The 57,671-nt window shown below is 52.7% G+C and carries 46 protein-coding genes and 1 pseudogene (1 of these 47 running past the window's edge); 23 read left to right on the top strand and 24 right to left on the bottom strand.

Annotation, left to right across the window (positions count from 1 at the left end):
- Window positions 1-552, bottom strand: a pseudogene (locus tag DXU84_RS21065) (adhesin); the annotation flags it as partial.
- A 330-nt stretch (window positions 553-882) separates the two neighbouring features.
- Here DXU84_RS21065 and DXU84_RS21070 point away from each other — a divergent pair.
- Complete coding sequence (locus tag DXU84_RS21070) at window positions 883-1,209, top strand: hypothetical protein (RefSeq protein ID WP_013575301.1); 327 nt, start codon at window positions 883-885, stop codon at window positions 1,207-1,209.
- Window positions 1,210-1,310: 101 nt separating this feature from the next.
- Here the strand turns inward: DXU84_RS21070 and DXU84_RS21075 are convergent, their stop codons facing one another.
- The gene (locus DXU84_RS21075) at window positions 1,311-1,616 is read right to left on the bottom strand and encodes an EthD family reductase (protein WP_013575302.1); all 306 of its coding nucleotides are present in this window, start codon (window positions 1,614-1,616) and stop codon (window positions 1,311-1,313) included.
- Window positions 1,617-1,769: 153 nt separating this feature from the next.
- Here DXU84_RS21075 and DXU84_RS21080 point away from each other — a divergent pair, with 153 nt between their 5' ends.
- On the top strand, window positions 1,770-3,149 hold the full coding sequence (locus DXU84_RS21080) for a sodium:proton antiporter (RefSeq protein WP_013575303.1): 1,380 nt from the start codon (window positions 1,770-1,772) through the stop codon (window positions 3,147-3,149).
- Window positions 3,150-3,193: 44 nt separating this feature from the next.
- Here the strand turns inward: DXU84_RS21080 and znuB are convergent, their stop codons facing one another.
- Both znuB and znuC read right to left on the bottom strand, forming a co-directional pair.
- Window positions 3,194-3,979 (bottom strand): zinc ABC transporter permease subunit ZnuB, encoded by a 786-nt coding sequence (gene znuB / locus DXU84_RS21085; RefSeq protein ID WP_013575304.1) that lies wholly within the window; start codon window positions 3,977-3,979, stop codon window positions 3,194-3,196.
- Window positions 3,976-4,734, bottom strand: coding sequence for a zinc ABC transporter ATP-binding protein ZnuC (gene znuC, locus DXU84_RS21090; RefSeq protein WP_013575305.1), 759 nt, complete (start codon window positions 4,732-4,734; stop codon window positions 3,976-3,978). Before znuC ends, znuB begins: the two co-directional genes overlap by 4 nt.
- A gap of 95 nt (window positions 4,735-4,829) precedes the next feature.
- Between znuC and znuA the strand changes: the two genes are divergently transcribed.
- The 3 genes from znuA to lpxM all read left to right on the top strand — a co-directional run bounded on the left by znuA (window position 4,830) and on the right by lpxM (window position 8,203).
- Window positions 4,830-5,762 (top strand): zinc ABC transporter substrate-binding protein ZnuA, encoded by a 933-nt coding sequence (znuA, locus tag DXU84_RS21095; protein WP_015689879.1) that lies wholly within the window; start codon window positions 4,830-4,832, stop codon window positions 5,760-5,762.
- A gap of 20 nt (window positions 5,763-5,782) precedes the next feature.
- Entirely contained in the window at window positions 5,783-7,117 is a 1,335-nt protein-coding gene (mepM, locus tag DXU84_RS21100; RefSeq protein WP_013575307.1) for a murein DD-endopeptidase MepM, read from the top strand.
- Between the two features lie 105 nt (window positions 7,118-7,222).
- Window positions 7,223-8,203, top strand: a complete 981-nt coding sequence (gene lpxM, locus DXU84_RS21105; protein ID WP_013575308.1) for a lauroyl-Kdo(2)-lipid IV(A) myristoyltransferase — start codon at window positions 7,223-7,225, stop codon at window positions 8,201-8,203.
- A gap of 46 nt (window positions 8,204-8,249) precedes the next feature.
- Here the strand turns inward: lpxM and DXU84_RS21110 are convergent, their stop codons facing one another.
- From DXU84_RS21110 to DXU84_RS21135, 6 genes are all read right to left on the bottom strand, one after another.
- Window positions 8,250-9,470: an MFS transporter gene (locus DXU84_RS21110; RefSeq protein ID WP_013575309.1), complete on the bottom strand. Its 1,221-nt coding sequence runs from the start codon at window positions 9,468-9,470 to the stop codon at window positions 8,250-8,252.
- Window positions 9,471-9,568: 98 nt separating this feature from the next.
- Complete coding sequence (locus DXU84_RS21115; RefSeq protein ID WP_153376614.1) at window positions 9,569-11,953, bottom strand: GNAT family N-acetyltransferase; 2,385 nt, start codon at window positions 11,951-11,953, stop codon at window positions 9,569-9,571.
- A gap of 14 nt (window positions 11,954-11,967) precedes the next feature.
- Complete coding sequence (locus DXU84_RS21120; protein WP_153376615.1) at window positions 11,968-13,278, bottom strand: lysine N(6)-hydroxylase/L-ornithine N(5)-oxygenase family protein; 1,311 nt, start codon at window positions 13,276-13,278, stop codon at window positions 11,968-11,970.
- Between the two features lie 13 nt (window positions 13,279-13,291).
- The gene (locus DXU84_RS21125; protein WP_153376616.1) at window positions 13,292-14,860 is read right to left on the bottom strand and encodes an aspartate aminotransferase family protein; all 1,569 of its coding nucleotides are present in this window, start codon (window positions 14,858-14,860) and stop codon (window positions 13,292-13,294) included.
- Window positions 14,861-15,493: 633 nt separating this feature from the next.
- On the bottom strand, window positions 15,494-16,936 hold the full coding sequence (pyk, locus tag DXU84_RS21130) for a pyruvate kinase (protein WP_013575313.1): 1,443 nt from the start codon (window positions 16,934-16,936) through the stop codon (window positions 15,494-15,496).
- Between the two features lie 234 nt (window positions 16,937-17,170).
- The gene (locus tag DXU84_RS21135) at window positions 17,171-18,040 is read right to left on the bottom strand and encodes a MurR/RpiR family transcriptional regulator (RefSeq protein WP_013575314.1); all 870 of its coding nucleotides are present in this window, start codon (window positions 18,038-18,040) and stop codon (window positions 17,171-17,173) included.
- Between the two features lie 407 nt (window positions 18,041-18,447).
- Here DXU84_RS21135 and zwf point away from each other — a divergent pair, with 407 nt between their 5' ends.
- Together zwf and DXU84_RS21145 are read left to right on the top strand one after the other, a co-directional pair.
- Window positions 18,448-19,923, top strand: a complete 1,476-nt coding sequence (gene zwf, locus DXU84_RS21140) for a glucose-6-phosphate dehydrogenase (RefSeq protein WP_013575315.1) — start codon at window positions 18,448-18,450, stop codon at window positions 19,921-19,923.
- Window positions 19,924-20,188: 265 nt separating this feature from the next.
- Entirely contained in the window at window positions 20,189-20,830 is a 642-nt protein-coding gene (locus DXU84_RS21145; protein ID WP_013575316.1) for a bifunctional 4-hydroxy-2-oxoglutarate aldolase/2-dehydro-3-deoxy-phosphogluconate aldolase, read from the top strand.
- Window positions 20,831-20,895: 65 nt separating this feature from the next.
- On the opposite strand, the gene DXU84_RS21150 is transcribed toward DXU84_RS21145, so the two are convergent.
- Complete coding sequence (locus DXU84_RS21150) at window positions 20,896-21,240, bottom strand: RidA family protein (RefSeq protein ID WP_153376617.1); 345 nt, start codon at window positions 21,238-21,240, stop codon at window positions 20,896-20,898.
- Between the two features lie 142 nt (window positions 21,241-21,382).
- Here DXU84_RS21150 and DXU84_RS21155 point away from each other — a divergent pair, with 142 nt between their 5' ends.
- The 5 genes from DXU84_RS21155 to rnd all read left to right on the top strand — a co-directional run bounded on the left by DXU84_RS21155 (window position 21,383) and on the right by rnd (window position 28,056).
- A complete protein-coding gene (locus tag DXU84_RS21155) occupies window positions 21,383-23,296 on the top strand; it encodes an ATP-dependent DNA helicase (RefSeq protein WP_013575318.1) in 1,914 nt (637 codons plus the stop codon).
- A 129-nt stretch (window positions 23,297-23,425) separates the two neighbouring features.
- Window positions 23,426-24,127: a tRNA (adenosine(37)-N6)-threonylcarbamoyltransferase complex dimerization subunit type 1 TsaB gene (gene tsaB / locus DXU84_RS21160; RefSeq protein ID WP_015689882.1), complete on the top strand. Its 702-nt coding sequence runs from the start codon at window positions 23,426-23,428 to the stop codon at window positions 24,125-24,127.
- 62 nt (window positions 24,128-24,189) lie between these two features.
- Window positions 24,190-24,822 carry a Slp family lipoprotein gene (locus DXU84_RS21165; protein ID WP_015689883.1) on the top strand — a complete coding sequence of 211 codons (633 nt, stop codon included), beginning with the start codon at window positions 24,190-24,192 and terminating at the stop codon, window positions 24,820-24,822.
- 317 nt (window positions 24,823-25,139) lie between these two features.
- Window positions 25,140-26,837, top strand: coding sequence for a long-chain-fatty-acid--CoA ligase FadD (fadD, locus tag DXU84_RS21170; RefSeq protein ID WP_013575321.1), 1,698 nt, complete (start codon window positions 25,140-25,142; stop codon window positions 26,835-26,837).
- 97 nt (window positions 26,838-26,934) lie between these two features.
- On the top strand, window positions 26,935-28,056 hold the full coding sequence (gene rnd, locus DXU84_RS21175) for a ribonuclease D (protein WP_153376618.1): 1,122 nt from the start codon (window positions 26,935-26,937) through the stop codon (window positions 28,054-28,056).
- 347 nt (window positions 28,057-28,403) lie between these two features.
- On the opposite strand, the gene minE is transcribed toward rnd, so the two are convergent.
- From minE to minC, 3 genes are read right to left on the bottom strand one after another with little or no spacing between them, the layout of a single operon-like run.
- Window positions 28,404-28,673, bottom strand: coding sequence for a cell division topological specificity factor MinE (minE, locus tag DXU84_RS21180; RefSeq protein WP_013575323.1), 270 nt, complete (start codon window positions 28,671-28,673; stop codon window positions 28,404-28,406).
- Between the two features lie 3 nt (window positions 28,674-28,676).
- Complete coding sequence (gene minD / locus DXU84_RS21185) at window positions 28,677-29,489, bottom strand: septum site-determining protein MinD (protein WP_013575324.1); 813 nt, start codon at window positions 29,487-29,489, stop codon at window positions 28,677-28,679.
- A gap of 24 nt (window positions 29,490-29,513) precedes the next feature.
- Complete coding sequence (minC, locus tag DXU84_RS21190) at window positions 29,514-30,203, bottom strand: septum site-determining protein MinC (protein ID WP_013575325.1); 690 nt, start codon at window positions 30,201-30,203, stop codon at window positions 29,514-29,516.
- A 136-nt stretch (window positions 30,204-30,339) separates the two neighbouring features.
- Between minC and DXU84_RS21195 the strand changes: the two genes are divergently transcribed.
- The 4 genes from DXU84_RS21195 (at window position 30,340) to DXU84_RS21210 (ending at window position 33,150) form a co-directional block, all read left to right on the top strand.
- The gene (locus DXU84_RS21195) at window positions 30,340-30,612 is read left to right on the top strand and encodes a YcgL domain-containing protein (RefSeq protein ID WP_131638911.1); all 273 of its coding nucleotides are present in this window, start codon (window positions 30,340-30,342) and stop codon (window positions 30,610-30,612) included.
- 122 nt (window positions 30,613-30,734) lie between these two features.
- The gene (locus DXU84_RS21200; protein ID WP_153376619.1) at window positions 30,735-31,910 is read left to right on the top strand and encodes a lytic transglycosylase domain-containing protein; all 1,176 of its coding nucleotides are present in this window, start codon (window positions 30,735-30,737) and stop codon (window positions 31,908-31,910) included.
- A 26-nt stretch (window positions 31,911-31,936) separates the two neighbouring features.
- Window positions 31,937-32,593 (top strand): fumarylacetoacetate hydrolase family protein, encoded by a 657-nt coding sequence (locus DXU84_RS21205; RefSeq protein ID WP_013575328.1) that lies wholly within the window; start codon window positions 31,937-31,939, stop codon window positions 32,591-32,593.
- A 107-nt stretch (window positions 32,594-32,700) separates the two neighbouring features.
- Window positions 32,701-33,150 carry a YcgN family cysteine cluster protein gene (locus tag DXU84_RS21210; RefSeq protein WP_013575329.1) on the top strand — a complete coding sequence of 150 codons (450 nt, stop codon included), beginning with the start codon at window positions 32,701-32,703 and terminating at the stop codon, window positions 33,148-33,150.
- A 74-nt stretch (window positions 33,151-33,224) separates the two neighbouring features.
- Here DXU84_RS21210 and iraP read toward each other — a convergent pair whose 3' ends face one another.
- The 5 genes from iraP to nhaB all read right to left on the bottom strand — a co-directional run bounded on the left by iraP (window position 33,225) and on the right by nhaB (window position 37,579).
- Window positions 33,225-33,566, bottom strand: coding sequence for an anti-adapter protein IraP (iraP, locus tag DXU84_RS21215; protein ID WP_013575330.1), 342 nt, complete (start codon window positions 33,564-33,566; stop codon window positions 33,225-33,227).
- A gap of 114 nt (window positions 33,567-33,680) precedes the next feature.
- Complete coding sequence (locus DXU84_RS21220; protein ID WP_013575331.1) at window positions 33,681-34,790, bottom strand: AI-2E family transporter; 1,110 nt, start codon at window positions 34,788-34,790, stop codon at window positions 33,681-33,683.
- A gap of 236 nt (window positions 34,791-35,026) precedes the next feature.
- Window positions 35,027-35,224, bottom strand: a complete 198-nt coding sequence (locus tag DXU84_RS21225) for a hypothetical protein (protein ID WP_013575332.1) — start codon at window positions 35,222-35,224, stop codon at window positions 35,027-35,029.
- A gap of 65 nt (window positions 35,225-35,289) precedes the next feature.
- Window positions 35,290-35,820 (bottom strand): disulfide bond formation protein DsbB, encoded by a 531-nt coding sequence (gene dsbB / locus DXU84_RS21230; protein ID WP_153376620.1) that lies wholly within the window; start codon window positions 35,818-35,820, stop codon window positions 35,290-35,292.
- 181 nt (window positions 35,821-36,001) lie between these two features.
- Complete coding sequence (nhaB, locus tag DXU84_RS21235) at window positions 36,002-37,579, bottom strand: sodium/proton antiporter NhaB (RefSeq protein WP_013575334.1); 1,578 nt, start codon at window positions 37,577-37,579, stop codon at window positions 36,002-36,004.
- Between the two features lie 244 nt (window positions 37,580-37,823).
- Between nhaB and fadR the strand changes: the two genes are divergently transcribed.
- Window positions 37,824-38,546: a fatty acid metabolism transcriptional regulator FadR gene (gene fadR / locus DXU84_RS21240; RefSeq protein ID WP_013575335.1), complete on the top strand. Its 723-nt coding sequence runs from the start codon at window positions 37,824-37,826 to the stop codon at window positions 38,544-38,546.
- A 121-nt stretch (window positions 38,547-38,667) separates the two neighbouring features.
- On the opposite strand, the gene DXU84_RS21245 is transcribed toward fadR, so the two are convergent.
- Both DXU84_RS21245 and DXU84_RS21250 read right to left on the bottom strand, forming a co-directional pair.
- Window positions 38,668-40,203 carry a SpoVR family protein gene (locus DXU84_RS21245; RefSeq protein WP_013575336.1) on the bottom strand — a complete coding sequence of 512 codons (1,536 nt, stop codon included), beginning with the start codon at window positions 40,201-40,203 and terminating at the stop codon, window positions 38,668-38,670.
- 254 nt (window positions 40,204-40,457) lie between these two features.
- Complete coding sequence (locus DXU84_RS21250; protein ID WP_013575337.1) at window positions 40,458-41,288, bottom strand: alpha/beta fold hydrolase; 831 nt, start codon at window positions 41,286-41,288, stop codon at window positions 40,458-40,460.
- Window positions 41,289-41,528: 240 nt separating this feature from the next.
- Between DXU84_RS21250 and ydfZ the strand changes: the two genes are divergently transcribed.
- Window positions 41,529-41,747: a putative selenium delivery protein YdfZ gene (gene ydfZ / locus DXU84_RS21255; protein ID WP_013575338.1), complete on the top strand. Its 219-nt coding sequence runs from the start codon at window positions 41,529-41,531 to the stop codon at window positions 41,745-41,747.
- A 64-nt stretch (window positions 41,748-41,811) separates the two neighbouring features.
- On the opposite strand, the gene DXU84_RS21260 is transcribed toward ydfZ, so the two are convergent.
- The gene (locus DXU84_RS21260; RefSeq protein WP_126124847.1) at window positions 41,812-42,021 is read right to left on the bottom strand and encodes a hypothetical protein; all 210 of its coding nucleotides are present in this window, start codon (window positions 42,019-42,021) and stop codon (window positions 41,812-41,814) included.
- A gap of 206 nt (window positions 42,022-42,227) precedes the next feature.
- Between DXU84_RS21260 and DXU84_RS21265 the strand changes: the two genes are divergently transcribed.
- Together DXU84_RS21265 and dadX are read left to right on the top strand one after the other, a co-directional pair.
- Window positions 42,228-43,529 carry a D-amino acid dehydrogenase gene (locus tag DXU84_RS21265; protein WP_126124848.1) on the top strand — a complete coding sequence of 434 codons (1,302 nt, stop codon included), beginning with the start codon at window positions 42,228-42,230 and terminating at the stop codon, window positions 43,527-43,529.
- Between the two features lie 72 nt (window positions 43,530-43,601).
- Complete coding sequence (gene dadX / locus DXU84_RS21270) at window positions 43,602-44,675, top strand: catabolic alanine racemase DadX (protein ID WP_013575341.1); 1,074 nt, start codon at window positions 43,602-43,604, stop codon at window positions 44,673-44,675.
- Window positions 44,676-44,683: 8 nt separating this feature from the next.
- On the opposite strand, the gene DXU84_RS21275 is transcribed toward dadX, so the two are convergent.
- Together DXU84_RS21275 and nadE are read right to left on the bottom strand one after the other, a co-directional pair.
- Entirely contained in the window at window positions 44,684-45,880 is a 1,197-nt protein-coding gene (locus tag DXU84_RS21275; RefSeq protein WP_037034912.1) for a multidrug effflux MFS transporter, read from the bottom strand.
- Window positions 45,881-46,030: 150 nt separating this feature from the next.
- Window positions 46,031-46,861 (bottom strand): ammonia-dependent NAD(+) synthetase, encoded by an 831-nt coding sequence (gene nadE, locus DXU84_RS21280; RefSeq protein ID WP_153376621.1) that lies wholly within the window; start codon window positions 46,859-46,861, stop codon window positions 46,031-46,033.
- Between the two features lie 467 nt (window positions 46,862-47,328).
- Between nadE and DXU84_RS21285 the strand changes: the two genes are divergently transcribed.
- The 3 genes from DXU84_RS21285 to DXU84_RS21295 all read left to right on the top strand — a co-directional run.
- Complete coding sequence (locus DXU84_RS21285) at window positions 47,329-48,093, top strand: YdiY family protein (protein WP_013575345.1); 765 nt, start codon at window positions 47,329-47,331, stop codon at window positions 48,091-48,093.
- Between the two features lie 510 nt (window positions 48,094-48,603).
- Complete coding sequence (locus DXU84_RS21290; RefSeq protein WP_194286525.1) at window positions 48,604-50,226, top strand: ShlB/FhaC/HecB family hemolysin secretion/activation protein; 1,623 nt, start codon at window positions 48,604-48,606, stop codon at window positions 50,224-50,226.
- A 36-nt stretch (window positions 50,227-50,262) separates the two neighbouring features.
- Window positions 50,263-57,671, top strand: partial view of a hemagglutinin repeat-containing protein gene (locus DXU84_RS21295; RefSeq protein ID WP_153376623.1) — the 5' portion only. Its footprint extends 3,862 nt past the window's final position; the window shows 7,409 of its 11,271 coding nt (coding positions 1-7,409); it begins with the start codon at window positions 50,263-50,265; its stop codon lies off the right edge, out of view.

Here is a 57,671-nt window from a genome sequence, read left to right on the forward strand (position 1 = left end):
AGTGATCAGTACAGGATTCCCGGTAGGGTCATTTTTAGGCGGAGTGATCAGTACAGGATTCCCGGTAGGGTCATTTTTGACCGGAGTGATCAGCACAGGGTTCCCGGTAGGGTCATTTATAACAACGCCATCTTTAGCGGGTTCTGCGGGGGTTAAAGTAATTAACGGCACGGTTTCTGTTTTTATTGGCTCAGCCATCGAAATTTGGTCTACCGGAACTGTCGAGGTTCCGTTGTAGTAAGTATTGTTCAACAGGTAGTCGTGTACCTGCTGGAAACTGGTGGCGCTTTCAATTCCCTGTTTTATGTAATTTGGGTAACTCTGATGTGCGGAAAGATACTGATTAACTGCATCCGTTTCTTGCGATGTGAAGGCCGCACTGGCTGATTGTATGAAAGTTACAGAACTAACCATCAGTAACGACCCTGCAAGCATCCTGCAAAACGTAGCAGCAGAGACTCCAAATGGCTTCGTGAGGATCTTATTCTCGCGATTAACTTTGCGATTTGCAGCGGCGCTATGTTGAATTCGTTCTGAAACTTGTGCAGTCATTTGTTTTTTCCGATATTGAAATAAGTATCTGTTAGCGACAAATAAGAAGCATTATCAGAACGCTCTTTCCGTCTCTTTACGAAAATCATACATGCGGTGAATGTGACTTGCTTCACGCATTCAACGAACGTTTGACTTATGTCAAGAAACGTAAAGTTATAGCGCTACATGAATTTGTTTCACTTAGCTTGTTTGTTTGTAGCTAGCAGACACTAATTTTTGTGTCAGTGACACTGAAAACCAGTAATTTTCGTAGCGAATAGCGACGGGATGGAATCTCTATGAGATTCCTGTACAATGAGCAGGGTTATATAAATTGGAGATAAGTTTATGGCAGATAACGCAAATGAGTTCCTGGACTATGTCCGGAGGCTGGATATCGACCAGCCCGCGTTGTGTATCCTGTTGGGACTGCCTCGCAGCACGCTAAATAAGTGGATCAACGGCACTGTGACGCAGATCCCACAAGTGGCGGTAACGGCAATCAGAATGCTGTGGTTTATGCGTAAGAGTGATGAAGCACTGTTTGAAAAGTGGGCAATGGTGCAGGATTTTGGCGTCACCGCCGATTATGCGGTCAATGATAAGGCGCAGGAGTTTTTGCATACCATCAGGCGCGAGCCGAGTGCGCCAATCAAAAAGTTACTGATGAAATAATGGCGCTGGCAGGGTTTTATACAGCGTCCACACGACAATAAAAAAGGCGGCTAACCTGACGGGTTAATCGCCTTTTTTACCTTCAGGGCAGGGTGAATGGCTCAGACAACGACGTCGAAAATCATCTTCACGGGTTCGATATTGGTGAAGTTTGCCACGTCAGCGACAAAATCTGCCGCATTGTCTTTCATGCCTTTTTCAAAATCTTCCATTGAGTTGCAATAGATATGGCAGGCGGCGATGAATGGCGACTCAGCCGGAGCGCCCTCAGGCATTTTATCAATAGCGTAAGAATGGCAAAACTCGCCCATGCGGCGTTTGATCAGCGGTAAATGCACATCACGATAATAATCATGATCAAAGGTTCCGTTTTCGATATTTGGATACAGCACACTGTATTTAATCATTTTATGACTCGTCTTTTCCCGGATAAAAATCAATTTTAGCCTACCGGCTAAGAATACACCGCGCCATTTGTGCCTGATGTTATTTATCTGAAAAATCATTCATCTGCATACATGTACTATGCTTAATAGATTGATATTTAGTATGGGATAGACATGGGATTTTTAGGTTGGACAGCGGCGGTCGGAGGACTGCTATTGATTATGTCACTCGCATCGGGGTGGATTTCCCGCGGTCCGGTGACGACGTTTGGTTTATATCTGGCCGCAGGGATCGTCTGCGGTCCCTGGGTTTTGGATTTACTGCATATCGATCTGGTGGCGTATTCCACCCTCACCGCACATTTCACTGAAATCGCCATGGCGGCGTCATTATTTATTACCGGACTGAAACTCCGGTTGCCCTTTCGCGCACAAAGCTGGCGCGTCGGTGTGTTACTGGCTTTTCCTGCCATGTTACTGACCGTCCTGTGCGTCGCGGCTATTGCCCATTACATTACAGGTATTTCATGGCCACTGGCTCTTGCGTTGGGTGCCATCATTGCGCCGACGGATCCGGTGCTGGCCAGCATGATTGCAGTGAATGATGCCAATGATGATGACGGACTCAGGGTTGCACTTTCCAGCGAGGCGGGGATGAATGATGGTTCCGCGCTGCCCATCCTGATGCTGGCGCTGATGTTGTTTACCGCGCATGAAGGATTATCTTCACAAGAATTGTGGCACTGGGCATGGCGCGATGTGATCTGGGCATTGCTCGGCGGGCTGGCAATTGGCTTCGCGATGGGGAAACTGGTCGGGCTAAGTGCGACGCGTTTTCACAGCCGTCAGCGTACGGTCGCACCGAGTGATTTTCTGGCGTTGTCACTGATTGCGCTCAGTTACGCGGCCGCACAATCTCTTGATGCTTCCGGTTTCCTTGCAGCCTTTGCCGCCGGTGTCGGGTTGCGCAGCGCGGAAGTGCGCGTGGTCTCTTTGCATCCGCCGGAGGATCTGACGGACGGGTCGCGCCCGCCACCCGCTGAAGGCATGGTCAATCCACACCAGCGTCATTCGATGCAAGCTGAAATGCCGCGCAATTCGATCGGACTGATGGTGGGTGATGCACTGTCATTTGGCGATACCATTGAGCGGATTTTTGCCGCCGGGATTGTCATGGTGCTCGGGATAACGCTGGCGGAACACTGGGAGCCGATGGGGCTGTTGATCGCTGCGCTGCTGTTTATCGTCATCCGTCCTCTGGCTGTTTATATCACGACAATAGGCGTACACGTGCCCAAGGGCAGGCGGCTGATGATTGGCTGGTTTGGTATTCGCGGTATCGGCAGTATGAACTATATCGCTTACGCCTGGACGCACGGATTGCATGGCGCGGACGCCAACTATATGACCAACATCGCGTTCACGGTGATTGTCACCAGCGTGGTGATCCACGGCATAACCGTATCACCGGTGCTGCACTGGCGGCAGGCAAGGCAGGAAGCAGCGCAGGAAGAGCGGGAGGCACGGGAGAAAAGCCAGGAAGAAAAGGCATAAAAAACGGACGCTCAGGGCGTCCGTTTCTGTTTCTGGCGTTGCGGTCAGGCAATCTGTTTTTTACTGAGGCTGAGCATAAACAACACCGCAGCGCACAGCACGACAGAAGGGCCAGCAGGCGTATCATAGAATGCAGAGAACGTCAGGCCGCCGGTCACCGCAATGATGCCAACCGCTACCGCGACGCAGGCCATTTGCTCAGGCGTTTTAGCGAAGCGTCGCGCTGTCGCGGCGGGGATAATCAGCAACGAGGTGATGATCAGCGCGCCGACGAACTTCATCGCCAGACCGATCGTCAGCGCTGTTACCAGCATCAGGACGATACGTGTGCGTTGCAGTTTTACGCCATCAACATGAGCAAGTTCCGGGCTGATGGTCATGGAAAGCAATGCCCGCCATTGCCAGCACAGCACCGCAATCACCACCGTTACGCCAGCACCAATCATCCAGATGTCGCTGTAGGTCACTGACAGCAAATCACCAAACAAATACGCCATCAGATCCACACGTACGCCGGACATCAGGCTGACCACCACCAGACCGAGTGACAGGGCGCTGTGCGCCATAATTCCGAGCAGGGTATCGACGGCCAGATGCGGTTTCCGCTCGAGCACCACCAGTAACACGGCCAGCAATAACGTGACGGCGATAACGGTATAGAAAGGATTAACATTAAGCAGTAAGCCAAACGCTACGCCGAGCAGAGAGGCATGGGCCAGCGTATCGCCAAAATAGGACATGCGGCGCCAGACGACAAACGAGCCCAGCGGGCCAGCGGCAATCGCCAGCAATACACCCGCCAGCCAGCCGGGTAATAACAGCGCGATCATGCGTCACGACCTCCGGTGTTGCGCAAAATTATCTTTCCCTTTAAATCATGACGATGGTTGTGGTTGTGACGGTAAATCGCCAGTTGCTCGGCGCCACGGTTACCGAACATCGCAATAAATTCCGGATGCGTGGACACTACTTCCGGCGAGCCGGAACAGCAGATGTGCTGGTTCAGGCACAGCACTTCGTCCGTTTTCGCCATCACCAGATGCAAGTCATGCGACACCATCAGCACCGCGCACCCCAATTCGCAGCGCAGGCTGTCGATCAGGTTGTACAGCGCCAGTTGTCCGTTGACGTCAACACCTTGCGTCGGTTCATCGAGCACCAGTAACTGCGGGCTGTTCATTAACGCACGCGCCAGTAAAACACGCTGATTTTCGCCGCCGGAGAGTTTTTGCATCGGTTGATCCAGCAGGTGCGCAGCCTGTACGCGTTTGAGCGCGGGCAGAATATCGCTTTTCTTCACACCGGGTTTCAGTCGCATAAAGCGGCTGACGGTCAGCGGCATGGTGGGATCAAGATGAATTTTTTGCGGAACATAGCCGATACGTAAACCGGGTTCGCAAGTCATCGTGCCTTCTGTCGGCGCAATCAGGCCAAGCACAACGCGCACTAATGTGGATTTCCCTGCGCCATTCGGGCCGAGAAGGGTCAGAATTTTCCCCGGTTGCAGGCTTAGCGAGATGTTGGACAACACGCGTCGCGAACCGAAAGTCACTGAAATATTTTGGAGCGTAGCTAATGTGGGCATGTCATAGGGTCTTGCAGAACAAATCGGATGTTATAATATTGCGTTTCGCTAAAAATAACCAGTTTTCCCCCAACCTGAAGATGAGTTCACTCAGCATGATACAGAAAAAAAGCGTTAAACGGATGTTTCTGGCAGCCGCAATATTGAGTTCAGGCGCGGTTTTCAGCACGCAGGCCGTGGTTCTGGCTTCCGTACGCCCGCTGGGTTTTATCGCATCAGCCATTGCCGATGGTGTTATGCCGACGGAAGTGTTGCTGCCGGACGGCACATCTCCACATGATTTCGCCTTACGCCCTTCGGATATTGCACGCATGCGTAGCGCCGATCTGGTGGTGTGGGTGGGGCCGGAAATGGAAGCTTTCATGACCAAATCTGCGGCGCAGTTGTCGCCGAACCGTCAGGTGGCCATCGCGACGTTACCGGCAGTGAAACCGCTGCTGATTAAGGGCAGTGATGATGACGAACATGAGGCTGATCATGACCATGATCACGATGACGCTGATCATCATCATGGCGAATACAATATGCATGTCTGGCTGTCGCCGGAAATTGCCCGCGAGGCTGCTATTGTGATCCATAACAAGCTCGTAGCGCTGGTTCCGCAAAAAAAGCAACAATTAGATGCAAATTTATCTCATTTTGAAGACACCTTGACAAAAGCTGACAAAAACCTTGGTAGTATTCTGCAACCTGTTCAGGGTAAGGGATATTTTGTTTTTCACGATGCCTATGGCTACTTTGAAAAACACTTCGGCCTTTCGCCACTTGGTCACTTTACGATCAATCCCGAAATTCAACCCGGTGCACAGCGATTACATCTCATTCGAACACAGTTGGTTGAGCAAAAAGCGACCTGCGTTTTTGCTGAGCCACAATTCAGGCCGGCCGTCATAACGGCTGTTGCCCAGGGAACAAAAGTGCGTATGGGCACATTGGATCCTCTGGGGAGCAGCATTGCACTGGGTGCGGACAGCTATGTGAACTTTTTGTCACAGCTGACGAACCAGTACCTGAGCTGCCTGAAGTAAGCTAAAAGGACAGAATTTAAGTGCAGCTGATAGCCCGATCTATCGCTCTGGCGTATAGCAACCTTCCACGGCCCCATCGCATTATGCTGGGGTCTCTTACCGTCGTCACACTGGCTGTGGCCGTATGGAAACCGTTAGCTTACCACCCGGACAATGACCTTTCTGATACCCGACCGCTGGTTAAAAATATCACACTTGATAATCAGCAACTGCGTTCACTGCTTCCCGAAGCCAGCGAACCTATCGACCAGTCTCCCCCCGCTGATGATGACATTCCGCAAGATGATCTTGACGATAAAACTGTCAATGAAGCGGGCGTGCATGAGTATGTGGTTTCTACCGGCGATACCCTCAGCAGCATTCTGAATCAGTACGGCATTGATATGTCGGAAATTGCTGCGCTTTCTGACGCCAACCGTGATTTACGTAACCTGAAAATCGGCCAGCAGATTTCCTGGACACTTAACGATGCCGGGGATTTACAGCGTCTGACGTGGGAAAAATCACGTCGCGAAACCTATACCTTTGACCGTTCCGGCAATACCTTCAAATCGTCTCTGGAAACCCTGAAAGGGGAATGGAAAGACTCCGTATTGAAAGGGACGCTGAACGGCAGTTTTGTCACCAGTGCCAAAGCGGCAGGGCTGAGCAGCGCTGAAGTCAGTGCTGTCATTAAGGCGCTGCAATGGCAACTCGATTTCCGTAAATTGAAGAAAGGCGACGACTTTGCGGTACTGATGTCCAACGAGGTGCTGGACGGTAAGAACGAGCAAAGTGAATTGCAGGCAGTGCGTATGCGCACTGGCGGTAAAGACTACTACGCCGTGCGCGCCGAAGACGGTAAGTTCTATGACCGTACCGGCAGCGGGCTGGCGAAAGGTTTCCTGCGCTTCCCGACGGGCAAACAGTACCGCGTTTCGTCTAACTTCAATCCGCGTCGTCTGAACCCGGTGACCGGGCGTATTGCGCCGCACCGTGGCGTCGATTTCGCCGTTCCTGTCGGTACGCCTGTTCTGGCGGTGGGTGATGGCGAAGTGGTTGTTGCCAAGAACGGCGGCGCTGCGGGTAACTATGTGGCCATTCGTCATGGTCGTCAGTACATGACCCGTTATATGCATCTGCGTAAACTGTTGGTGAAACCCGGTCAGAAAGTGAAACGGGGGGATCGCATCGCGCTTTCCGGCAATACTGGTCGCTCAACCGGCCCGCATCTGCACTTTGAAATGTGGATTAACCAGCTGGCTGTGAATCCGCTGACGGCTAAACTGCCGCGCACCGAAGGGCTGACAGGTAAAGATCGCAGTACTTACCTGGCCACCGTTCGTCAGGTTGTTCCTCAACTGAAGCTGGACTGACCGTTCAGGATCCCCTTTTGCGCTTAATGTTGTGAGGCAGTGATTTATTGCAAAATAAATCACTGCACTTATCATTAAGGCAGAATTTGTCATAAGAGCCTGAGCATGCAGCCAGAAAAAGAAAAACGATCTACCGTAGAATTTATTCCGCAGTTTCAGAAAGCCTTCTATTTTCCGCGTTACTGGGGCGTCTGGCTGGGCGTCGGAGCGATGGCCGCAATGGCGTATCTGCCCGCAAAGGTTCGTGACCCTATATTAGGCAGTCTTGGCCGTCTGGCCGGAAAGTTTGCGAAAGGCGCACGTCGTCGTGCGCAAATTAATCTGCTGTACTGCCTGCCGGAAACCTCTGAAGCGGAGCGTGAACATATCATCGATGAAATGTTTGCCACCGCGCCACAATCCATGGTGATGATGGCTGAGCTGGCGATCCGTGACCCCAAAAAAGTCATGCAGCGCGTTCACTGGCACGGCAAGGAAATTGTCGATCAGATGCATGCCGAAGGTAAAAATGTGATTTTTCTGGTGCCACATGGATGGGCTGTGGATATTCCGGCGATGCTGATGGCCGCTGACGGACATCCGATGGCCGCCATGTTCCATAATCAGAAAAACCCGCTGACCGATTATCTGTGGAATACCGTTCGCCGTCGTTTTGGTGGCCGGATGCATGCGCGTAATGATGGCATCAAGCCGTTTATCAGTTCGGTGCGTCAGGGATACTGGGGCTACTATCTGCCGGATCAGGATCACGGTGCTGAGCACAGCGAGTTCGTCGATTTCTTCGCGACCTACAAGGCGACATTGCCTGCGGTAGGACGCCTGATGAAAGTGTGCCGTGCGTCGATCATACCGTTGTTTCCGGTGTATAACGGCCACGAACAACGTCTCGATATTTATGTGCGCCCGCCAATGGATGATCTGGCAACTGCCGATGATAACCGCATTGCGCGCCGGATGAATGAGGAAGTGGAAGTGCTGGTCGGGCCGAATCCGGAACAGTACACCTGGATCCTCAAGTTGCTTAAAACCCGCAAACCGGGTGAGCCTGAGCCCTATTCACGCAAAGAGCTTTATCCCAAAAAGTAACGGTAAAAAGATTTGAAAAAGCTGAGGCTCACACCTCAGCTTTTTTTTATGCTTTTTCAGGTATACGTTTGAGAAACACTGCAATCAGCAATGTGCCGGTGACACCGGAAATCATGCCTGCCAGCATAAAAATGCCGTTGCCCAGTGCGAAATACAACTGCTTTGCCACTTCTATACCCGCCGCAAAAACCACAATGGTGAGCAGCCCAAGTGCAGCGGCGACCGTGCCTTTACCGGTCGGGCTGGAAAACAGCGTCAGGCGGTAAAGCCCGGCATTTACCAGTCCCGAGCCCAGCGCATAGAGGCTCAGCCCGCCAATCATCCAGCCCCAGGCATGTACCATAAACAGCGCGGCATAAGCACTGACTGCCAGACCGAGAACTATCGGCGCGAGACCGAGCCAGACAGGCGTGCGGATATTCACTTTGCCACTGAGTTTGCTGAGCGTGATGTTACCGATAATCAATCCGGTAAATACCGGCACTTGCCACCATCCGTACTGTAGCGGCGTCATTCCGCCATCCTGAATCAGTAATACCGGCGACTGCGCCACCCACGCCAGCAACGGCAGGGTGATCAACCCGATAGACAGCGAACCGAGCACCACGCCTTTGTTGGTGAAGACTTCGCGGTAATCGGTCAGTAGCCTGCGCATTGAAAAACGCTCCCCGCGACCGCTGGCGGTTTCCGGCATACTGCGCCACAGACCCCAGAATGAGAATGCAGAGACCAGTGAGAACAACGCAAACATGGCTTTCCATGGTGCGTAATGAATAAACGCCGCGCCAGCCAGCGGCCCGAGCAGGGGAGCGATCAACGTGATGTTCGCCATCAGCGCCATCAGTTTAACGCTCATTGTTTCACTGAACGCTTCCTGAATGGCGGCATAACCTACCGCGCCGATAAAGCACAGGCTCATCCCCTGTAAAAAACGCATCAGAATGAACTGTTCAATGTTTCGGGTGAAAACCGTCAGCAGACAGGTGACGGTGAAAAAGGCCACGCCTGTCAGCAGCACCGGCCTGCGGCCAAGGCGGTCGGAAAGCGGCCCGAGCAACCATTGCAGCAAAATACCGCCGCACAAATAAGCGGTTAGCGAGGTTGAAACCCAGTCGGCACTTGCGCTGAAATCACTGATCACCTGCAGCATACCCGGCTGGATCATATCGTGGGCAATATAGGTGGCGAACTCGAATAGCACCAGTGACAGCGGGAACAGCCACTGGCGGAAATTCAGCCGCGAAGCGGGTTCGGAAACGGACGACATAACCTTAATTCTCCGGGTCTTAAAATCGAAAAAGCGCGGCCTGTGAAAGCCGCGCTACTATTCATGGCATTAAAGCTTCATCAGATTAAACCGGGTTTTCAGTAGCGGTTAGCATAGGCCGCAATCGGGTTTTCCAGCGTGCCGGCGAATTTCAGGTTCTGCGCCGGATCTGACAGGTTGATCATCTGCTGATTATTCGCCAGTTGCAGACGGTTCAGGCATGAGTGCGTAAACTCGGCGCCAAACATGTCATAACGGGCAAATTTCTCCGACAGTTCCGGATACTGAATCTGATAGTCGCGTACCACTTCGGCTACCACCTGCCAGAACTGCCCTGCAGGGTAATTGCCATGTTCTTCCAGAATACGGGCGATAAAGCGGAATACCCCGGCAAAGACGTCAGTGAAAATCGACAGGATTTTAAGATTTTCCGGTACGTCCACCGCCAGACGTTTGGCTTTTTCCGGCAGGCTGGCGTCGGGGTTCATCACCGCAATTTCCTCGGCGATATCCTTCATGAAAGCATTAACCGGAATATTGTTTTCGAACCGCAGGATCAGGTTTTCGCCATGCGGCATAAACACCAGGTCGTACTGATAAAAGCAGTGCAGCAGCGGGCTGAGATAGGCGTGCATGTAGCGTTTAAGCCAGTCCCCGGTGGCCAGACCGGATGATTTGATCATCTCGACAATCAGCGCATCGCCGTGTTTATCGGTGTGCAGCAGGGCGGCCATGGTCATCAGACGCTGATTTGGCTGCAACAAGGCGACCGGGTTTTCGCGCCACAACGCCGCAAACATTTTCTTGTACGCGCTGTCGCCTTTGATGGCTTGCTCGAAATAGTGATTGTGGTAACCGAGTGACGCCACTTCCTGCAAAATGCTGAAACCGGTGGATTGCAGATACGCATCGTTTTCGACCAGATCCGCCAGCCATTCATTAATGCCCGGAGTGGTCGCCATATAGTAAGGTGAAAGCCCGCGCATAAAGCCCATGTTCAGGATCGACAGCGCCGTTTTAACGTAACGTCCTTTCGGACGGCTGGCATTGTAGAAAGTGCGGATTGACTGTTGTGCCAGATAGTTATCATCACCTTCACCGAGATAAATCAGAAACTGACGGGCGATATCCGGTGCGAAGACGGTCAGTAATTTGTTCTGCCACTGCCACGGATGTACCGGCATGAAGTAGTAATTTTTCGGGTCGACACCTTTATCAACCAGCTTTTGCGTGAAAGCACAAATCTGCGCTTCACCCAGTTCTTCCGCGATCAGTTTTTCATACGGTAAACCTTCGACACTGGCGAAATGTGCTTTGTCATGATGAACCGCCACCCAGACCAGTTGCAGTGGATTGGCCGCTTCCGGCGCGTAACGGACATAATCACCGGCATCAAAACCGATACGGCCGTTGTTGGCGATAAAGCTCGGATGGCCTTCGGTCATGCTGGTTTCGACGGTCTGGAAATCGGCCTGCGACAGTTGTTTCGCTGTGGTGTGATTGTTTGCCAGTTTGTAGGCACTGCTGTAAAGCGTGCTGCTGATTTCTTCCAGATAGGTCGGCAGCATGGCCTGGGAAATACCAATTTGCTCGGCGAATTCAATGATAAATTTAACCGCGTCCAGCGGCTGCGGGATAAAATTATCCAGACGCTGAATGCTGTCGAGATCAATCATCCAGTCATTCAGAGGCAACTGGCGGGCACGGAAACGATATTCTATTTCCGAGGCCGGTACTGCCAGCTGATAGTCAGTCCAGGTGCCGGTCGTTTTCAACGCCTGCGGCGCGAGCAGACGTTCATGTGTCAGTTCCGCCAGGCATTTACGCAGCAGCAGGGCATTCGCTTTTGCCCAGAGTTCCGGTTGCAGGTGCTCACCGGTTTGCAGATTTGCAGGAGTCATGGTGTGTTTTTCCTTCTGGCTTGCCTGAAAAAAATCTTCACGCTGGCAAAATGCCAGCCATGCAGTTTTGTGTGTCAGTTGAATTTGTTTCTGATAGCGGAAACCGGCGCGCTTATTCAGCTTGTGAATCTTTTCGTTACGAACATCCGGCTCGACCACTACGCGGCGGACTTCCGGCTGGCTGAACAGGTATTCCATCACGGCCGAGAACACCTGCCAGCTGAAGCCTGACACCGGTTTTTCGGCCGGTGACAGCAGAATATGCATGCCCATATCGCCGGGCCGGACGTCGTAATGTTCATGCAACGGGTCATCCTGAACCGGATAGCATTCGATGAGAAATTGCGGCTGACCGTCTATTTCGCCCATCAACGCCGCCAGCGGTTTACCGTGAGTCAGGTTGCGATAGAAGCTGTCGACTTCTGCGAGGGTACTGTTCTGCATTCCCCAGAAATGTGCGTAGGGCTGCGTCATCCAGTCATGTAAAACGGCGGCATCTTTCTCCAGCGCCAGCGGGCGTAAAGACAGTTTTCCTGCGTCGCGCTGGCAGGAGAATACGGCGGTTGAAATGGCATCAGACATGGGTAAATTCTCCGTTAGTTTGCGCCAGGGATGCGGGACCCAAAGGTCTGGAAGGCGATGGATTTCTCCAGCGGATACACTTCAGTGCCGAGCATCTCGCGGATTATGGTGCTGTTGCGGTAGCACGCCATGCCCAGATCCGGAGTGACGAAGCCGTGCGTATGCAGCTCGGCGTTTTGTACGAAAATCTGGTTATGGGCGTCAATACTGTAATTGCGGTTAACGGCGTAACGACCCGCGTCATCCCACTGAATACGGTTGTAAATGCCTTCAACAAACTGCGGTGGCTGATAGCCGTAACCCGTTGCGAGGATCACGGATTCCGTGCGGTGTCGGTATTCCTGTTGTTGTTCGTGGTGGAGCAGGGTCATTTCCAGTTCGCCGCTGCGGCTGCGGGTCAGTGCTTTCAGTTCCGAATGTGTATACAAATCGACATTCAGCGGGCCGTCGAGACGTTTGACGTACATCAGATCATAAATGTCGTTGATCAGACTGATATTAATGCCCTTATACAGGCATTTTTGTTCACGATTGAGCTGATCGCGCTTGCTCATTGGCAGCGCGTGGAAATAATCGATGTATTCCGGTGAGGTCATTTCCAGCGTCAGTTTGCTGTATTCCAGCGGGTAGAAACGCGGGGCGCGGGTCACCCAGGTCAGGTGGTAATCGTGCTTATCGATATCAGAGAGCAGGTCATAGTAAATTTCTGCGGCACTCTGGCCGCTGCCGACCACGGTAATGGATTTCGAATTCTGTACCTGCTCTTTGTTCGGCAAATAGGCCGAAGAATGATGCACGTTCCTGCCGGCATCCCGCGCACAGGCGGGTATCCACGGCGACGGTCCTGTGCCGAGAACCAGCCTTTTGGTGCGGTAAATCTGCTTTTCGCCGCTTTTGGTTGAGCGCGTTTCAACCAGATAGCATTCCTGCACGGCATCCCAGGTGACCAGTTCCACGCGCGTGGAGAATTGCAGGCTGGTCAGTTGGCTGCATGCCCACTGGCAATACTGATTGAACTCTTTACGCATCATGAAGAAGTCTTCACGGATGTAGAACGAGTAAAGTTTCCCCTGTAATTTCAGGTAATTCAGGAAGCTGTAAGGGCTGGTCGGATCGGCGAGAGTCACCAGATCTGCCATGAACGGCGTCTGTAAATGCGCGCTTTCCAGCATCATACCGGTGTGCCAGTCGAAGCTGTCATTCTGGTCTAAAAACAGACCGTTCAGCTCTTTCACCGGTTCAGTCAGACAGGCCAGCCCGAGGTTAAACGGGCCGATGCCCACGGCGATGAAATCATACGTTTGGTCGTTTGAATGGATATTCATGGTGCGGCTCCTTTTACCGGTTTTTCGCGGCGCTCAGCGCGCTGGCAGTCAGTTCTTTGCCGTAATGCGTGATCAGGCAGAGCACATCGGCAACGTCTTCCCTGGTGGTGGTGGGGTTCAGTAAGGTGAATTTCAGATACTGACGCTGATGCACTTTGGTACCGGCGATAACGGCGCTGCCGTCGCGGAAAATGGCCTTGCGGATCCCGGCATTGATTTCGTCAATCTGTTCATGACTCATGGAGATACGCGGCACAAAACGGAATACCAGCGTGCTCAGTTCCGGTTTATGCAGCACTTCGATATTCGGATTTTGTTCCATCATCTGATGCGTTTCTGTTGCGCGTGCCAGCAGCACATCAAATGATTCCCCCAGTGCTTGTTGACCCATAATGCGCAACGTCAGCCACATTTTGAGGGCATCAAAACGTTTGGTGGTCTGGATACTTTTGTTCACCAGATTTGGCGTGCCTTCCAGTTTCGCACTCAGCGGATTCAGGTATTCAGCGTGGTGCGTGACGTGCTCCAGATGGCTGTGATCGTTAACCAGAAACGCGCTGCAGCTCACCGGCTGGAAGAAGGATTTGTGATAATCCACGGTAACGGAATCGGCCAGATGGATCCCTTCAATGCGCTGGCGATGCTGAGGTGAAACCAGCAAACCGCAGCCGTATGCGGCATCAGCATGCATCCAGATTTTTTCCTGGCGGCAGATTTCAGCGATCTCATTCAGCGGGTCAATGCTGCCAAAGTCAGTCGTACCGGCGGTTGCCACGACCGCAATTGGAATCAACCCTTCAGTGTGGCAGCGCTCAATTTCCTGACGGAGCGCAGCAATATCCATACGGAAAGCGCTGTCGCAGGCGACTGGCACCACGGCGTCATAACCCAGGCCGAGCAGGGCAGCGGATTTCTGAATACTGAAATGGCTGACCTGTGAACTGAAAATACGCCAGCGGTTGGCTTCCGGCGGCAGCCCCTGGTACTTGATGCTGTGTTGCGGGCGGGTGCGTTTGCAATGACTGTCTCGTGCCAGCAGCATTGCCATCAGATTAGACTGCGTACCGCCGCTGGTGAAAATACCATCTGACTGTGCGCCAAAACCGATCCGGGCGAGTGTCCAGTCAATAACTTTTTGCTCGATGAGTGTGCCGCCTGCGCTCTGATCCCAGGTATCCACAGAGGAGTTGATGGCGCTGATAAACAGTTCCGCCAGTTGGGAAGGTACTACGGTCGGACAGTTGAGATGCGCGAGGTATTTCGGATGGTGGAAATAGACCGCGTGCTGAAGATATAAATCATCCAGTTCTTCCAGCGCCAGCCGCGTTCCGTCTAAAGGTTTGGTCAGGTCAATATGGCGAAATTGCTCGGCTAATTCAGCCGGAGAAACGCCGGAAAAAGGTTTCTCAGTATGGTTAATATGGGATTTAATTAATTCGAGGCCTTGCTCAATCAGTGTCTGCCATTCAGAAGTGCTGTTCTGGTTAAAAATATAACCTTTATTTTTGCTTATATTCGCCTGAGTGATTGTCAGGTCTTGAGTGCCGGATTGCATTAATTCCCAGTTATTTATCTGGCTCATTCTGGATCCTTTTGGTTAGTCCTTTTCATCCTCAGCAGGCGTGGGGCGGCCACCCGGATAAAGTCAGGATTTAGCAGTGAACGTAAGCATCAGCAGGCAGGGCTGATGGCCATGCCTGTAAAGTGTATGGTTAAATATTTTATGTTATAAAAAATAAACAGTGATATGTCTTGTTTGAATTCCTTAGTGCGGACTTATACAAGGTTTTAACGATTGAGAATCATTATAAATGCAAATCATTATCATTCAATAACGACATTGAACATTTGCCCATAACAGAACTTTTTGATTGTTTAATGTGATGTATGTCACATAAATTTCTGAAGGATAAGTACGGAGTACACATTCCTATGAGATGAATCTGTATTTGTTATACGTTTGCTGACTTAAAAGAAGGGTTGTCTTGCGATAAAAAGTTATATTTAAGCGCAATGTTTGTAGGTGTAATGAATTTTCATCACGCAATGTTTTATGCAGGGAACCCGATTATTTCAAAAGAATGGCAAAATAATGATCAAATTAAGACTGTTGACTGACCAGCAGGAGGGAGTAATAGATTCAGGGGCAGGACGAAAATAAAAAAGGCCGATCACGATGATCGGCCATATGTTTATATCTTATTACATTTAACTATTATTCAACACGCAGTATACGGCTGGTATTGGTGGTACCGACGGTGCTCATGACATCACCCTGGGTGATGATCACCAGATCGCCTGACAAAAGGTAACCTTTATCACGCAGTAAGTTCACGGCATCCTGTGCGCCCGCTACGCCGTCATTTGCGCTGTCGAAGAAGACAGGGGTAACGCCGCGGTAAATCGCGGTCAGATTCAGTGTGTGTTCGTGGCGCGACATGGCAAAGATCGGCAGGCCGGAGCTGATACGTGACAACATCAGCGCGGTACGCCCGGACTCGGTCATGGAAATGATCGCCGTGACCCCTTTAAGGTGGTTTGCCGCGTACATGGCGGACATTGCAATGGCTTCTTCGATGTTATCGAATTCCACGTCCAGGCGGTGTTTGGAAACGTTAATGCTTGGGATTTTTTCTGCGCCCAGACATACGCGCGCCATGGCTGCCACAGTTTCAGCAGGATATTGACCGGCAGCCGTTTCCGCTGACAGCATGACCGCATCTGTGCCATCGAGCACGGCGTTCGCTACGTCCATCACTTCTGCACGGGTTGGCATCGGGTTAGTGATCATCGATTCCATCATCTGGGTCGCAGTGATCACCGCGCGGTTCAACTGACGTGCACGACGGATCAGTTTTTTCTGGATACCCACCAGCTCAGGGTCGCCGATTTCAACACCCAGGTCACCGCGGGCCACCATCACGACATCGGATGCCAGAATGATGTCATCCATTGCTTCATCTGACGCCACCGCTTCAGCGCGTTCGACTTTAGACACGATTTGCGCATTACAGCCTGCATCGCGTGCCAGACGGCGCGCGTAGTTAAGATCTTCGCCGGTGCGTGGGAATGAAACTGCCAGATAATCTACGTCCATTTTGGCCGCAGTAATAATGTCTGCTTTATCTTTCTCAGTCAGCGCTTCGGCAGAAAGACCTCCGCCCAGCTTATTGATGCCTTTATTGTTAGACAGCGGGCCGCCCACGGTCACTTCCGTGAACACTTTCATGCCCTGAACTTCGAGTACTTTTAGCTGCACACGGCCGTCATCAAGTAACAGAATATCACCCGGCACCACATCAGCTGGGAGACCTTTATAGTCGATGCCGACTTTTTCTTTATCGCCTTCACCCTTGCTCATGTTGGCATCGAGCAGGAATTTGTCACCGATATTGAGGAAAACTTTACCTTCTTTGAAGGTCGATACACGGATTTTCGGACCTTGCAGATCGCCAAGAATCGCGACGTGGCGGCCGAGACGCGCGGCTATTTCACGCACTTTGTTAGCGCGAAGAATGTGATCTTCAGCGGTTCCGTGGGAGAAATTCATACGCACAACGTTCGCACCAGCAGCAATGATCTTCTCAAGATTATTGTCGCGGTCAGTTGCAGGGCCGAGCGTGGTAACAATCTTCGTTCTTCTGAGCCTTCTGGACATGCCTAACTCCGTTAACTGATGAAACATGGTAATGCAAAAAAACAGCGAGCCCACATTGGGTTTAGGTGTAATTGTAATACAAAAGGGTTTCACCTGTGTGACCCGCTGACCTCATGTCTGACATTTACCCTGCGCACTTTGCGCGTAGATTTCCCGCCAGACTCCCTATTAAATCAATGATGATTTGTTCATATATTCTATGAATGATTTGATGTGCCGACTCGCATGACGAGCTTACTCCGGCAGGTTAGGGACAACCATTCCCTTATCAAAGCGCGATTCTTTCAACGCTTCTTTGACCCGCTTCAGGTTATCTCTGAATTTTGCACCACGACGCAGCGTAAACCCGGTAGCCAGCACATCAATCAACGTCAACTGAGCGATTCGAGAAACCATCGGCATATAAACGTCGGTATCTTCCGGAACATCCAGTAACAGAGCCAGCGTGGCCTCATGCGCCAGTGGCGTATTAAAGGACGTGATGGCAATGACCGTAGCGTCGTTTTCGCGGGCAAGTTGCGCCAGCTCGACCAGATTTTTGGTGCGGCCGGTGTGGGAAATCAACACCACCACATCGCCTTCGCTGGAATTCATGCAACTCATGCGCTGCATGACGATGTCATCGAAATACACCACGGGAATGTTAAAGCGGAAGAATTTGTTCATGGCATCATGCGCCACTGCGGCCGATGCGCCCAGCCCAAAGAAAGAAATCTTTTTCGCCTGGGTGAGTAAATCGACTGCGCGGTTGATGGCAGCGATATCGAGAGTATTTTTCACCTGATCGAGGCTGGCCATAGCGGATTCGAAAATTTTGCTGGTGTAAGCGCTGACGCTGTCGCTTTCATCCACGTTACGGTTCACATAAGGTGTGCCGTTTGCCAGACTTTGTGCCAGATGTAATTTAAAATCTGGAAACCCTTTTGTGTCGAGGCGACGGCAAAAACGGTTTACAGTAGGTTCACTGACGTCCGCCATGCGGGCGAGAGTGGCAATACTGGAGTGGATTGCAATGTGTGGGGATGCCAGGATCACTTCGGCGACTTTGCGTTCTGACTTGCTCAGAATGTCAAGGTGGGTCTGGATTTTTTCCAACGTATTCATAAGCATGACACTCATAGGTTTCAACGATTTCTTTGAAAAGAGGAAATCGTGTTGATTTGATGAAAATATACTACGCGCTTAATGCTGTTGGCAGCGTCAGTCAGGCGAAAAAACGCTTTTTTTGTCAGAGTTTGACCGGGATCTAACTTTCAGTATGGTAAATTCTGTTCAGTTTTGTCATAAAATTACAGAATGTTGTGGGTTTTACTATCCGCTGAGACATTTATGATAAAAACAAGCTTTTCCGCAGAGTTATCCCCCTGTCAGAACATGGTTTACGGCTCACGGGCAATCAGAGTACATTGTTGCTGAAATAAAATTACAATATGTACCCGAGATAATTCGAGTTGCGGCTCACGCACAGCAACCAGAAATATGTTAGGTATTCCTGCATTGAGGAGAAGAACATGGCGGTAACTCAGACAGCCCAGGCGTGTGATCTGGTAATTTTCGGTGCAAAGGGCGATCTTGCGCGCCGTAAGCTGTTGCCTTCCCTGTATCAGTTAGAGAAAGCGGGTCACATTCACCCGGACACCCGCATCATCGGTGTCGGACGTGCGGAATGGGACAAAGCGGCCTATACCGAAGTGGTCAAAGAAGCACTGACCACCTTCATGAAAGAAAAAATTGATCCGGAACTGTGGGATAAGCTCAGCGCCCGTCTTGATTTCTGTAACCTTGATGTCAACGATGTGAAGCATTTCAAAGTGCTGGGCAAAATGCTTGACCAGCAAAATCGCGCCACCATTAACTACTTTGCGATTGCGCCAGGCCACTTCGGTGCGATTTGCCGCGGTCTGGGCGAAGCAGGGCTGAACAAAGAACCTGCGCGCGTCGTGATGGAGAAACCACTGGGACACTCTCTGGAGTCTTCTCAGGTTATCAACGATCAAGTCGCGGAATACTTCGCTGAGTCCCAGGTTTACCGTATCGACCACTATCTGGGTAAAGAAACGGTACTGAATCTTCTGGCACTGCGTTTCGCTAACAATCTGTTTGCCAGCAACTGGGATAACCGCACCATTGATCATGTGCAGATCACGGTCGCTGAAGAAGTCGGTATCGAAGGCCGCTGGGGTTACTTTGATGACGCGGGTCAGATGCGCGACATGATCCAGAACCACTTGCTGCAAATTCTGACCATGATCGCCATGTCACCTCCGGCTGATCTGAGCACCGACCGTATCCGTGACGAAAAAGTGAAAGTGCTGCGCTCACTGCGTCGTATCGACCAGTCAAACGTGCGTGAAAACACCGTGCGCGGCCAGTACACAGCCGGCTTCGTGCAGGGCAAAAAAGTCCCTGGCTATCTGGAAGAAGAAGGTGCGAAAAAAACCAGCAGCACCGAAACTTTCGTGTCTATTCGTGTGGATATCGACAACTGGCAGTGGGCGGGCGTGCCATTCTACCTGCGCACCGGTAAGCGTCTGCCGAGCAAATGTTCTGAGGTCGTGGTGTATTTCAAAAACCCGGCGCTGAACCTGTTCCGTGATTCTTACCAGCAGTTGCCGCAGAACAAACTGACTATTCGTCTGCAACCGGACGAAGGTATCGAGATCGAAGTGCTGAACAAAGTGCCGGGTCTTGAGCACAAACACCGTCTGCAAACCACCAAGCTGGATCTGAGCTTTACTGAAACCTTCAATGAACAGCATATTGCCGATGCTTACGAGCGTCTGCTGCTGGAAACCATGCGTGGAATTCAGGCGCTGTTCGTCCGTCGTGACGAAGTGGAAGAAGCCTGGAAATGGGTCGACTCCATCATGAACGCATGGGCTGCGGAAAGCGAAGCACCAAAACCGTATCAGTCCGGGACATGGGGGCCGGTGGCTTCCGTGGCGATGATCACCCGCGACGGCCGTTCCTGGAACGAGTTCGAGTAACGAATAATTTATTGAGTCATTACTCCCCAAAATAATTGGAGTTGCAGCAAGGCGGCAAGTGTGTGAGTCCCGATGAGCTGACATGAGTCAGTGATTCGGGTGAACAAGCGCAGCCAACGCCGCTGCGGCTTCAAGTATGACGGGGAGAGTAGTATCGTCCAATCGGGTGTGGTCGGTTACTGGCAGGGTTTAAATTCTGCTGGTCCCTGTGGCAGGGGCGCGCCATCAATCACAACGGTGCCTGCGGGCATGAATGGAGAACAAGATGAAAAACTGGAAAACAAGCGCGGAACAAATTCTGACCTCAGGGCCGGTTGTTCCTGTGATTGTTATCAACAAACTGGAGCATGCGGTTCCGCTGGCTAAAGCGCTGGTTGCGGGTGGCGTCCGTGTGCTGGAAGTGACGTTGCGCACCCCATGCGCGATGGATGCGATCCGTGCCATTGCTCAAGAAGTGCCGGACGCTATCATTGGCGCAGGTACGGTACTCAATCCAGAGCAACTGGCTGAAGTGACCGAGGCGGGGGCCCAGTTTGCGATTAGCCCTGGCCTGACTGATGCTTTGCTGAAAGCAGCCAATGCCGGTTCTATTCCTTTAATCCCGGGGATTTGTACTGTATCCGAACTGATGATGGGTCTGGATGCTGGTCTGCGCGAATTTAAGTTCTTCCCGGCTGAGGCCAATGGCGGCGTGAAAGCGTTGCAGGCGATTGCCGGTCCGTTCCCGCAGGTGCGTTTCTGCCCGACTGGCGGGATTTCGCCGGCGAACTACCGTGATTACCTGGCGCTGAAAAGCGTGCTGTGTATCGGTGGTTCATGGCTGGTGCCAGCCGATGCGCTGGAAAGCGGTGATTACGCACGCATTACTGAGCTGGCGAAAGAAGCGGTCGCCGGTGCAAAGATCTAAAACAGCGACGTGCTGAAAATGAAAAACCTCCCGCGGGAGGTTTTTTTATGTCTGCTGATCAGTGCTTAGCGTGCGGCAATGATCTTGATTTCAATTTTATATTTCGGATTCATCAGGTTAGCCTGAACCGTGCAGCGTACCGGTGCATTGCCCGGTGATACCCAGGCATCCCAGGCTTCATTCATCGCCGGGAAATCTTCTTTATTGACCAGAAACAGTGTGGCATCGAGAATTTTGCTCTTATCCGAGCCCGCTTCCGTTAGCGCAGCATCGATAATGGCCAGCGTTTCTGCGGTCTGGTCTTTTGCACTCGCGTCCAGATTTTCCGGCACTGCCGTGTAATAAATGGTGTTGTTATGGATAACGATGTCGGACATCCGTGGCTCAGGTCGGATACGCTCGATGGTCATATTATGGCTCCAGTTAGTCACTTTTTTATGATGCCGCTAAGGGTATCACAAAGGATGAATACGTTGGATTGGCAGATGGCGGTGGTAGTCGGGGCGAGGGATTGGCATAATCACTGCTGATCCGTACAGGTAGAGAGACAGAGTGACAGACGATTTCGCAACAGACGGCGCACTGGCGCAGAAAATTGAAGGTTTTAAACCCCGTGAACCTCAGCGTCTGATGGCGCAGGCTGTCAGCAAAGCCATCAGCGGTAAGCAAGGGCTGGTGGTGGAAGCCGGTACTGGTACCGGTAAAACCTACGCTTATCTGGCACCGGCATTGCGCTCCGGCAAAAAAGTCATTATCTCCACCGGTTCGAAAAACTTACAGGATCAGCTTTATTCCCGCGATTTGCCCAAAGTCGCCAGGGCGCTGAATTTCAAGGGCCGTCTGGCGCTGCTGAAAGGGCGCTCAAACTATTTATGTCTGGAACGTCTGGAGCAGCAATCGCTCTCCGGCGGCGATCTTGCCAGCCAGGCGCTCAGCGAACTGGCGCATCTGCGTCACTGGTCGAGCAGCACGGAAGAGGGCGATATCAGCACCTGCACCGTGGTACCGGAAGACAGCTTTGTCTGGCCGCTGGTGACCAGTACCAACGACAACTGTCTGGGGAGTGACTGCCCGCTTTACAAAGAATGCTTCGTGGTAAAAGCCCGCCGTAAGGCGATGGACGCCGATGTGGTGGTGGTGAACCATCATCTGTTTATGGCGGACATGGTGGTGAAGGAGAGCGGCTTTGGTGAGCTGATCCCCGAAGCTGACGTGATGATTTTCGACGAAGCCCATCAGATCCCTGACATCGCCAGCCAGTATTTTGGCCAGCAGGTCACCAGCCGCCAGCTGCTTGATATGGCAAAAGACATTACTATTGCTTACCGCACGGAAGTCCGTGACTCTGTGCAGTTGCAGAAAAGCGCTGACCGGCTTAGCCAGAGCACGATGGATTTCCGTCTGGCGCTCGGCGAGCCCGGTTTTCGCGGCAATCTTCGCGATGTTCTCAGTCAACCCGCCATTCAGCGTGCCTTACTGTTGCTCGATGACGCGCTGGAACTTTGCTACGACGTGGTTAAATTGTCCCTCGGCCGTTCTGCGTTGCTGGATGCGGCTTTCGAGCGCGCCACGCTTTACCGCAACCGTCTCAAACGCCTGAAAGATGTGTCGATCCCCGGTTACAGTTACTGGTACGAATGTAATTCACGCCATTTCGTCCTGGCGCTGACTCCCTTGTCGGTGACCGACAAATTCAGCGAGATGATGAAAGAAAAACCGGGGGCGTGGATTTTCACCTCGGCAACGCTTTCGGTGAACGATCAGCTGCATCATTTTACTGAGCGTCTGGGGCTGGATGAGGCAGAAACGTTGCTGCTGCCGAGCCCGTTCGATTACGCCAAACAGGCGCTGTTGTGCGTTCCGCGCTTTCTGCCTGAATCAAATGTGCAGGGCAGTTCGAAACAGCTGGCGCGGATGTTGCGCCCGCTTATCGAAGCTAATAAAGGCCGCTGTTTTTTCCTGTGTACGTCTCACAAAATGATGCGTGAACTGGCGGAAGAATTCAGGGCCAGCCTGACGCTGCCGGTTTTGTTGCAGGGCGAAACCAGCAAGGGCCAGTTGCTGGCGCAGTTTGTCGAAGCCGGTAACGCATTACTGGTCGCCACCAGCAGTTTCTGGGAAGGGGTGGACGTGCGCGGTGACGCGCTGTCGTGCGTAATTATCGACAAACTGCCATTCACGTCGCCTGACGATCCATTGCTCAAAGCCCGTATTGAGGATTGCCGTCTGCGCGGCGGAGATCCGTTCAATGACGTACAATTACCGGATGCTGTCATTACGCTTAAACAGGGTGTCGGACGTTTGATCCGTGATACGGATGATCGCGGGGTGATGGTGATTTGCGATAACAGGCTGGTAATGCGTCCGTATGGTGAAGTTTTCCTCAACAGTTTGCCGCCGACACCGCGCACCCGTGATCTGGCACAAGCGATCCGCTTTTTACAGAACGCTGAAGAGCAGAATTAGCCCTTTGTTTATGCTAAGATGCCGCCCCGAAAAAGGTTCTTATACCCGTCATATTTCACGTTGCAGATGCGTTGACTGCGCGCGAGGTATTGAGGGTATAACTTATTAATTTCCCGCCTGAGGTTTGGCATGTCCACGCGAATTTTAGCAATTGATACGGCGACAGAAGCCTGTTCGGTTGCGCTTTACGATCAGGGCGAAACGCTCGCTCATTTTGAACTTTGCGCCCGCGAACATACGCAGCGCATTCTGCCACTGGTGCAGCAGATCCTCGCCGAAGCGGGGCTTTCCCTGAAACAACTCGACGCACTGGCCTTCGGCCGGGGACCGGGTAGTTTTACCGGTGTGCGCATCGGCATAGGTATCGCGCAAGGCTTATCGCTCGGCGCAGAACTGCCTTTGTTGCCCGTCTCCACCTTACTCACCATGGCGCAGGGTGCTTACCGCCAGACCGGCGCGGAACAGGTGCTGGCAGCCATTGATGCCCGCATGGGCGAAGTGTACTGGGGTGAATTTACCCGCAATACACAAGGTGTCTGGAGCGGTGAAAATACCGAGACGGTCATCAAACCTGAACAACTGCTGGCGCGTACCGTTGAGCGAAACGGGCGCTTTGCCACCGTGGGTACGGGCTGGGAAGCCTATCCGCATTTACTGGGTGAATCCCCGGCGGCGGATTTATTTGATGGAAAAATGTTACTGCCGCAGGCGGAAGATATGTTGCCGCTGGCGCTGCAGCTCTGGGAAAACGGTATTCGCGTTAATCCGGAAGATGCTGAACCGACTTACCTGCGTAATGAAGTTACGTGGAAAAAGCTGCCAGGCCGATAAGTCATGGCAACTTGTGCATCAAAAGACGGTCAAAATGAAGAGTTTGCACAGGAGTCATCGTAATGCGTAAGTGGTCTGTTGTTCAGCAGTTATCAGGTGTAACGGGTAAGAAAATGGTGCGGAGTGCTGTTGCACTCAGCGTGTTGGTATTATCAGGGTGTGTCACAGTGCCCGATGAAATTCGTGGGACCACGGCTACGCCGCAAATGAATTTACAGGCCGTGCAGGGCGCGCCGAATTTGTACGTCGGGCAGGAGTCGCGTTTTGGCGGCAAAGTGATTGCCGTAACCAACCTGCAAAACAAGACGCGTCTGGAAATCGCAACTGTTCCGCTGGATGAGGGCGCTCGCCCGATTTTAGGGGCAGCATCACGCGGACGCATCATGGCTTACATTAACGGTTTTGTGGATCCGGTGGATTACCGCAATCAGTTAGTGACCGTCGTCGGGCCAATTACCGGCGTGGAAAAGGGCACCATCGGCCAGACGTCTTATGATTTCGTTACCGTTAATGTCAACAGCTACAAACGCTGGCGGATACAGCAACAGGTCGTCATGCCTCCGCAACCTATCGGCCCATGGGGCTATGGTTTTGGCGGGCCGTATGATTCCTGGGGGCGGGGGTTTGGGCCCGGTTGGGGTCCCGGCTGGTATAATACAGCACCGGCCCGGGTCGAAAGCGTCGTCACCGAATAGACCGCCGCCGCCGCGTGGAGCTCCGCCTTCTCATGGCGCGCTTCCCCCGGCAACAGTAAAACCGGCAGCGACGCATTCTGTTCTGCCGCTGCCCGGGAAATGACCTGAAGAGAAGCGTTGTTAAGGCGGCTTAATTGCCGCCTTTTTATTTTCTGCCATGGACGGTTGACAAAGTAAGGGCACAGAAAAAGTGACCCGCCTCTCAACCTCGACATTGTTTGAAACGCAACTGGTAAGCTGAGTTAAAATATTGTTAAAGACGTGATAAAACTCGTCGAATAGAGACGGCAACAGAACATGATTTCAGGAGTGATACCTTGGAAAAGGTTTGGCTAAAACGATATCCGGCAGATGTTCCTGAGAACATCGACCCTGACCGCTACAGTTCGCTGGTCGAGATGTTTGAAAATGCTACGTTGCGTTACGCTGACAATGCGGCATTTATCAACATGGGCGAGGTGATGACTTACCGCAAGCTCGAAGAGCGCAGCCGTGCTTTCGCCGCCTATTTGCAAAATGAGCTTGGGCTCAGGAAGGGCGACCGCGTTGCCCTGATGATGCCGAATCTGCTGCAATACCCGATTGCCCTGTTTGGCGTATTGCGCGCCGGCATGGTGGTAGTCAACGTCAATCCTCTGTATACGCCGCGTGAACTCGAGCATCAGCTCAACGACAGCGGTGCCAGTGCCATTGTGATTGTTTCAAACTTTGCACATACCCTGGAAAAAGTGGTGTACAAAACCCAGGTTAAGCATGTGATCCTGACCCGAATGGGCGATCAGCTTTCTGCGGCGAAGGGGACGCTGGTTAACTTTGTGGTGAAATATATCAAACGGCTGGTGCCTAAATACCACTTGCCGAACGCGATTTCCTTCCGCACCGCCTTACAGCGCGGACGTCGTCTGCAATACATCAAGCCCGATATCATTAATAATGATCTGGCGTTCCTGCAATATACCGGCGGAACGACGGGCGTGGCGAAAGGGGCGATGCTGACCCACCGCAACATGCAGGCGAATCTCGAGCAGGCGAAAGCGGCCTACGCGCCGTTGTTACAGCCGGGACATGAGCTGGTGGTAACCGCACTTCCGCTGTATCACATTTTCGCACTGACGGTGAATTGCCTGCTGTTCCTTGAACTGGGCGGTAAAAGCCTGCTCATCACCAATCCGCGCGACGTGCCGGGGATGGTCAAAGAACTCGGGAAATATCCTTTCACGGCTATCAGCGGCGTGAATACATTGTTCAATGCGTTGCTCAATAATGAAGATTTCCGTGAGCTTGACTTCTCCTCGTTGCGTCTTTCTGTCGGCGGCGGAATGTCGGTGCAGAAATCAGTGGCAGAGAAGTGGGAAAAACTGACCGGTAAACATCTGCTGGAGGGTTACGGACTGACAGAATGTTCACCGCTGGTGGCGGGTAACCCGTATGATTTGAAACATTACAGTGGCAGTATCGGTCTGCCAGTGCCATCCACGGAAGTCCGTCTCGTGGATGATAACGGCCAGGATGTCGGGCCTGGCCAGCCTGGCGAGCTGTGGGTTAAAGGCCCGCAGGTTATGCTGGGTTACTGGCAACGGCCTTCCGCCACCGATGAGGTGCTAAAAGATGGCTGGTTATCGACGGGCGATATCGTTACAGTGGACGAGCAGGGCTTCTTACGGATTGTTGACCGTAAAAAAGACATGATTCTGGTTTCCGGTTTCAACGTTTACCCTAACGAAATTGAAGAGGTGGTTTCACAGCATGACAAGGTACTCGAAGTTGCCGCCATTGGCGTGCCGGATGAGTCGTCGGGTGAAATCGTCAAAATTTGCGTGGTGAAGAAAGACCCATCACTGACCAGCGAAGAGCTTCTCGCACATTGTCGTCGGTTATTAACCGGTTACAAAGTACCGAAGATTGTCGAGTTCCGCGACGAGTTGCCGAAGTCAAATGTCGGTAAAATTCTCAGAAGGGAACTTCGTGATGAGCAGCTGAAACCGAAAGCCACTCCGAAGCAGGATGCGGCATAGCGGATTGCCTGTTCAGTCAGAAAGAGTCAGATTCTTAACGCCGGCGATGTCCGGCGTTATCACGTTATAACGCAGTAATGATTAAGAGAATGATGTTTTGAATTATGAGTTGATCACCACCAATGACGCGCTGGAGCAAGTTTGTCTTCAGGCCAAAGCGCACAGTAAAATTGCGCTGGATACCGAATTTGTCCGTACCCGCACGTATTATCCGCAACTGGGGCTCATACAGTTATTCGATGGCGAAAGGCTGACGCTGATCGACCCATTGCCAATCACCGCCTGGCAACCCTTCATTGATTTGCTGGTTGATCCTGATGCCATCAAATTCCTGCATGCCGGCAGCGAAGATCTGGAAGTTTTCCTGAATGCCTTTGGGGTGATGCCTTCGCCGCTGATTGATACGCAGATCCTCGCTGCTTTCAGCGGACGCCCGTTGTCCTGTGGTTTTGCACGTCTGGTGGCTGAAACCACCGGCGTTGAGCTGGATAAAAGCGAATCGCGCACTGACTGGATAGCCCGTCCGCTGAGCGAAAAGCAATGCGTCTATGCTGCGGCTGACGTGTGGTATCTGCTGCCGCTGGCCGATCAACTGATGCGTGAAACACAAGACGCAGGGTGGATGGATGCCGCGCTGGATGAATGTCTTGCTCTGTGCCGCCGCCGTAAGGAAGTGCTGCAACCGGAACTGGCTTATCTGGAAATCAGTAACGCTTTTCAGTTGCGTCCACGCCAGTTGGGATGCCTGAAGTTGTTAGCCGCGTGGCGCCTGAACCAGGCCCGTCAGCGTGATCTGGCCGTTAATTTTGTAGTACGTGAGGAAAACCTCTGGCAGGTGGCGCGCTATCAGCCAACGTCGCTGGGCGAGCTGGAAGCGCTTGGTCTGAGTGGCCCGGAGATTCGCTATCACGGGCGTACGTTGCTGGCGCTGGTGGAGGAATCGAATGCACTGGATGAAGCTGAACTGCCCGCACCGATTTTGAACCTGATTGATCAGCCGGGTTACCGCAAAGTCTTTAAGGATATTAAGGCACTTATTCAGACTGTCAGTGAAGAGAGTAAACTGAGCGTTGAAATGCTGGCATCACGTCGCCAGATTAATCAGTTACTGACCCATCACTGGAAGTTAAAAGATAAAGAATCACAACCTGAATTAATCAGTGGCTGGCGCGGGAAGTTGTTAGCTGAAAGACTGAATGAAATTTTGAGCAATTATTGATTCCTTCTTTTAAGAAGGAAAGTGAATATGCGTTAAAAAGAGCGGGCAATTGTCCCGCTCTTTTTATTTTATATTTCCCGATAACGCTTAATCCTAAAATAGCGGCAATCAGGCCAGTCTGGGGATATTAAATTCCAGCTAAAATGAGAGAAGTCTTAATCAAGAATTATCAGGAATAAGCACAAACAGACGGAAAAAGAACCTGTTTAATGGGGTTATATACAGTGGTTATTTCGGGGCGGGAAGAGAATAGCGGAAGGGAACGAGATAAAAAGCAGTAGCCCCCTGAAAAAACAGGGGGCGCTATGCTGAAAAAAACACCTGCGAACAAAGCAAACAGACTGCTGTCATTTAGGCGTTTCTTCCGATTCTGGCAGGGTGACGTTAAGTTCCAGTACGGAAATATCGTCACCTTTTTGCTCGAACTGAACCTGCAACATTTCTGGGTCAATCTTAATGTACTTACAGATGACCGCCAGAATGTCACGTTTCAGTTCAGGCAGATAGGATGGTTCACTATCCCCTCGACGCCGTTCGGCTACGATGATCTGTAGCCGTTCCTTGGCTATATTGGCTGTCGATTTTTTGCGGGACAGAAAGAAATCTAACAATGCCATGGTTTATCCCCCAAAAAGGCGTTTCAGGAAACTCTTCTTCTCTTCCTCAATGAAACGGAATGCACGTTCTTCCCCAAGCAGACGGCTGACAGTATCGTCATACGCTTTCCCTGCATCGGATTCCTGATCCAGAATGACCGGCTCGCCCTGGTTGGACGCACGCAGTACAGACTGATCTTCCGGGATAACCCCGATCAGAGGAATACGCAGGATTTCCAGCACATCTTCCATGCTCAGCATGTCGCCACGGCTGACACGGCCCGGGTTGTAACGGGTAAGAAGCAGATGTTCTTTGATAGGCTCTAAGCCTTGTTCCGCACGGCGAGATTTTGAAGACAAAATGCCCAGGATGCGGTCGGAGTCACGAACGGAAGAGACTTCTGGGTTGGTGGTGATCACGGCTTCATCGGCGAAATACAACGCCATCAGTGCGCCGGTTTCGATGCCCGCAGGGGAATCGCACACCACGAAATCAAATTCCATTTCGGCTAAATCGTTCAGGATCTTCTCAACGCCTTCGCGGGTCAGTGCGTCTTTATCACGTGTTTGCGAAGCCGGAAGAATAAACAGGTTTTCGGTGCGTTTATCTTTGATAAGCGCCTGATTCAGCGTGGCATCACCCTGGATCACGTTAACGAAATCATAAACCACCCGGCGCTCACAGCCCATAATCAGGTCGAGATTACGCAGACCGATATCGAAATCGATAACTACAGTCTTTTTGCCTTTTTGAGCTAAACCGGTAGCAATGGCCGCGCTTGAAGTGGTCTTGCCAACGCCCCCTTTACCCGATGTAACAACTATGATGCGTGCCATGAATGGATTCCTTGTCAAAAGGGCTTAGTTTAAAGGTTGTATGGTTAACACATTATTTAACAGGCTGAGGCGCGCTGCCTGACCGAGATAATCGGCCGGGATTTGATCACTCAACCAGTATTGCCCTGCGATAGAGACTAGTTCAGCGCCTAACTGCGTGCAAAAAATCTGACAATTTGCATCGCCTGCGGCGCCAGCCAGCGCTCTGCCTCGCATCATGCCGTAGATGTGGATATTGCCATCGGCAATCAGTTCCGCACCTGCGCTGACACTGTTGGTCACGATGAGGTCGCTGTTACGGGCATAAATTTGTTGGCCGGATCTGACCGGAGTACTGACAATACGGGTTTTAGCCGGGGCATTGTCGGGCACGACAGGAACCGGTGGTTCTGCAGCGATACGCTGTGCGCGGCCTTCACTCAGCAGCGGTAAACCGGTGCGGGAAAGTGCGCGTTTTTGCGCCTCATCTTTGCAACCACTGATGCCAACAATGCGAAAGCCTGCAGAAGCGACAGCCTGTTGAATGTCTTTCCAGTTTGCTTCACCGGTCAGTGAGGCAACGTTGATAACAACAGGGGCATTTTTCAAAAAGGCTGGAGCTTGCTCCACTTTTTCCTGTAATGCCTGGTAAATAACCTCAGGTTGTGAACTATGTAAATGAACAACCGATAAGGTAAAACTACTGCCTTTTAGTTCTATTGGCGATTGTGACATCTATCCTGACTCAGTCTCAGCAACTCTAAATCCCCGGAATACCACTCGGGGGGCGATATTCCGATGTACGATAAGCATGTTATAGTTACAGTTATATCTAGGCAAGCCACCGTTTCAATAAAATAGAGTTAAAAAAATGCTTTGTGTGATCTATAGAAGTACTAAACGCGACCAGACTTATCTGTATGTCGAAAAAAAAGACGATTTTTCCCGTGTGCCTGAAGAATTACTCAAAGGTTTTGGCGTGCCTCAGTTCTCAATGATGCTAAACCTGGCAAACCGTGAAAAACTTGCCACAGCAGATATTGCTAAAGTGCGTCAGTCGCTGGAAGAGCAGGGTTATTATCTGCAGGTTCCACCGCCGGTAGAAAGTTTATTGAATATTCATCTGAACGACACCAGTAAATAACGCATTCCTGACATTTGTCTCGGCACTCCTCGAACTTTCAGACGGCATGACTTGCATTCATCTTGGTCGTGCTCAAAGCTTATAGCGATGAATCACTTGCAGAAGTCAAAAGGAAGAAATTGATGAAATTGTCGGCACTGGCCGTGTTAACACCGCTGATCATCCTCAGTGGTTGTGCAGCACAGAAAGCTACCTCAGGGCAACCCTCTACACCATCCACTGCGGCAACACAGCCTGCTGCTGCCGCACCGGCAGCGCCTTCTGGCAAAACGTCTCTGGCTGAACAGGGGCGGGACCCCGCGGAATTCCCGGCTTATGTCGAACAACTCAAAGCACAGGCGCTCTCGCAAGGGATCAGCCAGCAGACCATCGACAGCACCTTCGCCAACATTCATTTTGTTGACCGCGTGATCAATTCAGATCGCAATCAGCTCGAAAAGAAAATTACCCTCGACGATTATCTGACACGCGTTCTGCCTGAATGGAAGATTAAACAGGGGCAGGAACAGCTTCAGAGTAATTTGCCTGCGCTGACAAAAGCCAGCGAACGTTATGGGGTTCAGCCGCAGTACATTGTGGCGTTATGGGCGATGGAAAGCAGCTTCGGCAAAATTCAGGGTAAAGAGGATGTATTCTCTGCGCTGGCCACACTGGCCTTCGAAGGACGTCGTGAAGCCTTCTTCACCAAAGAATTTATGTCGGCGCTTAAAATTGTCGATTCCGGTAAAGCCACCAGCGACATGATGAAAGGTTCCTGGGCGGGTGCGATGGGGCAGTCGCAGTTTATGCCAAGTTCTTATCTGACTTACGGCGCTGACGGTAACGGCGACGGCAAGATAGACATCTGGGCAAACACCGATGATGTTTTTGCTTCCACGGCCAATTATTTGGCGAAAGAAGGCTGGAAAGGCGATCAGGGCTGGGGCCAGGAAGTGAAATTACCAGCTAACTTTGATGGCGCTCTGTCGGGGCTGAAAAATAACCAGATGCATCCGGCCAGCTACTGGCAGCAGCGCGGCGTGACGCAAGTTGACGGCAACCCGCTAATGTCGACAGCGACCCGTTCATGGATTATCACACCGGATGACACGCAGGGGCGCGCGTTCCTGGTTTACGATAACTTCCGTACGATCATGCACTGGAACCGTTCAACCTATTTCGCGCTGAGTATCGGCATGATGGCGGATGGTATTATGGGCTCGCAGTCACCGGTGGCTTCCGGCGATTTAGCACCGGCGACAACTCCGGCGCCTTCTGCACCGTTAGCGCCAGCACCGCATAATCCGTTCAGCGGCTGAAATTCCTAACTTCAAGGAGTAGCTGTATGTACCAACACAGAGACTGGCACGGCGCATTACTGGATTTTCCGGTCAACAAAGTCGTGTGTGTCGGCAGTAACTACGCCGATCATATTAAAGAGATGGGCGGGCAGAAAGCGGCGGAACCGGTGTTATTTATCAAGCCGGAAACCGCTTTGTGCGATTTCCGCCAACCCATCGTCATCCCGAAGGATCTCGGTGCGGTACATCATGAAGTCGAACTGGCGGTACTTATCGGCACACCACTGAAGCAGGCGACGGAAGATCGCGTCGCCAATGCTATCGCTGGTTACGGGCTGGCACTTGACCTGACGCTGCGGGATTTGCAGTCGACGTTCAAACAAGCCGGACAACCCTGGGAAAAAGCCAAAGGGTTTGACGGTTCCTGCCCGATGAGCGGATTTATTCCGGTAAGTGAATTTGGTGATGCACAACAGGCTGAACTGCGGTTAGAGATCAATGGAGAAGTGCGTCAGAGCGGGAATACCCGCGATATGCTGACGCCGCTTCTGCCGCTGATTGCCTATATGAGCCGCTTCTTCACGCTGCGCGCGGGCGATATCATTCTGACCGGTACACCACACGGCGTCGGCCCGCTAAAAGCGGGTGATGAAATTGTGGCTACACTTAATGGTAAACAGGTAAGTTCCCGCGTGATCTGACGGCGTTTTTCCTCTCCGCCGGAACCCATTTCCGGCGGCTTTACTTGCATCTGCAGGCTAAAGCGTCTATATAAGCACCCTCATTTTCTTTATACCGGATGCACATTATGACTGAACCCGCTTTTTGGCAGCACAAAACGCTGTCTGAAATGACCGACGAAGAATGGGAAGCATTGTGCGACGGCTGCGGACAATGCTGCCTGCATAAGCTGATCGACGAAGACACCGATGAAATCTATTTCACCAACGTCGCCTGTAACCAGCTCAACATCAAGTCTTGCCAGTGTCGTAACTATGAACGTCGTTTCACGCTGGAAGAAGATTGCATTAAACTGACCCGCGAAAACCTGACAACCTTCGACTGGCTGCCGCCAACCTGCGCTTATCGCCTGATCGGCGAAGGACGCCCGCTGCTTCCCTGGCATCCGCTGCTGAACAAAGCATCGAAATCGGCCATGCATACAGCGCAGATCTCCGTACGTTACATCGCCGTGCGCGAAGACGACGTTGAAGACTGGCAGGATCACATCCTGAATAAGCCAAGCTGGGCCAGATAACCGATTTTGCCCGCAATCAGAAAACAAAAAGCCCCGGCAATCATTGCCGGGGCTTTTTATTACGAATTTTTACACTAAATCTCAGAGTCGGGTCTGACACCGTTCATGGCGCTGAGTGCTTCGGCATCCAGTTCAGGATCTTCTTTATCAATCAGTCGGGTCAGTTCAATGAGTGCCTGGAATTGCTCGAACAAAATCTTAGCGTCTGATTTAAGCATCTCATCAGCAGAGTCCAGCACTGAGTTGATGGCTTTGTTCACGCTTTCGATAATTTCCTGGGGGCCGCCATTTTTGCCGACAGTTAAAAATATAGCACTCAGCAAAAGGGACTGAGCCTCAACCTGTGCGGTAAGTTGCTTGGAATCCGCTTCCATGTGGGAGATTTTTGCGACCATACTTAAGATGATATTTTTCATTCATTGCCCCTTCAGACAAAGAGTATCTATTGCTTCTTATTTCTACGCCAGGTTATGAAAACTTCATAATCATATTTGGTAAAACTCGGTGGATTGTCGCAGTTGCTGAGAGCCTCAGGCATCTGGATGGTTTTTCCCTTCTTCGATAAAGTCTTCATTAATCTCATCGGTATTGTTCTGATGATCCCGGCCGGAAAGAATGTTCCAGCAGGCGATGAATAACGCGGCAATCAGCGGGCCAATCACGAAGCCATTGATGCCATATACTTCCATACCGCCAAGTGTGGTGACCAGGATAAGATAATCCGGCATTTTGGTGTCTTTGCCGACCAGCAGCGGACGTAACACGTTATCCACGATGCCGATGACCACCACGAAGAAGGCCACAATAAAGATCCCCTGCCACAGCATCCCGGAGGCGAAGAAATAAATCGCCGCAGGCACCCAGATAATGGCTGAACCCACTGCCGGAATGATCGACAGGAACGCCATCAGAGCACCCCAAAGCAGGCTTCCGTCCAGACCGGCGATGTAAAACGCAATACCGCCCAGCGCGCCCTGTACAACCGCCACCACAACGGTGCCTTTTACTGTCGCGCGAGAAACTGCTGCAAACTTCATAAACAGATGATGCTTTACATACCGTGACAACGGCAGGGTGGCGAGTGTCAGATTGACCAGGTAAGCGCCATCCTTGATCAGGAAGAACAGGATATACAGCATGATGCCGAAACCCACGACAAAGCCGAATGTGCTCTTACCTATTACGAAAACGCTGCCGGCCAGATACTGACTACCTTGCAGTGCCACATCAGAAAGTTTTTTCTGAATCTCAGCGGTGCTGTCGAGATCATGGTCTGACAGGAAGTGCCGTGCCCATCGTGGTAAATGATGGATGAAATCCGCCAGGATCACGGGCAGCTGTGTCTGATTTCCCTGCAGTTTGGTATAAACCGCATTGAATTCAAGTGCCAGCGACGAGGTTATAATCGCCAGAGGGGTGAAGACAATCAGACAAATTATCAAAACGGTCAGCAGAGAGACCACACCGTTGCGATCACCGACAACCTGTTTCAGCCGATTTTTTAACGGATTGAAGATGACGGCGAGAATAATGGCCCATAGTACGGAAGAGTAGTAAGGCCTTAATACATCGAAGAAAGCCAAAGTTACGATAAAAAGAATTGCGATGAAAAAGCCTTTTGAAAATCCTTTAATGAACATTTTTGTTCCTCTGATAAATCTTTTAGCCCTCGTAGCATAGAATGCATTGACGAATTTACAAACGTAGGTCTTTTTTTGTGCAGTGTGTTGTGTGCAGAAGGGGGAAGGGGGAAATCTTACCTCTGATCAAAAGCAACGCCGGGATTAATGGAACTCCGCCATTGCACCCGCGTTAATACCTGTCATTCCATTTCCGTTAAACGTCACTGTCGATTTCTATCCCTGATGTTTAAATTTTATTTAAACAGACCGTATAACACGAAACCAGCGACGACCCAGAAGGCGACGCAGGCTCCTACACAAATGATCCAAATGGCCCAGACGGGAAGATTTTTCATTGCACGTTCCAATAATGGTAATAAAAAGCACAGAGGCAGAAAGCCCGTGTTGACCGGGCGCTGCAGATAATACATCACGTCTGTTTTGGAAAACATCTTCTCCTCCACAGACATAAAAAAAGCGCCATCAGAGGCGCTTTTCCGTGTCAGCAAGGACTGAATTAACGACCAAATAAATCGCGACGTTTTGGTTTAACGAACTGAGCCAGTAGCACCAGAACAGCAATCACCATAAACACGCTGAAAATCACGACCAGCCACTGTGGCATGCCCAGTGACAGGAATTCCCACTGTTTTTCTGCACAATCACCGCTGGCGATAAACATCCACGGGAACCATTTGTCCAGTGGCAACCAGGTTGGGAAACGCGCGGCAAAATCACAGGTGGCGAACGGAGAAGGGTGCAACTGAATCATGGTGTGTTCCCATGACAGGCGGATACCTTCGTAAGCACTGTAGAGCCAGATGAGGATCCCGGCATAGCGTAACCATGTGGAAGGTGCGATAGCACCGACGAGGCCAGCCAGCAGAATACCCATCAGAGCACAACGTTCATAAATACACATGACACAGGGCTTAAGTAACATCACGTGTTGGAAATACAATGCAACCAGCTCAAGTGCCAGTGCAGTCAGAGCCATCAGAAGCCATGCACCGCGACCTTGTGAACAGCGGTTAAGATATTGCAACATAGAAAATTTTTCCCTGCAGTTAGCTACTGACACGCAGTGTAAACCAATTGCTTGCTGCTGCCAGCCTGTCCGAATCAATATTCGGTAAATAATTAATATAAATCGGACAATTCGACTTTAAATTCTGTAATTTCCTGAGTGAAGGTGCTTACAGGAGATTACTGACTCAATCTTTCCTTCATCAATGCACCGGCATGATCTCAGTTACCGGGGGCAAACTCAGCCATCCCATGTCGCTGTACCACTGGGTCATATCGGGCAACAGATACTGAACACACAACAGGCCGACGAGTGTCATGACCACAGTGTACGGCAATGCCATCCAGACCATCCTTCCGTAAGAAAGCCGGATCAGCGGTGCAAGGGCAGAAGTCAGCAGGAACAGGAAGGCTGCCTGACCATTGGGTGTCGCCACTGAAGGCAGGTTGGTGCCGGTATTAATGGCCACGGCCAGCATCTCAAATTGTTTCAGATCGATAATGCCATTTTCCAGCGCCGATTTGGCTTCATTGATGTAGACCGTACCGACGAAAACGTTATCTGAAACCGATGAGAGCAAACCGTTGAACAGGTAAAAGAGTGAAAGCTGGTTGGACGGTGCAGCCTGAAGCACAAAATGAATGATCGGGCTGAACAGATGCTGTTCGACGATCACGGCAACAATGGCAAAAAATACCGTCAGCAGGGCAGTGAACGGCAGTGAATCCTGGAATGCCTTGCCGATGGCATGTTCATCCGTCACACCACATAACGCGGTTGCAAAGATAATCACCGTCAGGCCGATCAGGCCAACCTCAGCGAGATGGAATGCCAGCGCAACAATCAGCCACACACCAATCACCGCCTGCACAGCCAGTTTTATACGCTCCTGCTTCGTGTTGTTCTCGCTGTTCTTTTGATCAAACTTTTTAAGCACTTCATACACCGGATGTGGCAGTTGCGCACCATAACCAAACCAGCGGAAGCGTTCTACCAGCGCACATACAATAAATCCGCAGAAAAAGACCGGCACGCTGACCGGTGACATACGGATCAGAAAATCGATGAATTGCCAGCCTGCGCTTTTCGCGATGATCAGGTTTTGCGGTTCGCCAACCATCGTCATCACGCCACCCAGCGCGGTACCGACACCGGCGTGCATCATCAGGCTGCGTAAAAATGCGCGGAATTGTTCAAGCACAGCCTGATGCTGCTGATTGCCGGTAAAAGAGCTGTCGTCATTGACCTCAGTATTTTCATTCTGATTTGAAGCAACGTTGTGATAAATGGAATAAAAGCCCACTGAAACGCTGATCACCACGGCAATAACGGTCAGTGCGTCCAGGAATGCGGAAAGAAAGGCGGCAGCAAAACAAAATGCCAGTGAAAGGGCAATTTTATTGCGCAGATTCAACAACAATTTGGTGAACACGGTTAACAGCAACTGCTTCATGAAATAGATGCCAGCGACCATGAAAATCAGCAGCAAGATGACTTCCAGATTAGCAGACACTTCTTCGCGGATCCGTCCTGCGCTGGTCATGCCGATCATGACGGCTTCGATGGCGAGCAATCCACCCGGCTGAAGCGGGTAGCATTTAAGCGCCATACCTAATGTGAAAATGAACTCAATCACCAGCAACCAGCCCGCGATAAAGGGACTGATGAGGAAGAAAATCAGCGGGTTAACAATCAGAAAAACCAGAATTGCTATTTTGTACCAGTTTGGTGACTGGCCAAGAAAATTCTTTATGAATGCGCGGCTGTAGGTTGTTTCCATATTGCCCAAAGGTCCTTTATATATATTTTATTAATGTTTCAAAAAGATAGGTAAGTTTAATCGTCTGACTGGATTTTTCAATAATAAAGGGCGATGCAATAAATCCATGAAAAATGTGAAATTCTGTCAGCCCACCCACAGTTTCAACATTACTTCCGTCGGGACGCTATAACAGGGCATTTTCATCTGGTATGATGAGATGAACTATATCCCTAATAAAAGCCCCACACGGAACGACAAACACATGGTTATTAAGGCACAAAGTCCTGCCGGTTTTGCCGAAGAGTATATCATCGAAAGTATCTGGAATAGCCGCTTCCCTCCGGGTTCAATTTTGCCTGCTGAAAGAGAGCTTTCAGAACTCATTGGTGTAACCCGAACCACATTGCGTGAAGTGTTACAGCGGCTTGCCCGCGATGGATGGTTAACCATTCAGCACGGTAAACCGACGAAAGTGAATAATTTCTGGGAAACATCCGGCCTGAATATTCTTGAAACGCTGGCGCGTCTGGATCATGACAGCGTACCGCAGCTGATTGATAATTTGCTGTCTGTGCGTACCAACATCGCGACGATCTTTATCCGCAAGGCGATGCGTACCAACCCGGAAGAAACCCAACAGGTTCTCGCGAAAGCGACTCAGGTTGAAGATCATGCCGAAGCCTTTACGGCGCTCGATTACGGCATTTTCCGTGGTCTGGCATTCGCCTCTGGCAACCCGATTTATGGTTTGATCATCAACGGACTGCGCGGTCTTTATACGCGCGTCGGACGCTATTACTTCTCCAATCCTGAAGCGCGCAAACTGGCGATCACTTTCTATAAAAAGTTGTCTGATATCTGCCACGAGAAAAGCTATGAGCAGATTGTGGATTGTGTGCGTAATTATGGCCGTCAGAGCGGTGAAATCTGGCACAGCATGCAGGGTGCTATGCCGGGTGACCTGGCCGAACAAAAACATCGTTAATTCCCTATATCCTTCAAACAGTCTCATCGTTGGCTGCCTCGATATAATTTGAAGGATTGAGGGAGCCAGTAATAACAAAAGGGCGCTTAGCGCCCTTTTTTAATGCCTGAAAATGGAAATTTTACAGCGGTGTCGGACGTGGCGGGCAACGTTCGAGTAACTCGACGCTGCCGTCTTCATTGAGTTGCTCGATAAAGACATCGAAGCCCCACAGGCGGTGGACGTGTTTCATCACTTCACGGCGGCTTTTATCAAGCGGTGCCCGGTCCTGCGGAATGTAGCGTAATGTCAGCGAGCGGTCTCCGCGCAAATCCACATTCCAGACCTGAATATTCGGTTCGTGATTACTCAGATTATACTGCGCCGACAACTCCTGACGAATTGCACGGTAGCCCTCCTCATTGTGGATCGCGGCGATTTCCAGATAATTATTGTGATCGTCATCGAGCACCGTAAACAGACGGAAATCACGCATCACTTTCGGTGACAGGAACTGGCTGATGAAGCTCTCGTCTTTAAAGTCACGCATCGCAAAATGCAGCGTGTCGAGCCAGTCTGAACCGGCGATATCCGGGAACCAGTAACGGTCTTCCTCCGTCGGCTCCTGACAGATACGCTTGATATCCTGCATCATCGCGAAACCCAGAGCATACGGGTTGATACCACTGTAATACGGGCTGTTATAAGGCGGCTGATACACCACATTCGTGTGACTGTGCAGGAACTCCAGGATGAAACGGTCGGAGACTTTTCCTTCGTCATACAGATGATTCAGGATGGTGTAATGCCAGAATGTCGCCCAGCCTTCGTTCATGACCTGAGTTTGTTTCTGCGGATAAAAATACTGGCTGATTTTACGTACAATGCGCAAAATTTCTCTCTGCCAGGATTCCAGCAGAGGTGCATTTTTTTCCATAAAATACAACAGGTTTTCCTGCGGTTCCGGCGGGAAACGTCGCGCCTGTTCCGGTGCGTCTACACTGTCTTTGCGTGGCAGCGTTTTCCACAGAGAATTCACCTGACTTTGCAGGTATTCCTCACGGCTTTTTTGCCGCGCCAGTTCTTCCTGCAGGGAGATTTTTTGCGGACGTTTATAGCGGTCAACGCCGTAATTCATCAGCGCGTGACAGGAATCCAGCAACCGTTCAACTTCATCGACACCATAGCGTTCCTCGCATTCACTGATATAACGCTTGGCGAACAGCAGGTAATCGACGATGGAACTGGCATCGGTCCAGCTTCTGAACAGATAGTTATTTTTGAAGAAAGAGTTATGCCCGTAGCAGGCATGGGCCATCACCAGCGCCTGCATGGTGATCGTATTTTCTTCCATCAGATAAGCGATACACGGGTTGGAATTAATGACGATTTCGTACGCCAGACCTTGTTGTCCGTGCTTATACAGCTGTTCGGTTTCGATGAATTTCTTGCCGAACGACCAGTGAGTGTAATTGATCGGCATGCCAATGCTGGAATAGGCATCCATCATTTGTTCGGAAGTGATGATCTCGATTTGATGCGGATAAGTTTCAAGCCGGTAGGACTTCGCCACCCGGTCAATCTCTTCGAGATAAGTTTGCAATAACTCAAACGTCCAGTCCGGTCCATCGCTAAGACGTTTGTCCTCAGTTTTTTGCTTTTGGGTCACTGTCGTCATAAGCCGCACCCTCATTCAGTTATGGACGCTACAGAGTGTTTGATTCACAACCTTTTCTTAAGATTTCGCACGTCCATTGATAATCGTAGCTCAATCTGAGTGTGTCGTTAGATAAACACCATGAATCCATTCCTCAACAAATCTATATCCTTAAGGCAGGAGACTGTCAATCGGCGGGCAATAAAGAGCCCAAAGCCGCGTACAGTCTGGCTTTGGGCGAACAATATCAGGAGACAGGCGCAAACAGCGGGGGATTAACTGCGGATAAATTCTAACAAATCCTGATTTATCTGATTCTTGTGTGTGCTGCACAGACCATGAGATGCGCCCGCATAAACCTTACCTTTGCCATTTGGCAACAACTTAAGCGCAGCTTCGCTGGAGGAAGCGGGTGGCACAATCTGGTCATCATCACCGTAAATCACCAGCGTCGGGATCGTCATCTTCTTCAGGTCTTCGCGCTGATCGGTTTCAGAAAACGCTTTAACACAATCATAAAGTGCTTTTATTGAACCCTGCATACCCTGGAGCCAGAAACTTTGGCGTAAACCTTCTGACACCTCAGCACCGGGGCGGTTGAAACCATAAAATGCGTCGGGCAAGTCCAGGAAAAATTGGGAACGATCTTTTGTCACACCGCCACGGATACCGTCGAAAACAGAAAGCGGTAATCCACCGGGATTGAAATCTGTTTTGATCATAATCGGTGGCACTGCACCAATTAATACCGCTTTTGCCACCCGCGAGGTGCCGTGCCTGCCAATATAACGGGCAACTTCGCCGCCGCCGGTAGAGTGCCCGACGTGTATCGCGTCTTTGAGATCCAGATAAGCCGTCAGTTCGGCCATGTCATCTCCGTACTGGTCCATATTATTGCCTTCCCATGACTGAGAAGAACGCCCGTGTCCGCGGCGGTCGTGGGCAATAACGCGATAACCATGTTCTGCCAGAAACAGCATCTGATCTTCAAAAGCATCCGACGACAGGGGCCAGCCGTGACTAAAAACCACCGGCTGTCCGCTGCCCCAATCCTTATAAAAAAGTTGTGTACCATCTTTAAGCTTCAGAAAGTTTGAGTTATTCACAATCGACTCCTTATTGCTGAAAATTGCTGAAATGAACGGTGCAAAACAGAAACCGATTGAAGTGTAGGTCAGTAATTGCGTCGTTGCGATATGAGTCACATTTTTAAAATGGCAACGTGGCGGGACAGGGTATGAAATTTAACCTGATACTTAGCAGGGTTTATATATTGAAACTTAATTTTTACGGGTATAGCATTAACCCGCTATTGTTTGTTATTGATGCTTTAGGAGGTCAAGAAAATGGTAAATACCTTTACTTATGATAGATATAGAAATCGTATCGGCCAGGGCGTTCGTGTAATGGATGCCGAAACGGGCGTTACCGGCAAAATTACCGCGTTCAGGGTGAAATCGAGTTCACCGGAAGAAATTCGCCGCGAAAGTTGTGTGCAACTGGAAGGGCAGACGGGCCTGTTTAAACCTGTCTCTCTGATGAGACTGGAAACGACGTCTGCCTGATTTTTTCTGTTACGCCGGTAAATTTCCGCAATATAAGGCCACTATTCATAGTGGCCTTAATGTTTTACGCAGCCACTTCGGCTTTGCCTCGTTTTATAAATCCCCGTTCAACCTGAACGTCAATTCTCTGCGCAGCGTGAGGGAATATCACATGCCTGTTTGTTTGTGGTGTTTTGTGCTGATGCACGGCTTGTACACAAGAATAAAAACCTGCAACAAAACTGACCCTGAAGCGTCGGGAGTCTTGTGACATCAATGCAATCAATGCTGTCATTACGCCATAAATTTCTTGCCGCATGGCCGGAATGTTGCGGAATATCGTTATTTATTTCTGGCTATTGAAATAAATGCTGTCATGAACGATAAATAAATGTGAAAGACCTCACGGTTGTGAGTGCCTGTGTTGGTGATTTTTCTCAGTCAGGTTAATTTCCTGTCATCAGAATATTATGCTTTGTTTTGTCGTGGAGTGGAGTCGATATGCGTGTGGTGATTTTAGGCAGTGGTGTGGTCGGTGTCGCCAGTGCATGGTATCTGGCTAAAGCGGGTCATCAGGTGACGGTTATTGACCGCCAGTCCGGCCCGGCAGAAGAAACCAGTGCGGGTAATGCAGGACAGATCTCACCGGGCTATGCTGCGCCGTGGGCGGCTCCGGGGGTTCCGGTCAAAGCCGTCAAATGGATGTTCCAGAAGCACGCGCCTCTGGCGATTCGCCTCGACGGAACACAGTTCCAGCTTAAATGGATGTGGCAAATGCTGCGTAACTGCAACATGGACCACTATCAGACCAACAAAAGCCGCATGGTGCGTCTGGCGGAATACAGCCGTGACTGCATGAAAGCGTTACGCGAAGATACCGGCATTCAGTACGAGGGTCGGCAGGGTGGCACGTTGCAGCTTTTCCGCACCGCGCAGCAGTTTGAAAGCGCAGCCAAAGATATTGCGGTGCTGGAAGACGCCGGTGTGCCGTATCAGTTGCTCGAATCCAGCCAGCTGGCGACTGCAGAACCGGCGCTGGCTCAGGTTGCGCACAAACTGACCGGCGGCCTGCGTTTACCCAATGATGAAACCGGCGACTGCCAGATGTTTACCCGCAAGCTGGCAGACATGGCGCGTCAGGCGGGAGTTATCTTCGAATTTAACCGCACGGTGGATAAGCTGCATATTGAAAATGGCGAAATCACTGGCGTGCAGTGTGGCAATGAGTTCGTCAGGGCGGATGCATACGTGGTGGCATTCGGATCGTATTCCACCGCGTTGCTGCGTGATCTGGTCTCTATTCCGGTTTATCCGCTGAAAGGCTATTCCCTGACGATTCCGATTACTGATCCGGCTTCTGCGCCGGTGTCTACCGTACTGGATGAAACCTATAAAATTGCTATCACCCGTTTTGATGACCGCATCCGCGTCGGCGGTATGGCGGAGATTGTCGGCTTCAACCTGAAGCTGGCGCAGGCGCGCCGCGAAACGCTGGAGATGGTGGTCAAAGATCTCTATCCGAACGGCGGCAACGTCGAACAGGCCACGTTCTGGACGGGGTTGCGTCCGATGACGCCGGATGGCACGCCGATTGTCGGGCGTACGCGCATTAAGAATTTGTATCTCAATACCGGCCACGGCACGCTGGGCTGGACGATGGCCTGTGGCTCCGGGCAGTTGCTCTCGGACATTATGTCCGGCGTGATGCCTGCGATCCCATCCGATGATCTCTCGGTTGAGCGTTACAGCCCGGATTTCATTGCCCGTCCGGCTGGCCCGCACAAAATGCATCCGGTAGGCTGAACCTGCTGTAATCCGATCCCATGCGGGGTTTGATACCGCATGGTTTTTACTTTGCTTATTGCCGGAGCTGGTATGCCTCGCCCGATTTCAGCCACATTGTCTCAGTCTGCGTTAACTCAAAACCTGAACATCATTCGCGGTTTTGCCCCCAACAGTAAAGTCTGGACGGTGGTGAAAGCCAACGGCTACGGCCACGGTATATCCCGTATCTGGCGCAGTTTATCCGCCACTGACGGTTTCGCTTTACTCGATTTCAATGAGGCGATTTTACTGCGTGAGTCCGGCTGGCAGGGACCGATATTACTGCTTGAAGGTTTTTTTACCGCAGAGGATCTGGCTATTGTTGATAAATATCGCCTGACCACGGCCGTACACAGCGAATGGCAGATAAAAGCCCTTGCGCAGGCCAGCATCAGCCTGCCGGTCAGTATCTACCTGAAAGTAAACAGTGGCATGAACCGCCTGGGTTTTGCACCTGAGCGCGCCGGTGCTGTCTGGCAGCAGTTACGTGAGCTGAAGCAGGTGGGGGAAATCACGCTGATGAGCCATTTCGCCACCGCTGACAGTGTGGAAGGTGTCGATGCGCAGATGAGTGTGATTAACCTCGCCGGGCAAAACATTCGCGGCCCGCGATGTCTGGCCAATTCCGCTGCGACGCTGTGGCATCCGCATACACATCATGACTGGATCCGTCCGGGAATTATTATCTATGGCGCGTCGCCAAGCGGTGAGTGGAAAGATATTGCGCATACCGGTCTGCAACCGGTAATGACGCTTAAAAGTGAGCTGATTGCCGTACAGGAACTTAACGCCGGTGCGCGCGTGGGTTACGGCGGGCGTTACAGTGTAACTCGTCCTCAGCGTATCGGCGTGGTGGCCTGTGGCTATGCGGACGGATATCCGCGCCATGCGCCTTCCGGTACACCGGTTTGGGTAGACGGCGTGCGAACGACGACGACGGGCACGGTTTCAATGGATATGCTGGCTGTGGATTTAACGCCATGCCCGCAGGCGCAGATGGGTGCGCCGGTTGAGTTGTGGGGGAATAATTTACCGGTGGATGACGTGGCAACAGCGGCCGGTACGCTGGGTTACGAACTGCTGAGTGCGCTGGCACCCCGCGTACCGGTGTCGACAATCGGTTAAAAAACGTATTACTGTCCCAGGCGGGTCAGCTGGCCCGTCGATTTTTTGCTGGCGCGTCGAGCCAGCATCGCCAGACATCCTCCTGCCAGCATCACCAGCGACAGACTCAGCTTAGGCTGCAACGGTAATGCCATCGCGATAAAACCAAGTAGTGCACCGCCCGCCATTTGCACCGAACCTGCCAGTGCCGAAGCCACGCCAGCTTCACCGGAGAACGGTTCCAGCGCATAACTGGTGGCCGGGCCCATCAGGAAAGCCAGACCGGCACAGGCGCTGGCGACTGGCACCATATACAGCCAGGTTGCTGTTTGTTCCGCAGGCGGAACCAGCGTGATCCCAGCTATTAGCCCGAGACAGCCAATAAACATCAGGATGCCGCCTGTTTTCAGACATACCGGACGCCCCACTTTACGGATAATCCGGTTGGCGATAAAGCTCATCCCCATGATCCAGAATCCGTTTGCGCCGAATACCAGTGAAAACTGCAGTGGCGTCAGCCCGGCAGTGTTCATCAAAACGGTCGGCGCCAGCGAGACATACGTCAGCGCCATACCCATTGCACCTGCATTCACCAGAGCAAAAGTAATGAAACGCGCATTGAATAAAATGCGGGCGTACTGACGGAATGGCAGGCCGGTGTTGGTCTGCGTATCAGCAGGGCGAGTCTCAGGCAGTTTGAATATAACCAGCAGTAAGACAGCCAGTGTATAACCGGTTAATGCCCAGAACGGCGCACGCCAGCCATAATATTGCGCGATCAGGCCGCCGATCAGCGGTGCCAGTGCCGGAATGATATTCAGCGTGCCATTGAGGAAACCATACGCACGGGCGGCATCGTTGCCACTCATCCGGTCGCGTACGCCGCTGAAAATCACTACGGAAGTGCAGCACACTGCCAGTCCCTGAATGACGCGGGATAATAAAAACATCCACGGTGTTACGGAGGTCGCAGCAACTATCGCCCCTGCCAGATACACCATGACGCCGATAATGGCGATCGGGCGACGACCAAATTTATCCACCAGCGGACCGGCCACCAGTTGTCCCAGCCCCATCACCAGAATAAATAAGGAAATCGAGGACTGAATGACCGCCTCGGTGCTCTGTAAACCGAGCGCGATGGCGGGAATGGCGGGCAGGTACAAATCAATACCTAAAGGGCCAAGCAGCACCATGCTCAGCAGCAGGAAAAGGAATTTTTGCATTGAAAACATCACTGTCAGTCATCCGAAAGGAGGCTAAGGGTAATGATTTCGTTAATGAATGGAAAGAAGCTTGTGATAATCAGACCGGCGGGCGCTGTGAATAAAAACGGACACCCGCAGGTGTCCGTGATCTAAGCGGTGACGAAAGACTTATTTTTTCTTCCAGAAATCATCAAACACCGTGACCGGCGGCTGACGTTTATGTTCAGTGCGCAGGTACCAGCCCTCAATGATGGTGGCATATTTATCGTCGATTTTCTTGCCTTCCAGATAGTCGTCGATCAGTTCGTAAGTTACGCCGAGTGCGGCTTCATCTGGCAAGGCAGGGCGGTTATCTTCAAGGTCAGCGGTCGGGGCTTTCTTATAGAGATGTTCCGGGCAACCCAATTCTTTGAGCAGGGCTTTTCCCTGACGCTTGTTCAGACGGAAAATCGGGTTAATGTCCGTGCCGCCATCACCGTATTTAGTGAAGAAACCGGTCACGGCTTCGGCAGCATGATCAGTCCCGACCACCACGCCTTTTTTCATCCCGGCGATGCTGTACTGCGCTTTCATGCGTTCGCGGGCCTTTTCGTTGCCTTTAATGAAATCGCTCAGTTCGATACCGATTTCACGTAAGGTCGCTTCACTTGCCAGGACGGCACTTTTGATATTAACGGTCAGAACCTGATCTGGCTGGATGAATGCAATGGCATCCTGGCAGTCCGATTCATCAGCTTGCACGCCATATGGCAAGCGCACCGCAATGAACTGGTAAGTGCTATCATTTGTTTGTGCGCGTAATTCGCTAATTGCTGTTTGGCAAAGTTTGCCGGTAAGAGTAGAATCTTGCCCGCCGCTGATACCCAGAACCAGTGTCTTGATGAACGGGTGGGCCAGCAGATAACTTTTGAGAAAATCGACGCTGACACGAACTTCCTGTGCGGCATCGATGTGGGGTTTGACGTGCAGAGCCTGAATAATCTCTTGTTGTAAAGCCATGACCACTCCTCCTGAAGGCTGCCTTCGAGGAACCCGAGGCAAAAATAAGACGTTATCAGGACAAAACTACCCCGCATCGCTCAAAAGGACAAGATTCAGCGACGAGTTAGGCGGAAATCTGTACGCTGCCGGCTCGCAATATTTCGAACCAAAGTGGCGGGAAGACGTAAAGTGTGGCGCGTAATGAACCATTTCCATTCCTCATTGAAATAAGAAATCAATGCAAGAAAGGGTAATGATTTTGTATGTTTCTATTGCCGGAAATATATGTCACTCGGAACTATCCAAAAAAGCCGCTTTATTAAGATATTCCGGGCTGAGTGCGTTATATTTGTTGCGGTAGAAATATTTGTATGCATATGCCATCGAAATGGAGTTGCCAGGCTTGATTAACGGATCCTAATTAATGGCATAAATCGTGTGGTTCCAGTCTCGTTATTTGCCTTAAGTCTTATTGGGGAAACAAAATGTTTTTTCGGGTTGTACGTCGTTTACCAGCTTGTGCCGTAGTCTGCGGTGCAGCGCTGTTCAGTATTTCAAGCCTTGCAGACACCACCATCTTCACCGCGTTAGATGATCCGGCTCAGGCGAAAAAACCGTTCGAGGGCAATATTCAGGCGGGTTACAGTGCGCAAACCGGTAACACCAGCAACTCCACGCTGAATGCTGATACCACCATGACCTGGTTTGATACCAACACGGCTAACAGCCTGTGGGGTTCTGCGCGTAACACCTCTTCTTCCGGTGTGCGTTCATCCGAGAAGTATCAGGCCGGTGCCCGTACGCGTTATAACCTTGACAACGCGAACTATATTTTCGGTCAGGGGAGCTGGCTGAGCGACCGTTATAACGGTTACCGTTCGCGGACTGTGGGCGCTGTCGGTTATGGTCGTCAGATCTGGAGCGGCCCGGTTCATACGCTGAACCTGGAAGCAGGTCCTGGTGTTCGTCATGATGAATTCGAACAGGGCGGTAACACCACTCGTGCGCTGGCTTACGCTTCAGGCACTTACGGTTACCAGATCAGCGACACTGCGCGCTTCACGCAGGGTGTTTCTGTATTAGCGAACGACGAAACTACGCTGAACTCAGAAACCGCGCTGACCGTTGCGATCAACTCCCACTTCTCGTTGAAAGTGGCGTATGACGTAACCTATAACACCAAACCACCAGCCAGTGCGCCGGATAAAACCGACACCGTGACGTCTGTAAACCTGGTGTACGGTCTGTAATTTCCCCCGGGGAATTATGCAGAAAAGCCGGAGGAGAAATCCTCTGGCTTTTTTTATGGGTTATTTTTGCCAGCATCTTGCACTGAATTTTAAATAAGCGGATGGCTATTAAGCCTCCCGATTATATTCCCTGTATCCTGCTTGTAAGCCACAAGAAAATATCCCTGAAGGCCACAAACGGTGCTGGCAGGGGCAACAGAGTGAATACCCCTATAAACCATGATTTCTTATGTTTCGCGCTATGCTTCTTGCAGAATTTTTTTTATAAACTTAAAAAAAACCTAAAGTAAATCTTATCCCTGCCGATAGAAACCGAATGTTTAATCTTAAATCAATGCCATAGCCACTTCTGATGCTGTGTTTTTGAGGCGTACAGGCAAGCGGTTCTGGCGATAGAAAACACCGGATATGGAAATCATAAGCTTTCTTACACCATTAGCCCGCACTGTTTCGGCGTGCGCGTGTCTTTCCCTGCGGTGGCGAGTTTCCTGCCTGCTGGTACTTACCGGAATGTTTTCCCTCACCGCGCAGGCCGCGCCGCTCAGCCCCGCTGACCGCGACAGTATCGAACAGCAGCAGCGGCAACTTCTGCAGCAGAACCAGCAGCAGCGTCAGGAACTGGAGCGCAGCACGTCAGTCGCCCCCGCGCCGCAAACCCCAGCGCAACCCGCCGGCCCGTGCTTTGATATTCACGACATTACCCTCAGCGGCGCAGACCATATGCCCGCGCGAATACAGCAAAAACTCACTCAACCCTATCTGCAACAGTGCCTCGGCATTGGCCAGATTAATGCCCTGGTGAAACAGGTCTCCGACTGGTATATCGGCCAGGGTTACATCACCAGCCGCGCGTTTCTCACTGAACAGGATTTGTCTTCCGGCGCGCTCAGCCTGACGGTGATGGAAGGCAAACTCGAAGCCATCAAAATGGAAAACCAGCGCGGCGCAATGCTGGCGATGGCGTTTCCGGGGCTGACCGGCAACATCCTTAATTTGCGTGATATCGAACAGGGGATGGAGCAGATTAACCGGCTGCGCAAAACGCCGGTGCAGATTGAAATCCAGCCCGGCAGCCAGCCGGGATACTCCATCGTCAACCTCACCTCAAAGCCTGAGTTTCCCCTGCAGGCCAGCGCCGGTTTTGATAACTCAGGGCAGAAAAGCACCGGCACCGGACAGGTCAGCGGCGCGCTGACCGGCAATAACCTGCTCGGGCTGGCGGATCAGTGGTTTGTCAGTGCGTCACGCAGCAGCGACGGCGCAAGCGACCACGACGCAAAAAGCGTGCAGGCGGGCGTTAATCTGCCTTACGGCTACTGGCTGTTCGATTACAACTACAGCTACAGCGACTACCTGAGCACGATTGAATCGCAGGGCTATCTGTGGCGCTCCACCGGCGACAGCCAGGCGCACCGCTTCACGCTTTCCCGCGTGCTGTTTCGCAACGGCGACATGAAAACCGCCGCCAGCCTTGGGCTGACGCACCGCCTCAACCGAAATTATCTCAACGACGCCCCGCTGGAAAGCAGCACCCGCAGCCTGACCAGCTGGACCGCAGGCATTAATCACAGCCAGAAACTCTGGGGCGGATACGCCACGCTTAACCCGGCGTTCAGCCGTGGTGTGCCGTGGTTTGGCGGCGAAAGCGATGAAGATAAAAATCCGGATGCCCCACGCGCGGAGTTCTCCAAATGGACGCTGTCCACCAGCTATTACCGGCCTGTCACCCAACGCATTACCTGGCTGACCAGCGCCTACGGCCAGTGGGGCGATGACCGTCTTTACGGCAGCGAACGCCTGACGATTGGCGGCGAAAGCTCGGTGCGGGGGTTCAAAGAGCAATACCTCTCCGGCGACAACGGCGGCTACTGGCGTAATGAGCTGGATACCCAACTGTTCACGCTGCCGGTGCTCGGCCAGATCAGCGCCGTGACGGCCCTCGACGGCGGCTACCTGCAACGCAGCAATCACGACACCAATGCGTCCGGCACCTTATGGGGCGGGGCGGTGGGTTTATCGAGCAGTAACGCACATTTCTCCAGCCAGTTTACTGTCGGCTGGCCGCTGAGCTATCCGGACTCACTGGCACCGGATCGCGTCACGGTCTACTACCGCATCGGTTTTGCACTTTAGCGTTGTACCTCTGCATAAGAGAGAAGGAATTCGGCGATGAAATCGATCACAGAGCAACCGGTCGCGTTATGGCGTAAAGCGCTGGCCTACGGGCTGATGGGATGGCTGGTCTGGCAACCGGTGATGCCCGCATTTGCGGCGGGTATCACGGTAGCCGAAGGCAACACCCGCACCGATCAGGCGGGTAACGGCGTGCCGGTGGTGAACATCGCCACCCCGAATCAGGCCGGGATTTCGCATAATAAATACAACGATTTCAACGTCGGCCAGCAGGGCCTCATTCTCAACAACGCCACCGGCAAACTGACCCAGACTCAGCTGGGCGGGCTGATACAGAACAACCCCAATCTTACGGCAGGTCAGGAAGCGAAGGGCATCATTAACGAAGTGGTGTCGTCGAACCCTTCACAGCTTAACGGCTACATGGAAGTCGCCGGTAAAGCCGCGAACGTCATGGTCGCCAACCCTTACGGCATCACCTGTAACGGCTGCGGCTTCCTCAACACCCCTAACGCCACGCTGACCACCGGCAGGCCGGTGCTGAATGCGGACGGCTCGCTGCAATCCCTCGAGGTCACGCAGGGCGCGATCACCGTTGAAGGTCAGGGGCTGGATGCCCGCACGAGCGATTCTTTTTCACTGATTTCCCGCGCCGCGCAGATTAACGCCGGGCTGTACGCCAGAGACCTGAACGTCACCCTGGGTGCCAACCGTGTCGATGCGCAGGGCAATGCCACGCCGATATCCGGCGCAGGCGTACCGGCGGTGGCGATTGACACCGGCGCACTCGGCGGCATGTACGCCAACCGCATTCATCTGGTTTCCAGCGACAAGGGCGTCGGGGTCAACCTCGGCAACCTGAACGCCTCGGTTGGCGATATGCAGATTGATGCCAGCGGCAAGCTGACGCTAAGTAATGCGACTTCCACCGGCAAGCTGACGGCGAATGCGCAGGCCATCGCCCTTAACGGCACCCAGCAATCGGGCGGCGATATGGCGCTCAACAGCCAGGGGCAACTGGCCGTTCAGGGGAGCCAGGTGACCAGCGGCGGCAATATGACCCTGGCCGCTGACCAGCTCAATTCAGGCAATACCGCGCAGGTGTCTGCGGCAGGCAATATTCATGCTACTGCCGGTAATGGCAGCCAGTGGCAGGGCAAGCTGACGGCGGGGAAAGATCTCCAACTGAACGCCGGATATCTCACCAATAACGGACTGATCGCCGCAAACGGAAACGCCCGTATCACCACGCAGCGGCTGACCAATACCGGCACGCTGCAGGCACAGGGGACGCAAGATCTTCAGGCGACAACGCTGGATAACAGCGGGGTGGTACAGGCCAGCGGTGCCCTGACCCTTACTGCCGGAGAGACTCAGCTTGGCGGATTGTTATCGAGCGACAATCAACTGACCGGGCGTTTCGGGCAACTTTCCACCCTCGCAGGGTCGCAGATTCAGTCCGGTACCGATGCGGATATCGGCGTGCAGAACAGTGCGATGTTCGGCGGGAACGTCCGCGCCGGACAAAACCTGCGGCTCAGCAGCGGCTCATTGAGTTCGGCCAGCAGCGCTAAGCTTTACGCTGTCGGGAATGTGCAGGCGGAGGCGGGTAATAACGGCGTGTGGGACGGCAGCCTGACGGCGGGCGGTAATCTGGGCGTCAGTGCGGGCGACATGACCAACAACGGCACGCTGGCCGCCAGCGGCAACACGCAACTTACCACGCAAAAACTGACCAACGGCGGCCTGATACAGGCGCGGGGTACACAGATCCTGAACGCCAGCGAACTGAACAACAGCGGCAAAATGCAGTCCGGCGGCGAACAAGATATTACTGCCAGCACCCTCAGCAATCAGGGGCTGATCGGTTCGCAGCAGGGGCTGGGGTTGCAGGTTGCTGACCAGATGACCGTGGGTGAACAGGGCTCGCTGTTTGCCGGTGACCGGCTGAACATCGGCGGCGGTCAGATGATTGTCGACGGCACGCTGACCGGCAAAAATGGCCTGACGCTCAACAGCACTTCCCTGAACGCCGGGCAAAACTCGCTGATCACCAGCCTTGGCGATATTCAGTTTACTGCCGCGCAGCAGACACTTGGCGGCCAGTTGTCGACCTCCGGTAACGTGGGCCTGAACGCTACGGATCTGTCCGTCGGGGCGCAGGGGTCCGTTCACAGCGATAAAGATTTATCCCTGACGGCAACCGGCAGCGCCACGCTGGCCGGTGCGCTCGACGGCAACACGTTGCAAGCCGGTGGCGGCACATTGCAGGTGACCGGCACCGGTTCGCTGGCCTCCACGGGAGATATGCAGTTATCTGCCGCGCAGCAGCAGCTCGACGGCACCACCAGCGCGGGCAATACTCTTTCGATTAACGCTGACCAGCTTAATGCCGCACAGGGTGGTAAAACCTCGGCGCAAAATGACGTGCAGGCCACGGTTGCCAGCGACGGCCAGTGGTCCGGCAGCCTGATTGCCGGGCGTGACCTGAACTTTACCGCACACGATTTCAGCAACGGCGGCACGCTGGCCGCCAACCGCAACGGGCAGTTCAGCTTCGGCACCCTGACCAGTAACGGCCTGCTGCAGTCCCTCGGCACGCAGCAGCTTGACGGCGACACCTTCAATAACAACGGCACGGCGCAGTCCGGCGGTGACCAGACGCTGACCCTCAGTCAGTTCAATAATCAGGGGCTGACCGGCACCCGCGGCGACATCATACTGAACGCGCGGGACGGCGTGACCAACGGTGATGCGGCAACCTTACTGGCAGGCGGTCAGCTGACGCTCAACACCGCCCAGGCAGATCTGGGCGGCACGCTGACCGGCACGCAGGGGGCGACGCTTAACGCCACCGCGCTGACCACCCGCGCCGGATCGGTACAGTCCAGCCAGGGCGATGTGAACCTCAGTGCGGATACCGCGAACTTAAAGGGTTTTCTCTCCGCAGATGGCAACGCGGCGCTGACCACGCAACAGCTCACCACCGGCAACGGCTCGCAGACGCAGGGTAAAAACGCGCTGGGGATCAGTGCGTCTGAAAAAGCCGATCTGGCCGGGAAACTGGTGACACCGGGCACGCTGACAGTTCAGGCCGGTACGCTGACCAACGGCGCGGCGCTGGGCGCGGACAATGTGGATATCACGGCCACCTCGCTGACCAACAGCGGTGCCATCACCGCCGACGACGGCCTGCATGTGAAAGCCGGTACCTTGCAGCAGCAAGGCAGCCTGTCTGCGCAGAACCAGATGACGCTGGAAGGCCAGACGCTGGTCAATCAGGGCAATATCTCCGGCGGTAACGTCGGCGTGAATGTCACCGGCAGTCTGACCAATCAGGGCACCGGCGTGATATCTGCGGGTAATGGTCTGACCGTGACGGCACCGGTTGTGAACAACAACGGCCAGCTTCTGGCACAAACCGTCGGCGTGAATGCCACGGGTATCAGCAACAACGGGCTGATGCAGGGCAACGGCGGTACCACGCTCACCGCCAGCACCTTAACCAACGGTGCGCAGGGGCAGGTATTGTCCGGCGGCACGCTGGGTGTGCAGGTGGGTGATACCCAAAATCAGGGACGTTTACAGGGCAGCCAGCTTACTCTGACCGGTAACAGCCTGACCAACGGCGGCACGGCATTAGGCACGAATGGCCTGAACGCGCAGATGCAGGGGGATCTGAACAACAGCGGCAGCCTGCTCTCTTCCGGTGATGTCACAGTAAACGCCGCCACGCTGGAAAACAGTGGTCAGTTGCTCAGCGATAAAACCGCCACGGTGACGGCTAACCATCTGACCAATCAGGGGCAAATCCAGGGCGACGTGCTGGCCGTTACCGCCGGTTCCGCAGACAACAGCGGCAACCTGATTGGCCTGAAGGGCCTGACGGCGCAGCTGCAGCAGGATTTAACCAACGCCACGTCCGGCAAGATGCTGACGCAGGGCGCACTCACCGTCACCGCCGCGCACGTCACCAACAACGGCAACTGGCAGGCCGACAGCGCCGATGTACACGCCGGTCAGTTAGATCTTAACGGCGCGATCCAGACCGCCTCGCGCGCGAACCTCAACCTGACCGGTGCGCTCAACACGCAGGTGCAGGGCAAAATCATCTCCACCGGTCTGGCTATTTTGCAGGCGGCGAACCTGAATAATCAGGGGAACTGGTCGGCGGATAATCTCACCCTGACCGGCGGTGCGCTGACCAGCAGCGGCAGCATCAGCGGTGTCAGCGCGCTTGCGACCACGCTCAGCGGGCAACTTCAGATTCAGCAGGGCGGCACATTACTCAGCGGCGGCACCGCCACGGTGAACGCCGGGAATATTGCTAACAGCGGCACTCTTCAGGCCGGTAACCTGACGCTCACCACCAACAGTATTAGCAACGGCGGGCAGTTACAGGGCCAGCAAAGCCTGCAGGGTACGGTACAAAACGGCATCACCAACCTGAGCGGCGGCACCGTACGCAGTCAGGGGACGTTAGATTTGGGCGCACAGACGCTGCTCAATCAGGGCCAGATGCAGGGCGACGGCGTCAGCCATCTGACCCTTTCCAATAATCTCAATAATCAGGGCACCTTACTGAGCGGTGGCAGGCTGACAGTGTCTGCACCGGTGCTGACCAACAGCGGCACGCTGCAGGCACAGGGCCTGACCATGACCGGCGGCACGCTCAACAACAGCGGTACGCTGACCGGACAGGGCGACAGCGCGCTGAACGTCACGCAGATGACCAATCAGGGCCAGCTTCAGGGCGACCGGCTGACGCTGACCGGTAACGAACTGCATAACACCGGCACCGTTTTGGGCAGTCAGTCGCTGGGGCTTAACGTTCAGAACGCCGACAACCAGGCGGGCGGCAAACTCTACAGCGCAGGCAACCTGACGCTGGTGACGCCGGTGCTCAATCAGGCGGGCAGCCTGCTGGCGCTGGGGGATATGACGCTGCAACTCGGTTCGGGTTTTACCCAGACCGGCACGCTGGCGGCAGGGCAGACCCTCAACCTCAGCACGCAGGGCGACCTGAACGTGCTCGGCACCCTGCAGGGCAACGGCATCCAGCTCAGTTCGACCGGCAACTTTACCAACAGCGGTCAGTTGCGCGGCGGCGGCGGGACGGTGGGCGTGGACGCCAGCAACATCCAGCTCAACGGCAGCGGCAGCGTGCAGTCCGGCGGGGATATCCGCCTGGCCAGCCGTGGCGTGCTTAACAACAGCGGCTTTGTCGGCGGGGCGGGCAACGTGGTGATGTCCGCAGCCGGGCCGCTTGCCAACAGCGCACTGCTGTACGCCGGTAACAACATGCAGTTGCTGGCCGACAGTATTCACAATAACTACGGCGATATTCTGGCGGGCAACAGCCTGTGGCTGCAGCGGGACGCGGCGGGCAACGCCAACAGTGAAGTGGTCAACACGTCAGGGGATATTGAGACTACTAACGGCGATATCACCATCAATACCGGCCATCTGCTGAATCAGCGGGACGGTTTGAGTGTGTCCGGTTCCTCTCAAACGCCGGTGGATGCGCCGTCATGGTTGGGGCAAAGCTCCGTGACCATGAGATTAGGGGATCTCAACGAAAGCGACCTCGGTTATTACACGGTATCGGTCAGAACTGGCGGAAGTATGGGACAAGGTAACGGTTCCGTTGATGACCATTTTTACCTTGCGCCGAAAGCGACGGCTGCAGAAAAGAAATATCTGGTCAGTACCTCAACCGTTAATGCTACCGCCTCAGGAGGCGCGGGGCGTATTGCTTCAAACCGCGATTTAAATATTGCAGCCAGTAATGTAGATAATATCGCCAGCAATATTTTGGCCGGGGGAAACATCACCCTGTCCGGCAGTTCTTTGAATAATCAGTCTTATGAGAATGGCGTCCAAAATGAATATCTGACCTATAAATATACGGGCGTTACAGCCACTGAGAGCTTCGATAAACTCCACGGCTTAGCTTACTTTGACCCTGACTGTGGCAACTGCTATTACGTTGATGCCGATACCAATACTAAAGTTACCTATCAGTTAGCGAACGGCGCAACTTACGAAACCCTCAGCACCGGCGAAGGCCTCCGCTCAGTTATTCAGGCCGGTGGGGCAGTTAACGCCAGTTTCAGCAATAACATCAGCAATACCACGACCTCCGCTAACGCAGGCGGTTTATCCCATGCGATAAGCGCCCCGTCTCTGAACGGCACGTCGGGCCTGCAACCGGTCAGCGGTTCGCAAAGTAAACAACTGGCATCCGCACAAAACCTGACCGTCGGCTCGGTACAGTGGAACAATTCCGTCACCGATGCTTTAAAGCAAATCGGCAATCAGGGCGCTGCACTGACGGATTACCCGTTGCCGACCGGCAATAACGGTTTGTTTGTGGCGAGTCAGGATCCTTCCAGCCCGTATCTGATCACCACCAACCCGCAACTTGGCGGGATCGGTAAAACCGATCCGTCACTGTTCAATGCGCTGAACGATTACCTTGCGGGACCGACGTCTGCGATATCTGCCGTGGGCAAACAGGCCACCCCGGGTGGTACCGGCCTGACCTCTGCGGCCTTTTCTGCAACGCCGGTGGCAGGTCAGGTTGTCCATCCTGCGGTTCAGCCCGGCACGCCGTCCAGCCCGCGCATTGAAACGGCACCCGTCTATACCGACGAGAGCAAGTTCCTCGGCTCGGCCTACTTTATGGACCGGCTGAAGCTGACGCCGGATTACGACTACAAATTCCTCGGCGATGCCGCCTTCGATACCCGTTATGTCGATAACGCCGTGCTCAGTCAGACCGGGCAGCGCTACGTCGGCGGCACAGGGTCAGACCTCGCGCAGATGCAGTATCTGATTGATAACGCCGCCGAACAGCAGGCCGGTCTGGGCCTGCAACTGGGCGTCAGCCTGTCACCTGAACAGGTCGCTGCGCTGACCAAAAGCATCGTCTGGTGGGAAAAAACCACCGTCAACGGCCAGACGGTTCTGGCACCTAAACTCTATCTTTCTGCCAACGACACCCACGCGGTGACCGGCAGCGTGATTTCCGGGAACACCGTCAATCTCGACGCCGGGCATATCGTCAACGCGGGCAGTACCCTGCAGGCCCGGACGCAACTGGCGGCAAAAAGCAGCAGTTCGCTGGATAACCTTAACGCCGGGCTGATTGCTTCTAACGGCAGCCTGCAACTGAGCGCGCTGGGCGATATCAATAATATCGGTTCTTCGATTAGCGGACAGACCGTGGCACTGGCCTCGGTCAGCGGCGACATCAATAACGTCACGCAGGCGCAGCAGTGGACGGCCGCGCCGACCACCAGCAAAAGCAAAACGTCTCAGCTGACCTTCAGCCAGACCCAGACCGGCGACGTGGCCGGTATCTCGGCCACTGACGGGCTTTCGCTTACCGCCGGTCACGACATCAACAACACCGGTGCCCGACTCACGGCGGGCAGTGACCT

The organism is Rahnella sp. RcJ3 (genome assembly GCF_009498575.1).
Classification (GTDB): domain Bacteria; phylum Pseudomonadota; class Gammaproteobacteria; order Enterobacterales; family Enterobacteriaceae; genus Rahnella; species Rahnella aceris.

Coding starts and splice junctions, on each gene's coding strand:
- minE (WP_013575323.1), bottom strand. CDS start 28,673: ATGGCATTGTTAGATTTCTTTCTGTCCCGCAAAAAATCGACAGCCAAT.
- DXU84_RS21165 (WP_015689883.1), top strand. CDS start 24,190: ATGCGTAAGTGGTCTGTTGTTCAGCAGTTATCAGGTGTAACGGGTAAG.
- zwf (WP_013575315.1), top strand. CDS start 18,448: ATGGCGGTAACTCAGACAGCCCAGGCGTGTGATCTGGTAATTTTCGGT.
- DXU84_RS21135 (WP_013575314.1), bottom strand. CDS start 18,040: ATGAATACGTTGGAAAAAATCCAGACCCACCTTGACATTCTGAGCAAG.
- DXU84_RS21275 (WP_037034912.1), bottom strand. CDS start 45,880: ATGCAAAAATTCCTTTTCCTGCTGCTGAGCATGGTGCTGCTTGGCCCT.
- DXU84_RS21145 (WP_013575316.1), top strand. CDS start 20,189: ATGAAAAACTGGAAAACAAGCGCGGAACAAATTCTGACCTCAGGGCCG.
- nhaB (WP_013575334.1), bottom strand. CDS start 37,579: ATGGAAACAACCTACAGCCGCGCATTCATAAAGAATTTTCTTGGCCAG.
- DXU84_RS21150 (WP_153376617.1), bottom strand. CDS start 21,240: ATGACCATCGAGCGTATCCGACCTGAGCCACGGATGTCCGACATCGTT.
- fadR (WP_013575335.1), top strand. CDS start 37,824: ATGGTTATTAAGGCACAAAGTCCTGCCGGTTTTGCCGAAGAGTATATC.
- DXU84_RS21245 (WP_013575336.1), bottom strand. CDS start 40,203: ATGACGACAGTGACCCAAAAGCAAAAAACTGAGGACAAACGTCTTAGC.
- znuA (WP_015689879.1), top strand. CDS start 4,830: ATGATACAGAAAAAAAGCGTTAAACGGATGTTTCTGGCAGCCGCAATA.
- DXU84_RS21290 (WP_194286525.1), top strand. CDS start 48,604: ATGTTTTCCCTCACCGCGCAGGCCGCGCCGCTCAGCCCCGCTGACCGC.
- DXU84_RS21075 (WP_013575302.1), bottom strand. CDS start 1,616: ATGATTAAATACAGTGTGCTGTATCCAAATATCGAAAACGGAACCTTT.
- iraP (WP_013575330.1), bottom strand. CDS start 33,566: ATGAAAAATATCATCTTAAGTATGGTCGCAAAAATCTCCCACATGGAA.
- znuB (WP_013575304.1), bottom strand. CDS start 3,979: ATGATCGCGCTGTTATTACCCGGCTGGCTGGCGGGTGTATTGCTGGCG.
- DXU84_RS21265 (WP_126124848.1), top strand. CDS start 42,228: ATGCGTGTGGTGATTTTAGGCAGTGGTGTGGTCGGTGTCGCCAGTGCA.
- DXU84_RS21210 (WP_013575329.1), top strand. CDS start 32,701: ATGACTGAACCCGCTTTTTGGCAGCACAAAACGCTGTCTGAAATGACC.
- DXU84_RS21220 (WP_013575331.1), bottom strand. CDS start 34,790: ATGTTCATTAAAGGATTTTCAAAAGGCTTTTTCATCGCAATTCTTTTT.
- DXU84_RS21110 (WP_013575309.1), bottom strand. CDS start 9,470: ATGTCGTCCGTTTCCGAACCCGCTTCGCGGCTGAATTTCCGCCAGTGG.
- DXU84_RS21080 (WP_013575303.1), top strand. CDS start 1,770: ATGGGATTTTTAGGTTGGACAGCGGCGGTCGGAGGACTGCTATTGATT.
- DXU84_RS21070 (WP_013575301.1), top strand. CDS start 883: ATGGCAGATAACGCAAATGAGTTCCTGGACTATGTCCGGAGGCTGGAT.
- DXU84_RS21120 (WP_153376615.1), bottom strand. CDS start 13,278: ATGAATATCCATTCAAACGACCAAACGTATGATTTCATCGCCGTGGGC.
- minD (WP_013575324.1), bottom strand. CDS start 29,489: ATGGCACGCATCATAGTTGTTACATCGGGTAAAGGGGGCGTTGGCAAG.
- DXU84_RS21195 (WP_131638911.1), top strand. CDS start 30,340: ATGCTTTGTGTGATCTATAGAAGTACTAAACGCGACCAGACTTATCTG.
- DXU84_RS21115 (WP_153376614.1), bottom strand. CDS start 11,953: ATGTCTGATGCCATTTCAACCGCCGTATTCTCCTGCCAGCGCGACGCA.
- DXU84_RS21260 (WP_126124847.1), bottom strand. CDS start 42,021: ATGACAGCATTGATTGCATTGATGTCACAAGACTCCCGACGCTTCAGG.
- DXU84_RS21125 (WP_153376616.1), bottom strand. CDS start 14,860: ATGAGCCAGATAAATAACTGGGAATTAATGCAATCCGGCACTCAAGAC.
- ydfZ (WP_013575338.1), top strand. CDS start 41,529: ATGGTAAATACCTTTACTTATGATAGATATAGAAATCGTATCGGCCAG.
- minC (WP_013575325.1), bottom strand. CDS start 30,203: ATGTCACAATCGCCAATAGAACTAAAAGGCAGTAGTTTTACCTTATCG.
- DXU84_RS21225 (WP_013575332.1), bottom strand. CDS start 35,224: ATGTTTTCCAAAACAGACGTGATGTATTATCTGCAGCGCCCGGTCAAC.
- pyk (WP_013575313.1), bottom strand. CDS start 16,936: ATGTCCAGAAGGCTCAGAAGAACGAAGATTGTTACCACGCTCGGCCCT.
- dadX (WP_013575341.1), top strand. CDS start 43,602: ATGCCTCGCCCGATTTCAGCCACATTGTCTCAGTCTGCGTTAACTCAA.
- znuC (WP_013575305.1), bottom strand. CDS start 4,734: ATGCCCACATTAGCTACGCTCCAAAATATTTCAGTGACTTTCGGTTCG.
- DXU84_RS21200 (WP_153376619.1), top strand. CDS start 30,735: ATGAAATTGTCGGCACTGGCCGTGTTAACACCGCTGATCATCCTCAGT.
- dsbB (WP_153376620.1), bottom strand. CDS start 35,820: ATGTTGCAATATCTTAACCGCTGTTCACAAGGTCGCGGTGCATGGCTT.
- tsaB (WP_015689882.1), top strand. CDS start 23,426: ATGTCCACGCGAATTTTAGCAATTGATACGGCGACAGAAGCCTGTTCG.
- DXU84_RS21285 (WP_013575345.1), top strand. CDS start 47,329: ATGTTTTTTCGGGTTGTACGTCGTTTACCAGCTTGTGCCGTAGTCTGC.
- lpxM (WP_013575308.1), top strand. CDS start 7,223: ATGCAGCCAGAAAAAGAAAAACGATCTACCGTAGAATTTATTCCGCAG.
- DXU84_RS21205 (WP_013575328.1), top strand. CDS start 31,937: ATGTACCAACACAGAGACTGGCACGGCGCATTACTGGATTTTCCGGTC.
- nadE (WP_153376621.1), bottom strand. CDS start 46,861: ATGGCTTTACAACAAGAGATTATTCAGGCTCTGCACGTCAAACCCCAC.